47 protein-coding genes are annotated in these 46,549 nt (G+C 56.4%); 18 read left to right on the top strand and 29 right to left on the bottom strand.

Going from position 1 to position 46,549, the window contains the following annotated elements; genetic code table 11:
- Positions 1-182 precede the first annotated feature (182 nt).
- The 6 genes from NH344_RS14155 to zapE all read right to left on the bottom strand — a co-directional run bounded on the left by NH344_RS14155 (position 183) and on the right by zapE (position 5,206).
- Positions 183-950 (bottom strand): cytochrome c1, encoded by a 768-nt coding sequence (locus tag NH344_RS14155; RefSeq protein ID WP_044629969.1) that lies wholly within the window; start codon positions 948-950, stop codon positions 183-185.
- Positions 950-2,209, bottom strand: a complete 1,260-nt coding sequence (locus NH344_RS14160) for a cytochrome bc complex cytochrome b subunit (protein WP_044629968.1) — start codon at positions 2,207-2,209, stop codon at positions 950-952. The genes NH344_RS14155 and NH344_RS14160 overlap by 1 nt, the downstream gene beginning before the upstream one ends.
- On the bottom strand, positions 2,209-2,808 hold the full coding sequence (gene petA / locus NH344_RS14165; RefSeq protein ID WP_044629967.1) for a ubiquinol-cytochrome c reductase iron-sulfur subunit: 600 nt from the start codon (positions 2,806-2,808) through the stop codon (positions 2,209-2,211). The genes NH344_RS14160 and petA overlap by 1 nt, the downstream gene beginning before the upstream one ends.
- Positions 2,809-3,016: 208 nt before the next feature.
- Positions 3,017-3,406, bottom strand: a complete 390-nt coding sequence (gene rpsI / locus NH344_RS14170) for a 30S ribosomal protein S9 (RefSeq protein ID WP_044629966.1) — start codon at positions 3,404-3,406, stop codon at positions 3,017-3,019.
- A gap of 13 nt (positions 3,407-3,419) precedes the next feature.
- Positions 3,420-3,848 carry a 50S ribosomal protein L13 gene (gene rplM, locus NH344_RS14175; protein ID WP_044629965.1) on the bottom strand — a complete coding sequence of 143 codons (429 nt, stop codon included), beginning with the start codon at positions 3,846-3,848 and terminating at the stop codon, positions 3,420-3,422.
- A gap of 176 nt (positions 3,849-4,024) precedes the next feature.
- Positions 4,025-5,206 (bottom strand): cell division protein ZapE, encoded by a 1,182-nt coding sequence (gene zapE, locus NH344_RS14180; protein WP_044629964.1) that lies wholly within the window; start codon positions 5,204-5,206, stop codon positions 4,025-4,027.
- Positions 5,207-5,421: 215 nt separating this feature from the next.
- Here zapE and NH344_RS14185 point away from each other — a divergent pair, with 215 nt between their 5' ends.
- A complete protein-coding gene (locus tag NH344_RS14185) occupies positions 5,422-5,865 on the top strand; it encodes a DUF1043 family protein (RefSeq protein WP_054641297.1) in 444 nt (147 codons plus the stop codon).
- A 78-nt stretch (positions 5,866-5,943) separates the two neighbouring features.
- On the opposite strand, the gene NH344_RS14190 is transcribed toward NH344_RS14185, so the two are convergent.
- Positions 5,944-6,708 (bottom strand): Nif3-like dinuclear metal center hexameric protein, encoded by a 765-nt coding sequence (locus NH344_RS14190; RefSeq protein WP_089675508.1) that lies wholly within the window; start codon positions 6,706-6,708, stop codon positions 5,944-5,946.
- 138 nt (positions 6,709-6,846) lie between these two features.
- On the opposite strand from NH344_RS14190, the gene NH344_RS14195 reads away from it, so the two are divergent.
- A complete protein-coding gene (locus NH344_RS14195) occupies positions 6,847-8,094 on the top strand; it encodes a Do family serine endopeptidase (protein WP_044629961.1) in 1,248 nt (415 codons plus the stop codon).
- 31 nt (positions 8,095-8,125) lie between these two features.
- Here NH344_RS14195 and hisD read toward each other — a convergent pair whose 3' ends face one another.
- From hisD to NH344_RS14240, 9 genes are all read right to left on the bottom strand, one after another.
- Positions 8,126-9,442 (bottom strand): histidinol dehydrogenase, encoded by a 1,317-nt coding sequence (gene hisD / locus NH344_RS14200; protein ID WP_058577876.1) that lies wholly within the window; start codon positions 9,440-9,442, stop codon positions 8,126-8,128.
- 13 nt (positions 9,443-9,455) lie between these two features.
- Positions 9,456-10,109: an ATP phosphoribosyltransferase gene (gene hisG / locus NH344_RS14205; protein ID WP_054641296.1), complete on the bottom strand. Its 654-nt coding sequence runs from the start codon at positions 10,107-10,109 to the stop codon at positions 9,456-9,458.
- 28 nt (positions 10,110-10,137) lie between these two features.
- Entirely contained in the window at positions 10,138-11,400 is a 1,263-nt protein-coding gene (murA, locus tag NH344_RS14210; RefSeq protein WP_054645138.1) for a UDP-N-acetylglucosamine 1-carboxyvinyltransferase, read from the bottom strand.
- A gap of 10 nt (positions 11,401-11,410) precedes the next feature.
- Positions 11,411-11,662, bottom strand: a complete 252-nt coding sequence (locus NH344_RS14215) for a BolA family protein (RefSeq protein WP_044629957.1) — start codon at positions 11,660-11,662, stop codon at positions 11,411-11,413.
- 138 nt (positions 11,663-11,800) lie between these two features.
- Positions 11,801-12,130 carry an STAS domain-containing protein gene (locus NH344_RS14220; RefSeq protein ID WP_044629956.1) on the bottom strand — a complete coding sequence of 110 codons (330 nt, stop codon included), beginning with the start codon at positions 12,128-12,130 and terminating at the stop codon, positions 11,801-11,803.
- On the bottom strand, positions 12,127-12,780 hold the full coding sequence (locus NH344_RS14225; RefSeq protein ID WP_044629955.1) for an ABC transporter substrate-binding protein: 654 nt from the start codon (positions 12,778-12,780) through the stop codon (positions 12,127-12,129). The genes NH344_RS14220 and NH344_RS14225 overlap by 4 nt, the downstream gene beginning before the upstream one ends.
- A 39-nt stretch (positions 12,781-12,819) precedes the next feature.
- Positions 12,820-13,284 (bottom strand): outer membrane lipid asymmetry maintenance protein MlaD, encoded by a 465-nt coding sequence (gene mlaD, locus NH344_RS14230; protein ID WP_253028060.1) that lies wholly within the window; start codon positions 13,282-13,284, stop codon positions 12,820-12,822.
- Between the two features lie 15 nt (positions 13,285-13,299).
- Positions 13,300-14,100 carry a lipid asymmetry maintenance ABC transporter permease subunit MlaE gene (gene mlaE / locus NH344_RS14235; RefSeq protein ID WP_044629953.1) on the bottom strand — a complete coding sequence of 267 codons (801 nt, stop codon included), beginning with the start codon at positions 14,098-14,100 and terminating at the stop codon, positions 13,300-13,302.
- The gene (locus NH344_RS14240) at positions 14,101-14,922 is read right to left on the bottom strand and encodes an ATP-binding cassette domain-containing protein (RefSeq protein ID WP_062373478.1); all 822 of its coding nucleotides are present in this window, start codon (positions 14,920-14,922) and stop codon (positions 14,101-14,103) included. It abuts the gene before it with no gap.
- A gap of 269 nt (positions 14,923-15,191) precedes the next feature.
- Here NH344_RS14240 and NH344_RS14245 point away from each other — a divergent pair, with 269 nt between their 5' ends.
- From NH344_RS14245 to NH344_RS14295, 11 genes are all read left to right on the top strand, one after another.
- Entirely contained in the window at positions 15,192-16,178 is a 987-nt protein-coding gene (locus tag NH344_RS14245) for a KpsF/GutQ family sugar-phosphate isomerase (RefSeq protein WP_228219223.1), read from the top strand.
- Positions 16,179-16,220: 42 nt separating this feature from the next.
- The gene (locus NH344_RS14250; RefSeq protein ID WP_044629951.1) at positions 16,221-16,763 is read left to right on the top strand and encodes an HAD hydrolase family protein; all 543 of its coding nucleotides are present in this window, start codon (positions 16,221-16,223) and stop codon (positions 16,761-16,763) included.
- Entirely contained in the window at positions 16,763-17,335 is a 573-nt protein-coding gene (lptC, locus tag NH344_RS14255; RefSeq protein ID WP_044629950.1) for an LPS export ABC transporter periplasmic protein LptC, read from the top strand. The genes NH344_RS14250 and lptC overlap by 1 nt, the downstream gene beginning before the upstream one ends.
- Before the next feature lie 309 nt (positions 17,336-17,644).
- Positions 17,645-19,015 carry an RNA-guided endonuclease IscB gene (iscB, locus tag NH344_RS14260; protein ID WP_089675510.1) on the top strand — a complete coding sequence of 457 codons (1,371 nt, stop codon included), beginning with the start codon at positions 17,645-17,647 and terminating at the stop codon, positions 19,013-19,015.
- A 70-nt stretch (positions 19,016-19,085) separates the two neighbouring features.
- Positions 19,086-19,589, top strand: a complete 504-nt coding sequence (gene lptA / locus NH344_RS14265) for a lipopolysaccharide transport periplasmic protein LptA (RefSeq protein WP_044629949.1) — start codon at positions 19,086-19,088, stop codon at positions 19,587-19,589.
- An 11-nt stretch (positions 19,590-19,600) separates the two neighbouring features.
- Positions 19,601-20,359, top strand: coding sequence for an LPS export ABC transporter ATP-binding protein (gene lptB, locus NH344_RS14270; RefSeq protein ID WP_058577875.1), 759 nt, complete (start codon positions 19,601-19,603; stop codon positions 20,357-20,359).
- A 105-nt stretch (positions 20,360-20,464) separates the two neighbouring features.
- Positions 20,465-21,880 (top strand): RNA polymerase factor sigma-54, encoded by a 1,416-nt coding sequence (locus tag NH344_RS14275; RefSeq protein ID WP_044629947.1) that lies wholly within the window; start codon positions 20,465-20,467, stop codon positions 21,878-21,880.
- 97 nt (positions 21,881-21,977) lie between these two features.
- On the top strand, positions 21,978-22,286 hold the full coding sequence (gene raiA / locus NH344_RS14280) for a ribosome-associated translation inhibitor RaiA (protein WP_027335376.1): 309 nt from the start codon (positions 21,978-21,980) through the stop codon (positions 22,284-22,286).
- Positions 22,287-22,290: 4 nt separating this feature from the next.
- Positions 22,291-22,758, top strand: a complete 468-nt coding sequence (gene ptsN, locus NH344_RS14285; protein WP_044629945.1) for a PTS IIA-like nitrogen regulatory protein PtsN — start codon at positions 22,291-22,293, stop codon at positions 22,756-22,758.
- A gap of 65 nt (positions 22,759-22,823) precedes the next feature.
- Positions 22,824-23,747, top strand: a complete 924-nt coding sequence (gene rapZ, locus NH344_RS14290; RefSeq protein WP_253028061.1) for an RNase adapter RapZ — start codon at positions 22,824-22,826, stop codon at positions 23,745-23,747.
- Positions 23,748-23,840: 93 nt separating this feature from the next.
- Positions 23,841-24,110, top strand: a complete 270-nt coding sequence (locus NH344_RS14295; protein ID WP_054641294.1) for an HPr family phosphocarrier protein — start codon at positions 23,841-23,843, stop codon at positions 24,108-24,110.
- Between the two features lie 27 nt (positions 24,111-24,137).
- Here NH344_RS14295 and pmbA read toward each other — a convergent pair whose 3' ends face one another.
- Positions 24,138-25,478: a metalloprotease PmbA gene (gene pmbA / locus NH344_RS14300; RefSeq protein ID WP_058577873.1), complete on the bottom strand. Its 1,341-nt coding sequence runs from the start codon at positions 25,476-25,478 to the stop codon at positions 24,138-24,140.
- 95 nt (positions 25,479-25,573) lie between these two features.
- Here pmbA and yjgA point away from each other — a divergent pair, with 95 nt between their 5' ends.
- Positions 25,574-26,095 (top strand): ribosome biogenesis factor YjgA, encoded by a 522-nt coding sequence (gene yjgA / locus NH344_RS14305; protein WP_044629941.1) that lies wholly within the window; start codon positions 25,574-25,576, stop codon positions 26,093-26,095.
- Between the two features lie 9 nt (positions 26,096-26,104).
- On the opposite strand, the gene tldD is transcribed toward yjgA, so the two are convergent.
- From tldD to NH344_RS14340, 7 genes are read right to left on the bottom strand one after another with little or no spacing between them, the layout of a single operon-like run.
- A complete protein-coding gene (gene tldD / locus NH344_RS14310; protein ID WP_062373372.1) occupies positions 26,105-27,559 on the bottom strand; it encodes a metalloprotease TldD in 1,455 nt (484 codons plus the stop codon).
- Positions 27,556-31,407 carry an AsmA-like C-terminal region-containing protein gene (locus NH344_RS14315; protein WP_353734466.1) on the bottom strand — a complete coding sequence of 1,284 codons (3,852 nt, stop codon included), beginning with the start codon at positions 31,405-31,407 and terminating at the stop codon, positions 27,556-27,558. Before NH344_RS14315 ends, tldD begins: the two co-directional genes overlap by 4 nt.
- Positions 31,408-31,409: 2 nt before the next feature.
- Positions 31,410-32,873: a ribonuclease G gene (rng, locus tag NH344_RS14320; RefSeq protein WP_044629938.1), complete on the bottom strand. Its 1,464-nt coding sequence runs from the start codon at positions 32,871-32,873 to the stop codon at positions 31,410-31,412.
- A 59-nt stretch (positions 32,874-32,932) separates the two neighbouring features.
- Positions 32,933-33,535, bottom strand: a complete 603-nt coding sequence (locus NH344_RS14325) for a Maf family protein (protein ID WP_044629937.1) — start codon at positions 33,533-33,535, stop codon at positions 32,933-32,935.
- Entirely contained in the window at positions 33,528-34,016 is a 489-nt protein-coding gene (gene mreD, locus NH344_RS14330) for a rod shape-determining protein MreD (protein ID WP_044629936.1), read from the bottom strand. The genes NH344_RS14325 and mreD overlap by 8 nt, the downstream gene beginning before the upstream one ends.
- The gene (gene mreC / locus NH344_RS14335; protein WP_044629935.1) at positions 34,016-34,957 is read right to left on the bottom strand and encodes a rod shape-determining protein MreC; all 942 of its coding nucleotides are present in this window, start codon (positions 34,955-34,957) and stop codon (positions 34,016-34,018) included. The genes mreD and mreC overlap by 1 nt, the downstream gene beginning before the upstream one ends.
- A gap of 23 nt (positions 34,958-34,980) precedes the next feature.
- Complete coding sequence (locus NH344_RS14340) at positions 34,981-36,018, bottom strand: rod shape-determining protein (protein ID WP_016913467.1); 1,038 nt, start codon at positions 36,016-36,018, stop codon at positions 34,981-34,983.
- A gap of 229 nt (positions 36,019-36,247) precedes the next feature.
- Between NH344_RS14340 and gatC the strand changes: the two genes are divergently transcribed.
- Genes gatC through gatB form a run of 3 tightly spaced genes read left to right on the top strand, consistent with a single transcriptional unit; the run spans position 36,248 to position 39,509 of the window.
- The gene (gatC, locus tag NH344_RS14345; protein ID WP_054641298.1) at positions 36,248-36,535 is read left to right on the top strand and encodes an Asp-tRNA(Asn)/Glu-tRNA(Gln) amidotransferase subunit GatC; all 288 of its coding nucleotides are present in this window, start codon (positions 36,248-36,250) and stop codon (positions 36,533-36,535) included.
- Positions 36,536-36,594: 59 nt separating this feature from the next.
- The gene (gene gatA / locus NH344_RS14350) at positions 36,595-38,055 is read left to right on the top strand and encodes an Asp-tRNA(Asn)/Glu-tRNA(Gln) amidotransferase subunit GatA (RefSeq protein WP_044629934.1); all 1,461 of its coding nucleotides are present in this window, start codon (positions 36,595-36,597) and stop codon (positions 38,053-38,055) included.
- Positions 38,055-39,509 carry an Asp-tRNA(Asn)/Glu-tRNA(Gln) amidotransferase subunit GatB gene (gene gatB / locus NH344_RS14355; protein WP_089675513.1) on the top strand — a complete coding sequence of 485 codons (1,455 nt, stop codon included), beginning with the start codon at positions 38,055-38,057 and terminating at the stop codon, positions 39,507-39,509. Before gatA ends, gatB begins: the two co-directional genes overlap by 1 nt.
- A gap of 77 nt (positions 39,510-39,586) precedes the next feature.
- On the opposite strand, the gene sixA is transcribed toward gatB, so the two are convergent.
- The 4 genes from sixA to NH344_RS14375 form a co-directional block, all read right to left on the bottom strand.
- The gene (gene sixA, locus NH344_RS14360) at positions 39,587-40,081 is read right to left on the bottom strand and encodes a phosphohistidine phosphatase SixA (RefSeq protein ID WP_240312644.1); all 495 of its coding nucleotides are present in this window, start codon (positions 40,079-40,081) and stop codon (positions 39,587-39,589) included.
- Positions 40,074-41,165 (bottom strand): NAD(P)H-dependent glycerol-3-phosphate dehydrogenase, encoded by a 1,092-nt coding sequence (locus tag NH344_RS14365; RefSeq protein WP_044629970.1) that lies wholly within the window; start codon positions 41,163-41,165, stop codon positions 40,074-40,076. Before NH344_RS14365 ends, sixA begins: the two co-directional genes overlap by 8 nt.
- Positions 41,166-41,289: 124 nt before the next feature.
- On the bottom strand, positions 41,290-43,194 hold the full coding sequence (gene htpG / locus NH344_RS14370) for a molecular chaperone HtpG (RefSeq protein ID WP_044629932.1): 1,905 nt from the start codon (positions 43,192-43,194) through the stop codon (positions 41,290-41,292).
- Positions 43,195-43,292: 98 nt separating this feature from the next.
- Entirely contained in the window at positions 43,293-43,640 is a 348-nt protein-coding gene (locus tag NH344_RS14375; protein ID WP_044629931.1) for a YkvA family protein, read from the bottom strand.
- Between the two features lie 117 nt (positions 43,641-43,757).
- Here NH344_RS14375 and NH344_RS14380 point away from each other — a divergent pair, with 117 nt between their 5' ends.
- Positions 43,758-45,707: a transglycosylase SLT domain-containing protein gene (locus tag NH344_RS14380; protein WP_044629930.1), complete on the top strand. Its 1,950-nt coding sequence runs from the start codon at positions 43,758-43,760 to the stop codon at positions 45,705-45,707.
- A gap of 29 nt (positions 45,708-45,736) precedes the next feature.
- On the opposite strand, the gene NH344_RS14385 is transcribed toward NH344_RS14380, so the two are convergent.
- On the bottom strand, positions 45,737-46,393 hold the full coding sequence (locus NH344_RS14385) for a LysE family translocator (RefSeq protein WP_044629929.1): 657 nt from the start codon (positions 46,391-46,393) through the stop codon (positions 45,737-45,739).
- Positions 46,394-46,549: the final 156 nt, after the last annotated feature.

The raw sequence follows: 46,549 nt of genomic DNA on the forward strand, positions 1-46,549 counted from the left end.
CACCCTTGCCGTCGGCTAGCACTTCCCCTTACCGGGCGTGCAGGGGACTTTCACCCCCAAGTCATCCTGAGGCACCACCCCCAGGAACAGCGCCTATCAAGGCGCTACGCGCCGTGCCTGGCGCACAACAAAAGGCGCACGGCTTTCGCCGTGCGCCTGAACCGCCTATCCTACTTTACTGATTAGTGGACGTCTCGCCAGTACTCACGCTTGAGTAGGTAAGCAATCACACCAAAAATAAAGATAAAGATAAGTACTTTAGGTGCCAGGGCTTGCGCCTGCAGCTTGGAAGGCTCACCCACGTAGGCCAGGAAGTTGGTCAGGTCATATACCGCTTCCTCGAACTCGGCTGGCTCCATCGCCCCTGGCTGAGTCACTTGCAGCACATCACAAGACTGATACTTACCTGATAGCGGGTCGGGAGACTGCCCCGCCACCGGCTGATCGGTTTCGGCACACACCAACTCCTGAACGCCTTGGAGAGGCTCCAGCACGTTAGGCATCGCCACCAAATCGAACACGGTGTTATTCACACCAGTGGGACGACTCGGGTCTTTGTAAAAGCCCAACAGGTAGGAGTAGATCCAGTCAGTGCCACGTAGGCGCGCTTCCAGCGTCAGGTCGGGCGGCGGAGCGCCAAACCAAGACTCTGCATCGCCACGATCCATCGCAATGTGCATCTGGTCGTTGAACGCTAAGTCTGAGGAGAAGATTAAGTTCTCTTCTACCAGATCCTGGGGGATACCCAGATCATCAGCCGCGCGCGCAAAGCGCTGGTGCTCAAGCGAGTGACAGCCCATGCAGTAATTAACATAGAGCTTCATGCCATTTTGCAGAGACGCCTGATCCTGTAGGTCAGGCTCCATGCTGTGAGGCACACTTGCGCCACCAGCCGCCATCGCGGTTACCGGCACGATTGCGAAGAGCAGTGCTAATAGTTGCTTTTTCATTAGCCAGTCACCCTTTCCGGAACGGGTTTAGTCTTCTCCAGCTTGGTGTAGAGCGGCATCAGCAGGAAGAAGGCGAAGTAAATGGCTGTACACACTTGCGCCAAGATGGTGCGACCTGTTGTGGACGGCAGCACACCTAGAATACCAAGAATTACAAAGCTGATGCAGAACAGCAGCAGCATAACTTTGGACATCCAGCCTTTGTAACGCATAGAGCGCACAGGGCTACGGTCAAGCCACGGTAGCACGAACAGCACAGCAATCGCCGCGCCCATGCAGACAACACCCAGGAACTTAGCGTCAAGACCAAACAGCGAGAAGGTAATCGCACGCAGAATGGCGTAGAACGGCGTGAAGTACCAAACCGGTGCAATGTGGTCAGGCGTTTTCAGCGGGTTAGCCGGTTCAAAGTTCGGCCGCTCGATGAAGTAGCCCCCCCCTTCCGGGAAGTAGAACACCACGACACTGAAGACAAACAAGAACACCGCAATACCCACCAAGTCCTTCACGGTGTAGTACGGGTGGAAAGCGATGCCGTCGAGCGGCTTGCCGGTCTCGTCTTTCTTCTGCTTGATTTCGATACCATCAGGGTTGTTAGAACCCACTTCATGCAGAGCAATGATGTGAAGCACGACTAATGCCAAAATCACGATGGGCAACGCAACGACGTGAAGCGCAAAGAAACGGTTCAACGTGATGCCTGAAATTAGGAAATCACCGCGCACCCACTGCGCTAGATCAGGGCCAATACCCGGGATGGCCGAGAACAGCGAGATAATGACCTGCGCCCCCCAGTAAGACATCTGACCCCATGGAAGCAGATAGCCCATGAAGGCTTCGGCCATCAGCAGAAGATAGATGGCCATACCAAAAATCCACACCAGCTCACGTGGCGCTTTGTAGGAACCATAAAGCAACCCGCGGAACATATGCAGATAGATGACCACGAAGAAGGCGGATGCCCCCGTCGTATGCATGTAGCGAATCAACCAGCCCCACTCGACATCACGCATGATGTACTCGACGGAGGCAAACGCACCTTCGGCAGAGGGATTGAAACTCATGGTCAACCAAACGCCGGTCAGGATTTGGTTGACCAGCACCAGCAGCGCCAACACGCCAAATATATAGAAGAAGTTGAAGTTCTTCGGCGCGTAGTACTTCGTCAGATGGTCTTGCATCATTTGCGTGGCGGGGAATCGGTCGTCCACCCAGCGCATGATGCCACTCTCGGCCTTCGCCTTATTTGGATTAGCCATTAGGCACTCTCCTCATCTTCGCCGACCACGATGATGTCATCGCTTTCAAAGCGGTAGGGCGGCACTTCAAGGTTCGTCGGCGCAGGGACGTTGCTAAAGACGCGACCGGCCAAGTCAAAACGAGAGCCGTGGCATGGGCAGAAGAAACCACCCGGCCAGTTATCGACACCCACCCCTTCCGCATCCGGCTCGGGCCGATACAAGGGAGAACAGCCCAAATGGGTACAGATGCCGATCAAGACACCAATCTCAGGCTTGATCGAGCGCAGACCACCCTGGATATAGGCAGGCTGCTGTGGCACTTCGGACTCTGGATCCGCCAAGCTGTCAGCCCCTAGCGCTTCGGTCCGTTCGATCATCTCAGGCGTACGATTAATGATCCAAATCGGGCGACCACGCCACTCGACGGTCATACGCTGACCTGGCTCAAGCTTGGAAATATCCGCTTGAACCGGCGCGCCTGCCGCTCTTGCCTTGGCACTAGGCTGCCAAGATGCCACAAAGGGGACCGCAACCCCGACAGCGCCCACCGCCCCCACAACGGAGGTGGCGCCTACGAGGAAACGGCGCCGGCCTTTGTTTACGCCGTTATCTGCCATTTCTGGTTTCTCCCATCAGCTTACCCGTTCCGTCGCAAAGGCGTCTTGCGACGACGAATATCAAATACAGTCTATGTTAAAAAAACAAAGCGCTCTGCACAAGAACAACCGCCCCGGACCATGGTGGTACGAGCGTTATAATTTTTTGATATTCCAATAAAAAACGCCCAGGTCTTTGACCTGGGCGTTTTTGCCACATAGCGTAAAATTAACGCTTGGAGAACTGCGGACGACGACGTGCTTTACGCAGACCGACTTTCTTACGCTCAACCTGACGAGCATCGCGGGTAACGTAACCAGCGGCACGCAGCGTAGGACGCAGGTCTTCGTTGTAATTCATCAGGGCACGCGTGATGCCGTGACGAATAGCGCCAGCCTGTGAAGAGCCGCCGCCGCCTTCAACGGTAACGTAGACGTCGAACTGGTTTAGGGTTTCAGTCAACTCTAACGGCTGACGAACAACCATGCGACCGGTAACACGACCGAAGTACTGGTCAAGCTCACGGTTGTTGACGGTAATTTTGCCGGAACCCGGCTTCAGGAACACACGAGCGGTGGAAGTCTTGCGGCGCCCGGTACCGTAATACTGCTGTGTCATGGCGAAGATTTCCTCAGATGTTCAGTTCAAGCGGCTGCTGGGCAGCATGCGGATGCTCGGCACCGGCGTACACTTTTAACTTGGAGTACATGGCGCGACCCAACGGACCTTTCGGCAGCATGCCTTTAACGGCAGACTCGATGATACGCTCGGGAGCGTGGTCGAGCATTTTGTCGAATGTCATGGAGCGCAGACCGCCCGGGTAACCTGTGTGGCGGTAGTAGGTTTTAGCCTTCGCCTTGTTACCGGTTACTTGGACTTTCTCTGCATTGATCACGACGATGTAGTCGCCGGTATCAACGTGAGGGGTAAATTCGGGCTTATGCTTACCACGCAGGCGGCGAGCAATCTCGGTTGCCAGACGACCGAGCGTTTTGTCCGTAGCGTCGACAATGTACCAGTCGCGCTGGACGGACTGCGGCTTAGCACTGAACGTCTTCATGGATGAAATCACCAGATTAAGTGTGTTGGGTGACTCACACCGCCAAGCGGTGAAGCACCATCCCTATTTTTTTTGGTTGCTGATTTTAGCCAGCAACGTGTAGCGAGGCGGCATTCTACAGTAAGCATGTGCCCAAGTTAAGTGCCGCAGCTATTTTTTTGATGCATGCGCAGGCACTAGGGTTTATGAGCCAGCGCCAAGTACTCGCGAGACTGCATCTCCTGGAGCCGCGACAGAGTACGCTGAAACTCAAATGTGAGCTTACCGTCGTTATACAGCGACTCCACCGGCACTTCAGCGGACATCAACAGCTTTACGCCACGGTCATAAAACTCATCCACCATGTTGATAAAGCGCCGCGCCTGATCATCCGTTTTACCATCCATTCGCGGGACGTTGGCTACCAACACTGTGTGAAACTCCCGAGCAAGCTCGATATAGTCATTTTGGCTACGAGGGCCATCGCACAGCTCGGCAAACTCAAACCACACCACATCATCATGCAAGCGGCGAGTTTTCAGCACTCGGTGATTCACCTCCAGCGGCGCCCCCTCCTCACCCGGCTGTCCGGCAATTTCTCTGAAGCTGCGTGCCAATTCCTGCTCGGCAGCATCATCTAAAGGCGCATGGAAAATTTCTGCACGCTCAAGAGCACGCAAGCGGTAGTCGACCCCTGAATCAACGTTGACCACCTCACAGTGACGGTTCAGCAACTCAATAGCAGGCACAAATCGTGCACGCTGCAAGCCGTCTTTATAGAGGTCATTGGGTACAATATTCGACGTCGCCACCAGCACAACACCACGCTCAAACAGTGCTTCCAGCAAATTGGCCAGAATCATCGCGTCGGTAATGTCTTTAACAAAAAACTCATCAAAGCAGATTACCCTCGCCTCTGCCGCAAATTTACCGGCGATGAGCGTAAGAGGATTTTTCTCGCCCTTATAGCGTGTCAGCTCGTTGTGCACCCGCTGCATAAAGCGGTGGAAATGCGTGCGCATCTTCTCGGGAAACGGCAGTGCTTCATAAAAGGTATCGACTAAGTAAGTTTTTCCACGCCCCACGCCACCCCAAAAATAGAGCCCTTTCACCTGCGGCACTGGGGGTTTGGCCGGTTCATTTTTCTTACCCAGCAAGCCTGCCATTTTGGCCTTGATGCCTTTACTGGCGACTATCGCTTTGGGCACCGTGGTCGGCGCTGACACCAACTCATCATAGAGGCGCTGCAGATGCTTCACTGCTTGTTCTTGGGCAGAGTCATATTGGAAATCGCTACGCTTGAGGTCTTCTTGATAACGCTCAAGCGGCGTTGGCCGACGCGTTTGATCAGACGCCTGACGTGCAGATACTGATGCCATTAATGTGCTCCCGCAACGCATTGTCCAAGCTGTATCCTCGACGTGCCACCGCCCGCCAGATAAAGCTTGCTCAATAAAATGGGGCTAATTATACGCCGCTTAAACGCTAAGCGCATGAGCGGATTGACCCAACCGACTTAGACGCGCCTATAATGGGGCTGTTTTTAAAAGCCACGCCCTGTGTTCAGTGGCGCGCATTACTTAGGGAGAAGACTGTGGAAGCAAGCTCGCCATTCACTTTTGCAATCATTGGATTAATCGTCGGCTTTATCATCGGCTTAGTGTGCTATCGACTTTTCAGCAAAGGTGCGCGGGATGCCGCTTCACTCAAGCAGACACTGCTTGAACGTGAACACCAAATCGCTGAACTAAAGAAGGGCATGAGCAGCCACTTAACGAGCATTCAGCAGCGCTTAGAAAACATTCGCCACGAAGCTGATCAGCTTGAGCAACAGGTAGAGAACGAAGCAACTCAGTGGAAACTATCCAGCGTTAAGCCGTCATCCAGCACCACCACAAGCGACACTGAAAACGACAGCAACGTGGCAATGCCTAGAGACTACGCAGCGGGCAAAAACGGTACGCTGTCAGAAGATTTTGGCTTAAAAGAGAGCCACCAACCTACTGAAGGTACAGCAGCACAACCTCCCCGCTACTAAGGCAAACGCCGCCATTACTGCCGCGTATCGCCAGCAGGGCACCCGATCAATGAGCGACAGGTGCCCTGCGCCCTTGAGTTAGGCAGGATTATCAATATCCACAAAACGATGCTCCACACCGAACTCACTGCCTAGCCACTCACCAAGCGCTTGGACCCCATAACGCTCAGTGGCGTGGTGGCCCGCCGCAATATAGTGAATCCCCATTTCACGCGCCAAATGCGTGGTACGCTCAGATATTTCTCCAGACACAAACACCTGCGCCCCTGCTTCGTAGGCAGTGGTGATCATATCCTGCGCTCCGCCCGTACACCATGCGATTCGCTCTATAGACTGCTCAGCAAACGGCGCTTCCACAACAAGAGGAGACCGCTGAAGCGTGGTGCTTATTTGCCCAGCAAGCTCACCAATACTTTGGGGCGCAACCAAACGCCCCGACCAGAGCAACCCTTCCCCCAGCTCCCCATCCAAACAGCCTTCTACTTTCCAACCGAGCCGCTTAGCTAACTGAGCATTGTTGCCTATCTCCGCATGGGCATCTAATGGCAAATGATAGGCAAGAAGGCTTATATCATTGGCGAGCAACGTTTTAATGCGGCGCTGTTTCATTCCTGTAATAGGCACTGGCTCGTTTTTCCAAAAATAACCGTGATGCACCAACACCATGTCAGCCTGCCATGCTACCGCCTCATCTAACAGCGCCTGGCACGCCGTCACTCCTGACATCACTCGCTTGACGGTATCACGCCCTTCAACTTGCAACCCATTAACCGTAAAGTCCTTAAATTGCTCGGCTCGCAGCTGATGGTCACAAGCGGCGACAAGTTGATCGCGATGATTCACACTCACTCCTTAACAGTTTAAACAGCCACCGTGAGGCACAGCGGCATTCAGTGTTACCATAACGCCATTGTAAAACTCGCTCCGCATTATCGCGAACCTCGCGACTATTTAGACTGCCACCCGCTGAGGAATCCTCGCATGCACCGTTCTGTGCTGCCCTATTTATGGCCCATTACCACGGGGCTCTTGCTAGCTGCCGTGCTACTGCTCGCGTTCCCAGAGCAGTTGCCAAACCCGTTTCGACAGACTCCGCCCGCAGCGGTGGAAACACCCCCGGCACTGGTACCCACTACCAGCAACGAGCAGAGCACTAACCGACCTGCGCCCGACATTCGCCAAGCAGAACCTCTTGCCCGCAACCAGGGCCCGGCTAGCTACTCCGATGCAGTTAACCAAGCAGCGCCTGCGGTGGTGAACATCTATTCATCCCGGATTGTAGAGCGCGACCAGCACCCACTGATGTCAGACCCCTTCTTCCGGCAGTTCTTCAGCGGCGACGATGCCACAACCCATCAACGGATGCTCTCCAGCTTGGGATCTGGCGTCATTGTCAGCAAGGATGGCTATGTACTGACTAACCATCATGTGATTAATGGCGCGGATCAAATCCAGGTTGCCCTGCGCGATGGGCGTGAAACGCTGGCCGAAGTGATTGGTACAGACCCAGAAAGCGACTTAGCAGTGCTGCGCATTGATCTTGAAAATCTACCGGTGATTGAGCTTGCCGACTCAGAACAGGTCGCCGTCGGCGATGTGGCACTGGCAATTGGCAACCCCTTCGGCGTTGGCCAAACCGTCACTATGGGCATTATTAGCGCCACAGGGCGCAGCCATTTAGGGCTTAATGCATATGAGGATTTTATTCAGACCGATGCGGCCATTAACCCCGGCAACTCAGGCGGCGCACTCGTTAATCCTGATGGCGCTCTAGTGGGAATTAATACGGCAATTTTCTCACGTTCAGGCGGCTCTCAAGGTATCGGCTTCGCAATTCCCGCCAACCTTGCCCACAGCATACTCAATGAGCTGGTGACTCGCGGTCGCGTAATTCGCGGCTGGCTGGGCATTGAGGCTCAGGCGCTTTCGCGAGAGCTCGCAGCCTCGTTTGGGCTACGCACCCCACAAGGCGTGATCGTGGCAGGCGTGGTAAGCGGCGGACCTGCCGCACAGGCAGGCTTACAACCGGGGGATGTACTGCTCTCTATTGATGGCCAGGTCATTTTAGATGCACGCGCTACTATGAGTGACATTGCATCTATTCCTCCCGGCACGTCACTGCCTCTGACGATTGTCCGCGGCGGCGAGCGCATGGAGATGACGCTGGAGGTAGGCGAGCGCCCTGTGCCGACCAACGCAACATCAGCCGACAGGCAGAGCGGCTCTTAAAGCCGCCCTGCTACACTAAACACACTGCCCGTTAATCGCGAACCCGGTACTCGGCAGAGCGAGCATGGGCAGTGAGGTACTCCCCACGGGCCAACACCGAAGCGACTTTACCCAGCTCAGACGCCCCTTCAGGGGAACAGTGGATAATGGAAGAGCGTTTCTGGAAGTCGTACACCCCGAGCGGTGATGAGAATCGCGCCGTGCCGGATGTCGGCAGCACATGGTTCGGCCCCGCGCAGTAATCCCCCAGCGCTTCCGACGTGTGGCGCCCCATAAAGATAGCGCCCGCATGGCGGATATCGTCTAGCCATGCCTCAGGCTCAGCAACCGACAATTCAAGATGCTCAGGAGCAATACGGTTAATCATCTCAACCGCTTCGGCCTGATCTGTACACAGAATCAGTGCGCCGCGACGATTCAGGGATGCGCGGGCAATCTTTTCGCGCTCTAGCGTTGGCAGCAACCGCTCAATGGAAGCCGCCACGGCGTCCAAATGCGCGGCATCCCAGCTCACCAAAATCGCCTGGGCATCTTCGTCATGCTCCGCCTGAGAGAAGAGGTCCATGGCGATCCAATCCGGATCGGTTTGCCCATCCGACACCACCATGATCTCGGAGGGCCCGGCAATCATATCGATGCCGACCTGGCCGAACACGGCCCGCTTGGCAGTGGCCACGTAGATGTTGCCGGGTCCCACAATTTTATCGACCCGAGGAACGCTTTGCGTACCGTAGGCAAGCGCGGCAACGGCCTGGGCGCCACCAATAGTGAACACGTAGTCCACGCCCGCTAGGTGCGCCGCCGCCAATACCAGATCATTCAACACACCATCAGGGGTAGGTACCACCATGACGATTTCACGCACACCTGCCACGTGGGCAGGAATGGCATTCATCAGTACGGACGACGGATAAGCCGCCTTACCGCCTGGAACATAGATGCCTGCACGATCAAGCGGTGTCACTTTTTGGCCTAACACCGTGCCATCGGCTTCTTCATACTGCCAAGAGGTCGGCTTTTGCCGCTCGTGGTAGCGCTTAATACGCTCGGCAGCCATTGCCAGGGCATCACGCTGCTCGGCAGGCAAACCATCATACGCCTTCTTTAATTGCTCTGGCATTAGGCGCAATTGCGCCATCGATTCGACCGATAAACGGTCAAAGCGGTTGGTTGCCTCAATGACCGCCTGATCACCGCGTTGCTTAACGTCTGCCAAGATTTCCTCAACACGAGCCTGGACCGCTTTATCAGACACGCCCCCCCAATCCAACAGCGCATCGAGGCGCTGATGGAAAGCCGTTTCACTGGTCGAGAGGCGGGCAATAGTGGCTGTGGTTGTATCGCTCATGATGAACCTCGTGTCATTCGATAGGCTGCGTCTGACGCTTTTTTACGGCACTTTCCAGGCGCGCTAGCAGCGGCTTAATACGGTCGTGCTTCATGGTCATGGCCGCTTTGTTGACCACCAAACGCGTGCTGATATGGGCAATGAGCTCACGGGGTTCCATGCCGTTAGCGCGAAGCGTATTGCCAGTGTCGACGATATCGACGATCTCATCGGCCAAGTTCATGAGCGGAGCCAGCTCCATCGCCCCGTAGAGCTTGATGACCTCTGCCTGGATCCCCTGCTCGGCGTAGTAGCGACGCGCTACGTTGACGAACTTGGTCGCCACGCGGCGGCGTGCTTTGGCAGGGGGCTGCCCTGTCACGCCCGCCGTCATCAGCTTGCAGCGAGCAATCTCCAGGTCTAGCGGCTCATAAAGGCCTTCCGCACCATGCTCAAGCAGCACATCTTTACCGGCGATACCCACATCCGCCGCGCCTAGCTGCACGTAGGTGGGCACATCAGTGGCGCGGATAATTACCAGTTTGACGTCCGGCAAGTTGGTATCGAACAGCAGCTTGCGGCTTTTACTTAAATCTTCGGCGGGCGTAATGCCCGCATCCGCCAGCAGGGGCAGCGTTTCATCCAAAATGCGCCCTTTAGAAAGGGCTAAAATCAGTTGCTTACTCATGGTCTAAGGCCAGTGTTGTCCGCGTGGCTTAGCCGGGAATACGGCGAATTTTCGCCCCCAGCAGCTGTAATTTTTCCTCGATACACTCGTAGCCGCGATCAATATGGTAGATGCGATCGACCAGGGTCTCTCCTTCAGCCATCATGGCCGCAATGACCAGAGATGCCGAAGCACGAAGGTCCGTTGCCATCACCGGGGCTCCAGAAAGCTTATCAACGCCCTTAATTAACGCGGCGTTACCTTCCAGTATGATGTTCGCACCCATCCGGTTAAGCTCTTGAACGTGCATAAAGCGGTTTTCGAAGATTGTCTCTACTACCCGTGAATGCCCGTCTGCAACGGCATTCATAGCGACGAACTGAGCCTGCATATCGGTGGGAAATGCGGGATAAGGCGCCGTCCGGATATTAACCGCCTTCGGGCGCTTGCCATGCATATCCAGCGAAATCCAATCTTCACCGCTGTCGACCTCCGCACCCGCCTCTTCCAACTTAACGAGTACTGCTTCAAGAATATCGGCCCGGGTACGCTTCACTTTCACCCGCCCGCCGGTCATTGCCGCCGCGACCAGGAAGGTGCCCGTCTCGATACGGTCGGGCATGACATCGTGCTCGCAGCCGTGCAGCGAGGCAACGCCATCAATGATGATGGTGTCCGTGCCGTGACCATGAATCTTCGCGCCCATTTTGATCAAGCACTCGGCCAGATCCACCACCTCAGGCTCACGAGCGGCGTTTTCAAGAACCGTTCTGCCGTCGGCGAGCGTAGCCGCCATGAGCAGATTTTCTGTGCCTGTCACCGTCACGGTATCAAAATAGATCGTTGCACCTTTTAAACGACCGTCGACACGGGCACGAATATAGCCCGCTTCAACGTGGATCTCCGCCCCCATGGCTTCCAGACCACGCAGGTGCAAATCCACCGGGCGTGAGCCAATGGCGCAACCACCAGGCAGTGAGACATCCGCCTTACCAAAGTGCGCCAGCAGCGGCCCCAGCACCAGAATAGAGGCGCGCATCTTTTTCACCAGCTCGTAAGGCGCATGGCATTGAGTGACCTGAGAGCCATCCAGTTGAATGCTCAGTTTTTCGCCCATCACAGGCTCAACGCCCATTCGTCCCAACAGCTCAAGCGTGGTGGTAATATCCTGCAAATGCGGCAGGTTACCGATAACCACTGGGCCATCTGCCAATAGGCTCGCGCATAGAATAGGCAGCGCGGCATTTTTCGCACCGCTTGCCCATACTTCGCCATCCACCGAGCCATTGCCCGCAATAATGAGTTTATCCATGGAGCGGCCGTTACTGAGCGTTTTCCGCCGCAGTTTGCCACTGCGTCGGAGTAAACGTTTTAATGCTGATAGCGTGCAGTGCACCCGAAGCGATTTCCTCGCTAAGCGCTGCGTATACAAGCTGTTGACGCTTCACTGGAGAAAGACCTTCAAAGGCTTCACCAACTGCAATCACCTGAAAATTGCAGCCTTCACCCTGGATGTGAAACTCACACCCATCGATGCGGGATTCAAGCAGTGCTTTTACCTCGTTGGGTTGCATGAGACAGGAAACTCCTTTGGGGTCGTTGAAATAGTAAGCAATAGGCGAACATGATAAAGAAAAGCGACACGCTTGGCGATGCCGTGCAAGCCACCAATAAATAGAGCAGCCCATGGGCTGCTCTAAAGATCGCTCAGTTCAAGCTGAAACGGATGAGGAAGTAAGCGCATCCAACTCCGCCAAAGAGGCCAGCCGCTTGAGCGGGGCCGACAAGACAATCGAACGAACCGTGATCTGCAGCGCTTGGCAAGCACGCAGCCATTCAAATAAGACACTAATAGCAACGCTGCTGGCCTTACTGACTTGCTCAAAGTCAAAGCAGACCTCTAAACACTTGGCACTGCGTAACCATTTCACACCTGCAGCGGCCACCTCAGTCGCTACATTCATTGTCAGGTCGCCAGCAACCATGAGCGCATCACCCTGAATCGTTAGGGACACCTCTGAACGAGACAGCAGCGATGTCACGCGTCGCCTCCCTGCTCTAGCTCGTCCACACCTATTTCTGGCGCCCAACCACGGATGACCGCATCATAATCGCGGTTATTGTCACGCATGGCTTGGTCGAACTGATTACGGAAGGTCAAGCCCAGGTTAATGCCGTTGACAATCACGTTCACGACACGCCATTGGCCGTCAGAAAGACGCAGGCTATAGCTCACCGGGTAGACTTGACCATTGCTCGCCACGACTTCCATATCGACGCTGGCTTGATCTTCGTGACGCTGGGCACGCTGTTGGCCCAACACACGCAGCTCGTCGTAGTCGAAGGTCACCAGACCACGCGTGTAGGTATCGATCAGCGTCTGGCGGAAGACATCCGCAAAACGGCTGCGCTGCTCTGGCGTAGCATTACGGAAATAGCTGCCCATGACGCTGGCACCGATATAACGGAAATCGGCAATGTCATCCAGGCTATCGTTGACCAGCGCCTTCAGCTCATCGAGATTGTTGGCATAGTAGTCTTCACGCCCTTCGATTTGCGCCATGAACCCTTCGATGTTGTCGCGAATCATCTGTTCGGGCGACTGAGACTGCGCCTTGGCCAAGGCAGGCAAAGCCATCAGCAGCAGGGCCAGGGCAAACCAGCGGGAAAAAGTTGCTGTCATCTTTTGCATCGTTACACCTTTGTAATCACGCACCATCACCATGGATGCTTAGTTGCTGACCATATTGGACACAAACTGCTGAATAAGTTCTTCCAGCACCAGGGCCGATTGCGTGTCGCGAATCGTGTCACCGTCTTCCAGCACCTCCGGGGCACCGCCAACACTCAAACCAATATACTGCTCGCCCAGCAGCCCCGCCGTCAGAATGGCCGCCGTGGTATCCTGGGAAAGCTGGCCTTCCAGGTCACTGTTCAGGCTCAGTACCACGCGTGCGTCGTACCACTCTCGGTCCAGCTCGATGGCCTCGACACGTCCAACGGTCACGCCCGCCATGGTGACGCGTGCACGCGGTTTCAAACCGCCGATGTTGGCAAAGTTTGCCTCAAGACGGAACGTATCAGAGGGCGCTGAGAGCGTTAAGCCGCTGACTCGCAGGCCGAGAAATACCAGCCCTATGATGCCAGCCAACATAAACAGGCCAACGCCAAACTCCATGGTTTTGCTGCGCTTCATGACATTACTCCACCCTTAAAGGCCGCCGAACATAACGGCGGTTAAAACGAAATCCAGCCCTAGCACCGCTAACGAGGAGTAGACCACCGTACGGGTGGTAGCTCGAGAAATCCCCTCAGAGGTTGGTACTAGGTCATAACCCTGAAACACAGCAATCCAGGTCACCACCAGCGCGAACACCACGCTCTTGATCATGCCATTGCCGATATCATCGATGAACGACACGCTGGCCTGCATATTGCTCCAATAAGAGCCTTCAAATACGCCCAGCCACTCCACGCCTACTAAGTAGCCACCCCAGATGCCTACCACGCTAAAGCCCACAGTAAGAATAGGCAGCGCCACAAAGCCTGCCCACAGCCTTGGGGCTACCACGCGTCGCAGTGGGTCTACCCCAATCATTTCCATACTGGTGAGCTGCTCGGTGGCCTTCATCAGGCCAATTTCAGCCGTTAATGCAGACCCTGCCCGCCCGGCAAACAGCAGTGCTGCCACTACAGGGGCCAGCTCACGTAGTAGCGAAAGCGCCACCATTTGGCCCAGCGCCTGTTCAGCGCCGAAATCCACCAAAATGGTATATCCCTGAAGCGCCAGCACCATGCCAATAAACAGCCCTGACACCAGCACAATGGCCAACGACAGCACACCAACAAAGTGCATTTGACGCAACCAAAGCGACCACCCTTCTCGAGAAGGCACGCCCACTGCCGATTGGGCGAGAAACACCGTGGCGCGCCCCAGGGCCTCGACCACATCACACCCTTTCCGACCCAGGCGGGTAACCCGCGCCGTGTAGTGAGAAAATTTAGACTGCATCTACCCTGCCTTAAGTGCTAAATCGTGACCGAGAATATCCCGGTAGAGCGTCTCTGCGGGATAGTGAAACGGCACCGGACCATCTGGCTCGCCGTGCATAAATTGGCTCACACGAGGGTCTTGATTCACCTCTAGCGAGCTCGGAGTGCCGTGCGCCACCACCTGCCCATCCGCAATCAGGTAGAGATAGTCGGCAATACTCAGCGTTTCCTTGATATCATGGGAGACCACTACCGAGGTCAGCGACAGCGCCTGATTGAGCCGCTTAATCAATTGCACCAGCACACCCATAGAGATAGGGTCCTGGCCTACAAATGGCTCATCATAAAGGATTAACTCAGGGTCAAGTGCGACTGCCCGCGCTAATGCCACCCGCCGCGCCATACCCCCTGATAGCTCAGCGGGAGTTAAATGCCTTGCCCCCCGCAACCCTACTGCCTGCAACTTTAGCAACACTAAGTCGCGAATCATGGTGTCGGGCAAGTCAGTATGCACCCGCAGCGGGAAGGCCACATTCTCGAAAACATCTAAGTCCGAAAACAGCGCGCCGCTCTGAAACAGCATTCCCATGCGCTTACGTAGCGTAAACAACGCCTTGCGTGACAGGCGGTGAACATCCTGCCCATCAATTAAAATCCGCCCACGGTCTGGCGTTAATTGGCCACCAATGAGCTTCAATAGCGTTGTTTTACCCGTGCCGCTTGGCCCCATAATAGCGGTGACTTTGCCACGCGGAATGGTCATATTAACGCCACGGAAGATATCGTTATCTCCACGGGAAAAGTAAACATCTTCAACCTGTATGAAGGGAACATCCGTCATAAGCTGATTGACCTTCATCGTGTTGCCAGAACGCGTCAGTATAAACCGACTGGGCGCGGGGCAGTTTAGAAAACAGTGTTTTCGAAATATTATCGAACATCGTATCCTAACGCTACTCTTAGTAACAGTCGCGCAAATCATTGCCGTACAAACCATTCGTCAATAGAACTCACTAATACCGCGGGTACTTGCTGCATGCTTTAGCTAAACACTGCTTCAAGATGTTATTCTTACTAGTCACCTATTCACATCATGAAACGAGACACGCCATGCGTCAGCCACTCTCTACACCCAGCCAACTGCGTGAAAGTGCACTGCGCACCTTGCAAATCGAGCAAGCGGCTATTGGGGGCTTGCAAGCCAAGCTAGATGAAGGCTTTGACCACGCCTGTCAGCTTATGCTTGCCTGTCAGGGACGCGTGGTAGTCACCGGCATGGGAAAGTCAGGTCATATCGCCGGCAAAATCGCAGCCACCCTAGCCAGCACAGGCACTCCAGCCTTTTTTGTTCACCCAGGTGAAGCCAGCCATGGCGACTTGGGCATGATTACCCGCGCCGATGTGGTTTTGGCACTCTCTAACTCCGGTGAAACCGCTGAAGTAACGGCCCTACTTCCGCTACTCAAGCGCCTTGGCACACCGCTGGTCAGTATGACTGGCCGCCCAGGCTCCACTCTTGCACAGCACTCAGACGCCCACCTGGATAGCGGTGTAGAACGAGAAGCCTGCCCGCTTGACCTAGCACCCACCAGCTCCACCACCGCCGCCCTTGCCCTAGGCGACGCCCTTGCTGTTGCTCTATTGGAAGCACGGGGCTTTACCGCTGAAGACTTTGCCCTCTCTCACCCTGGCGGCAGCCTCGGTAAGCGCTTACTACTGCGTGTTAGCGACTTAATGCACGATGGCTCACGGCTCCCTCAAGTAGCGCTGGGCAGCCCGCTGCGCGATGCACTACTTGAGATAACACGCCAAGGGCTGGGCTTTACCTGCGTGGTGGATAGCGAAGGCCGTCTTGCCGGGGTCTATACCGACGGCGACTTGCGTCGCACGCTAGACCAACACCACGACCTGCGCGATGTTCAGGTAGATGACGTAATGACGCGCCCCGGCAAGCGCATTGGTCCAGACATACTAGCTGCCGAAGCGGTGCGCATTATGGAAGATAACCGTATCACTGCACTGGCTGTTGTTGATGAACAGCAGCGCCCCATCGGCGCGCTGCATATGCATGACCTGCTTGCCAGCGGCGTTATTTAACGACTTTATACTGCTTTTTTGGCAATGGATGATGGAGGCTTTATGGCCCTACCTGATGCACTACTCGACCGACTTCGCCGCGTAAAACTGCTTGCGATTGATGTAGACGGTGTACTTACTGACGGCCGTCTCTATTTTCAGGCTGACGGTATCGAAATCAAAGCGTTTCACACCCAGGACGGTCATGGCCTGAAGTTACTCAAGCGTGTCGGCATCCATGTGGCGCTGATTACCGGCCGTGATTCACCTATGGTGAGCCAGCGCGCTGCTGCCTTAGGAATCACTCACGTATACCAGGGCTGTGAAGACAAACTCACTACCCTGAGAGCGCTTTGTCAGCGGCTTGATATCACCTTAGAACAGGTCGCCTACTGTGGAGATGACCTACCTGATCTTGCTCCGATCAAGCGCTCCGGTGTCGGTATTACGGTCCCCAATGCTCCGGACTACATGCACCCCCATGCCGACTGGATCACTGAACGCCTTGGCGGACACGGGGCTGTGCGTGAAATTTGCGATACGCTCCTAACGTCCCAAGGGCACTGGGATGCCGTACTCGATACGTATCTGCACGGACAGCCATAATGCGCTTTAGGGTAAGAAAACGGGTCTGGATCACGGCAATGGTCATCGCCCTAGGCGGCGTGCTGGTTTGGCTAGACCCTCGCGGCCCCCAGGAGACTGAGATTGACTCTGAAGCTCGTGCCCAGGAACCTGGGCACGTATTAGAGAATGCCGAAATTACCCTATTTGGCGAAACAGGCACTATTCAGCAATCTCTGGTAACCCCACGGCTGGTGCATACTCCGCAAACGGCAATGACTGACGTGTTGTCACCCCGTGCCACGCTGTTTGATAGCGAACAACGTGAGTGGCTCGCCACGGCGAACACTGGCACCCTCAATACTGAAACCCAAGCATTAACATTGGCAGGCTCCGCGCGGCTACTAGCGCCTGAAGAGGGGTGGCAGCTTGATAGCGAACTATTAAACTACGACGGGACCACCCGGCATGCCTGGAGCGACACCCACGTAGTGTTGCAGCAGCCCCCTCAGCGTATGGAAGCCTCCCGAATGGATGTATGGCTGGATGACAGCCAAGTCCGTTTAACCAACAACGTGCGCGGCGTTCATCCGCCGGCCACCCGTTCCCCTTAGGAGTCGCGGTCAACTACCCCCGCCTGAAGGCGGGAGCTTGTGACAACAAGCCCGGTTGACCAGGGAGAGCGGTAGCCAACCCGCTACGTTGATAACAGGTCGCCAAGACTCACCCACGGATGCTTCCTCAGTCCGTGGCTCTGAAAGGTCAAGATCATGCTGCGGTACGCCGCCCGGGCGAAAGGTAAAACGCCGAAGATCTTGATCGCTGCCACAAGGCAGGAGCCGGTTATCGACATTCCCGAGGGGAGACGGGGCGCAAGCCCCGCGACACAAGGTCCGTAAGGGCATTGATTAGGAGGAAATCGCATGGCGATTTTCGTACTGGACAAAAAGAAGCAGCCGCTGATGCCGTGCAGTGAAAAACGGGCTCGGTTGCTGCTACAGCGCGGGCGTGCCGTGGTGCATAAGCGCTATCCGTTCACGATCCGGCTGAAAGATCGAGTGGGCGGTAGCACGCAGCCACTAAGCCTGGGCATCGACCCTGGCAGCAAAACGACCGGGCTGGCGCTGATACGCGAACCGGACAGTCAGCAGCGGCATGTGCTGTGCCTGTTTGAACTAATCCATCGCGGTTATCAGATCAAAAAGGCATTACAACAACGCGCCGCCTTTCGGCGTCGCCGCCGCAGTGCCAACCTGCGTTACCGCGCCCCGCGCTTCAATAATCGCACCAAACCCAAGGGCTGGCTGGCACCGTCGCTGCAGCATCGCGTCGATACCGTCACGGCCTGGGTGAACCGGTTGAATCGTTTAGCGCCTGTAACCGCCATCAGCCAAGAGTTGGTGCGCTTTGATACGCAGAAGCTGGATAACCCCGAGATCAACGGCGTGGAGTACCAGCAAGGCACGCTGCTGGGCTACGAAGTACGCGAGTACCTGCTGGAAAAATGGGGCCGTGAATGTGCCTATTGCGGCACCGCCGATACGCCGCTGGAGATCGAGCATGTGATACCGCGCTCGCGGGGCGGCTCGAACCGCGTCAGTAATTTGACCCTAAGCTGCCACCCCTGCAACCAGAGCAAGGATGCGCTGTCACTGGTGGATTTTTTCGCCACTGACAAAGGCCTGAAAAAGCGCCTGAAAGCCAACGGCCACACCGCTAACGCTCGGCTTGAGCGTGTGCAGCGCCAGCTCAAGCAACCGCTGCGCGATGCCAGCGCGATCAATGCCACGCGCTGGGCGCTGTTTAATGCGCTCAAAGCGACTAGCTTGCCGGTGGCTGTCGGCACCGGCGGTCGCACCAAGTACAACCGCCAGCGACTGGGCATTCCTAAAACCCATGCTCTAGACGCGGCCTGTGTCGGTGCGTTCGACGCACTACATGCTTGGCAGGTGCCCACATTAACCATCAAGGCGATGGGGCGTGGTAGCTATCAGCGCACCCGCTTAACGAAACACGGGTTTCCGCGTGGCTATCTGATGCGGCAGAAGCAGGTGCACGGCTTTCAAACCGGCGACATGGTGCGTGCGATGGTACCGACTGGCAAGAAAGCAGGTACCCATACGGGGCGTGTCGCGGTACGCAAAACCGGCAGTTTTAACATCCAGACCGAACAGGGGGCCGTGCAAGGCATCTCGCACAAATACTGCACCCTCATCCAACGCGGTGATGGCTACGGCTATCACTTTACACCCTTCACCCACCTAACAGGAGGAGCGGGACAGGCGGTGGCGTAACCCAGTCGCCCTGCGGGCGACGCGCTATCCCTCCCGGCGCTAAAGCACCGGGTTTCTCGCGCAAAATCTGATGAATGCTCTAATCCGCACTGCACTTCTTGCCCTAGCCGTGCCGCTTGTCACAATTGCACTGCCTGTAGCGGCACAAAACCAAGCGCCTATTCATGTGGAGGCCGACCGGTTAGACCTTGACCAACGAGCAGGGACAGCCGTGTACACCGGTAACGTTGACATTCGCCAAGGCAATATGCAGCTACGCGGAGAGCGTGTCGAAATTCAGCGTAACAATGCTGGCGAGTTGTCTCGCGCCATCGCTACGGGCGAGCGTGCTTACTTGCGTAACCAAATTGAAGACCAAGAAACCCCTATAGAAGGCTGGGCGCGTCGGATTATTTATCACGTTTCCGAACGCCGGGTTGAGCTGATTGACCAAGCTGAGCTGACCCAGCAAGGAGATCACTTCCAAGGTGGACGTTTAGAGTACTTTATCGATCAAGAAGTAGTACAAGCACGCTCTGACGTTAGCGGCAGTGAAAATCAGCGTATTCGTATGACCCTTCAGCCCGAACAATAGGAAGTGGCCACGTGGCAGCATCAACATCCCCAGCCCCCACACCAGTAAAAACGCTCTACGCCCATCATTTAGCGAAGAGCTATAAGCGCCGCCGTGTGGTTAAAGATATTAATCTGGAAATCACTCAAGGTAGCGTGGTTGGGCTACTTGGCCCTAATGGCGCAGGTAAAACCACCTCGTTTTATATGATTGTGGGGTTGGTCAAATTGGATGCGGGCAAAGTAGGCATTGACGACCTTGACCTCACTCATGCTCCTATGCATGAACGCGCCATGGCAGGGATTGGTTATCTACCCCAGGAAGCTTCCATCTTCCGCAAGCTCTCCGTGGCTGACAACATTATGGCCATTTTAGAGACACGCAAAGAGCTTGATCGAAGCGCCCGGGAAGCACAACTTGAGTTACTACTTGAAGATTTTCACATCACTCATATACGCGACAACTTAGGCATGAGTCTTTCTGGGGGCGAACGCCGCCGTGTTGAAATCGCCCGCTCTTTGGCCACCGAACCGGCCTTTATCCTGCTGGATGAACCTTTTGCCGGGGTTGACCCGATTTCCGTTGGGGAAATTAAAGCTATCATTCGAGCGTTAAAGAAACGCCACATTGGTGTATTGATCACCGACCATAACGTTCGTGAAACGCTGGATATTTGTGATATTGCCTACATTGTTGGCGACGGTCACATCATTGCCAGTGGAAACGCCCAGGAAATCCTCAACAACCAGAAGGTTCGAGATGTCTATTTAGGCGCCGATTTCCGCCTTTAAACAGTGACCTGCAGAAGCATTTCTTTTAGTGGCATGCTTATTGCACTTGCACCAAGCCATAACTCACTCTAGGGTGGAGCTTTCTGATTAACGAGTGGTTCTCAGATGGTCATGAAAGCTTCTCTCCAATTGCGTATCGGCACACAGCTGACCATGACACCTCAGCTGCAGCAGGCTATCGCCCTGCTTCAGCTATCGACGCTGGACCTTCGTCAAGAAATTCAGCAAGCGCTAGATGCCAATCCCATGCTTGAGCAAGAAGATGAGTTTGGCGAGCAGGCTGTCAGTGAGCCTCAAGAGGCTGAGTGGTCCGAGAGCATCCCCAACGAACTCTCCGTCGACAGTGACTGGTCAGATACCTATCAAGACATAGGCAGCCTGGGTGGCAGCAGTGAAGGCCCCGACTTCGAGCGCCAAGCCGCTGGACAAAGCCTACATGGCCACCTGCTATGGCAACTGGCCATGACAGACTTTAGCCCGCGAGAATACGCCATCGCGGAAAGCCTGATTGATGCGCTGGATGCCAACGGCTATCTCACCCAGCCGCTTAATGACATTCGGGAAGGATTAAAAGCCCAAGGCCATGACAGCTTAAGCCAGCGGGAAGTGGAAAATACCCTGCTGCGCTTGCAGCAATTTGAGCCCACCGGCGTCTTTGCCCGAGACCTGCGTGAATGCCTGATGCTGCAACTCGCCTCACTACCTGAGGACACCCCTCTGCTAATGCCCGCCAAACGGCTGGTTCGCCAGTTTTTGGAAGCATTAGGCAAAGACGATATGCGGCTTCTCAAGCGCCGTTTAAGCCTTGATGACGAGCAGCTTGACGATGTCATCCGTTTAATTCGCAGCCTTGACCCACGCCCTGGGAGCACCTATGGCGTTACCGACGACAGCTACATCACCCCCGACCTAGTCGTTCGGCACGACAATGAAGGTTGGCATTTAGAGCTCAATCCAGAAGCACTACCACGCTTGCGTATACAGCCCGACTACGCCAGCTTGATCAAACGCGCAGACAAAAGCCAAGACAACCAGTTCCTCAAAGAGCACCTCCAAGAAGCCCGCTGGCTGATCAAAAGCTTATCGAGTCGCAATGACACGCTGCTACGAGTTGGGCGTGAAATTATTGCACGCCAAATTGGCTTTCTGGAGCATGGCGAAGAAGCAATGAAACCGCTGATTTTAGCGGATATTGCTGAAGCGGTAGAGATGCACGAATCCACCATATCTCGTGTGACCACGCAGAAATTTATTCACACGCCACGGGGCGTTTTCGAGCTTAAGTACTTCTTCTCAAGCCAGGTAAGCGGCCAAGACGGCGGCGACAGCCACTCCAGCACAGCCATTCGCGCCCGCATCAAAAAGCTGATTCAGGATGAGCCCTCAGGAAAACCGCTCTCCGATAGCCGCTTGGTGACTCTGCTTGAAGAGGGGGGCATTAGCGTTGCACGGCGTACTGTCGCAAAATATCGGGAGTCAATGGGCATTCCCTCGTCAAGTGAGCGCCGCCGTTTACGCTAGTTAAGCGGTACGTATGAACAAACTCAACGCAAGGGCTTTGCAATAGCGTAAAAAGGGTTACAATCGAAGTACAGTCCGATGGATAAGGAGCACGTCAATGCAAGTAAACATCACTGGTCATCACGTTGAACTGACTGACGCCTTGCGCGACTACGTTAACGAAAAGCTAGAGCGCGTTGAACGCCACTACGACAACATTACCACGGTGCAAGTGACCTTATCTGTTGAGAAGGAGCGCCAGCAAGCAGCCTGCACACTGCACGCTGCCGGTGCAGACCTTCACGCCGAAGCGCTTGATAACGACATGTATGCCGCTATTGATGCGCTAGCAGACAAAATCGATCGTCAACTCGTTAAACATAAGGAAAAAGCACAAGCTCGCGCCCAGGGCGCTGGTGTGCGTTAACTCAATGACGTTGGAAACCATCCTCCCCCCGGAGCGCGTGCTTTATGACGTTCCCGGGGGCAGCAAAAAACGGGTGCTGGAGTTTTTCAGCACCTTTATCGCCCAAAATACACCCAGCCTAGATAGCCAAGAGGTGTTTAGCCGACTCATTGGCCGCGAGCGACTAGGCAGTACGGGGATAGGCAACGGGGTTGCCATCCCCCACGCTCGCAGTCCTCACTGTAGCGCACCCATTGCTGGCTTTTTAAAGCTTGCTGAGCCAGTAGACTTCGACGCCATTGATGGCGACCCGGTGGATCTTGTGTTTGTGCTGCTGGTACCAGAAGAGGCAGATGACACCCACCTAGCACTGCTTGGCCAAGTGGCTACTATTATGAACGACGCCCATACGCGTCAGCAGTTACGTAAAGCCGATAGTCAGCGCGAACTCTTAGCACTTATTACCGCGAAGATTCGCGAACAAGCCGCCTAGGCTTTATGGGCGGTGACCACTGCACGCAGCGATAATTTCCTCCTATGTAAGCCAAGAGAGACGCTATGCAACTGGTGATCATTAGCGGCCGTTCAGGGTCCGGTAAATCTATCGCCTTACAAGCGCTAGAGGATCTTGGCTACTACGCTATCGACAATTTACCCGCCATGCTGCTGGGCTCATTAGTTGATGAACTACGTGAGCAAGGCGAGCGCACTCACTTAGCAGTGAGCATTGACGCACGCAACCTTCCTACGGCGCTTGAACGCCTCCCAGCTTTACTGGAAGAACTACGCCAGCGAGAAATTCGTTTTCAGGTCATCTATCTGACCACGGATGCGCGCATTCTTTTGGAGCGTTACTCAGCCACCCGCCGTCGCCACCCGCTTACCCGGGATAGCGAAATGACGTTGGAAGAGGCCATCAATAAAGAAGAAGAGACGCTGCTTGAAATTCGCGATCTCGCTGACTTGTTGATCGATACGTCGCGCTTATCCGTGCATGACCTGAGACGCCGCATTACTGATCAAGTCGCCCACCAGCGAAAAGATCAGCTAACACTGACGTTTGAGTCGTTTGGCTACAAACGCGGCGTACCCATGGATGCCGACTTAGTCTTCGATGTTCGCTGCCTGCCCAACCCTTATTGGGACCCTACCCTGCGCCAATTTACAGGGCGTGATGCTGATATAGTGGCGTTTTTAAGTAGCTACCCAATGGTCGAGGCAATGACCAATGATATTCAGGCTTGGTTGGAAAAGTGGCTTCCGGCTTACCAAAATAGCCAGCGAAGTTATATAACCGTGGCTATTGGCTGCACCGGCGGGCAACACCGCTCTGTTTATATGGTCGAACAGCTTGCTAAAAAGCTGGTTAAACAGACCGGAGAAGTACAGTTGAGACACCGTGAGCTGGGGTTACAATACACGCTGAGCGAAGAGCCTGCGGTGCCATGCGTTACCACACCCGCCGCTGGCAGCACGCCCTGAGTTTCAGGACCTAACTTTTAAGGCCTAAGCTTCTCAAGACCTAAGTTTTTCAAGACCTAAGTTTCAAGACCCACTCGGCAAAAAGGAACCAGAGTGCCCAAAAGAACCTTAACACTTACCAACCAGCGTGGTCTTCATGCCCGCGCGGCCACCAAACTGGTGAAATGTGGCCAGCAGTTTTCCGCGAATATCGTGGTTTATAAGCAGCAGCAGAAAGCCGATGCCGCCAATATTATGTCGCTGCTAATGCTGGCCGCCCCCTGCGGCACCGAGCTCACTGTCGCCGCTGAAGGAAACGACGCCGAACAGGCGCTAGATGCCATTGAAGCTCTGTTCGACGCACGGTTTGACGAAGACCAGTAGCTAGTTTACCAAGTCAGCACTTGTCGACTAGCTTCCTGCCACTGTCATCGCATCAATCAGCCAGCTACCCGTGTGAATACTGCCACGGGTATCCGTATCACTTCCCACACCGCTTAGCCCCGCGAACATCTTGTTGAGGTTACTAGCAATAGTGAACTCCTCAATGGGGTACTGTACTTCGCCATTCTCAATCCAGAAACCCGCTGCTCCCCGGGAATAGTCGCCAGTGACGCCGTTAACGCCCTGCCCCATGAGCTCGGTCACCCAAATACCACGCCCCATCTGTGTTAACAGCTCTTCCCGCGGCGTTAACGGCGCTAACAAGCGCATGTTGCGCGCGCCGCCCGCATTGCCCGTGGACTGCATTCCTAAACGACGCGCACTGTAGGCAGAGAGCATGTAACTCGCCACCCTCCCCTGATCAATAAACCGGTTGCTACGGGTTTGTACACCCTCCGCATCAAACGGTGAACTAGCCGTTGCTCCCACTTCCATCGGGCGCTCTTCTAACCCAAACCAATCGGGGAATAGCGGGCTACCCAAGCGATCACATAAAAACGAGGCTTCTCGATAAAGCGCGCCGCCCGCCAGAGCACCCATAAGGTGGCCGATAAGGCCGCTAGCAAGGGAGGGATCAAACAGCACAGGAAACGTTCCCGTCGGGGGGCGTCGCGCTCCTAGACGCCGCAACGTTCGCGCTGCTGCCTCGCGCCCCACCTCCTCTGGGTGGCGAAGCTGCTGCGGGTTACGCGCAGACGTATAGTCATAATCCCGCTGCATGCCTTGCTCATCTTGGGCAATCAGCATGCAGGAGAGTGAGTGACTGCTACCCTTTTGAGTCCCCAAAAAGCCGTGGCTATTGGCGTATACTCGCACGCCCTCACCGCTTGAGAGCGAGGCACCTTCTGACTGGTGAATACCTGCCACCTCGCGGCCAGCCTGTTCGCAGCGCAGGGCAAGGTCAATCGCTTCATCGGTTGAGAGCGCCCACGGATAGTGCACCTTCAAGTCTGGCAAATAGGTCGCCATCAGCTCTGCTTCAGCGAGGCCTGCAGCGGGATCCTCCCCGGTATAACGTGCAATAGCCAGCGCCTTTTCAACCGTGGCACGAATGGAGGCACTACTTGCATCCGTTGAGGAAGCGCTACCTTTACGTTTTCCCACATAGAGCGTGACCGCAATACCCTGATCACGAGATAGCTCAACGGTCTCCACTTCACCAAGTCGCACACTAACGCCCAACCCTTGGTCAACGCTCGCGCCGACTTCGGCGGCATCCGCCCCTAGCTGTTTTGCCAGGGCAAGCGCCTCTGTGGCGCGCTCCGTCAACTGCGCCTGCTGCGCCGTTGCATCAAATGCCTGTGCCATATGGCCTCCTTTTCACCTGAATCGCATTGGCGAATCAATGTTGTGGTCGCAGCCTGATATAATGCTGCAAACGAATCTAATCTGTGAGTTCTTATATGCCGAAGCAACGCCCCGAGCCTATCGATATCGATGAACAAGAAGAGCGCCCGAGTAAATCTCAGCTAAAGCGTGAAATGCATGCTCTGCAAGCGCTTGGCGAAACATTAATTGCCATGAAGCCTGCCGAGCGGGCGCGCTTTCCTTTATCAGACGATATGCTGAGAGCGATTGAAGAGACTTCTCGCATTCGCTCTCATGAAGGCCGCCGTCGCCATATGCAATACGTTGGCAAACTTATCCGCAAAGAGGATCTAACGGCCATTCAGGGCGTTTTCGATGCCATCGAACAAGAGAAAGAGCAGCGCGATCATGCGTTTCATCGCCTGGAAAAATGGCGTGACCGGCTAGTGGATGAGGGCGACGACGCCGTTGACCTGTTTATGGCAGACTACCCTAACGCCGATCGTCAGGCGCTGCGCCAGCTAGTGCGCAACGCCCGCAAAGAGCGCGAACAGGGCAAGCCCCCCACCAGCTCACGCAAGCTTTTCAAACACCTGCGCGATACGCTAGCGCTGTAAACCAGAGTCTCAAGAAGACTGCGTGCCGCCCACGGTCAGCTCATCCAGTTTCAGGGTGGGTTGGCCAACCCCCACCGGCACACCCTGGCCCTCTTTACCGCAAACGCCAATCCCGGTATCCATCGCCATGTCGTGGCCAATCATCGATACCCGGCCCATGGCCTCAGGCCCGTTACCAATCAGCGTTGCACCTTTCACCGGCGCGGTAATTTTACCGTCTTCAATCATGTAGGCTTCGCTCGCCGAAAACACGAATTTTCCCGAGGTAATATCCACCTGCCCTCCGCCAAAACTCACGGCGTAGATTCCCCGCTTAACGCTTTTAATGATATCGGCAGGGTCATCTTGACCAGCCAACATCACCGTATTGGTCATACGAGGCATCGGCAGATGAGCGAACGACTCGCGGCGGGCGTTGCCGGTAGGCGCCATCTTCATCAATCGCGCGTTTAACTTATCCTGCATATAGCCAGTTAAAATGCCATCTTCAATCAGCGGCGTATATTGGCCGGGTGTGCCTTCGTCATCCACGCTCAACGCGCCGCGACTATCAGCAACAGTGGCATCGTCAACCACTGTGACTCCCTTGGCGGCAACCCGCTGCCCCATTCGCCCTGCAAAGGCAGAACTGCCTTTACGGTTAAAGTCACCTTCCAAGCCATGGCCTACCGCTTCGTGCAGCAGAATGCCCGGCCAACCGGCACCTAACACCACTGGCATCTGCCCCGCTGGCGCATCAATGGCTTCAAGATTGACCAGCGCTTGGCGCACCGCCTCTTTGGCATAGCGTTCGGCAACGCCCTCATCCCGCAGACGCGACATGGAGTAACGACCACCGCCGCCAGCGCTGCCGCGCTCACGGCGGCCATCTTTCGCCGCAATAACACTGACGTTAAAACGCACCAGTGGGCGAATATCCGCCGCTAGGGTGCCGTCACTGGCGCGTACTAAAACCACCTCATAGGTGCCCGACAGCGACGCACTGACCTGGCTAATGCTCGGGTCGGCCGCTCTGGCCACGCGGTCTGCCTCTTTCAGCATGGCCACTTTGTCTTCTGCCGAAAGGCCCGCCAGTGGGTCGATACCTGCATAGTACGACGCCGCGCTGACTGGCATTACTTTCTGCCCTGGCAACTGCTTGCCGCTGCGGACAATGCCAGAGGCGGTACGGCCTGTATCCATTAGTGCATCAGCGGTAATTTGGTTGGAGTACGCAAACCCGGTTTTCTCACCTGCCAACGAGCGCACGCCAACGCCGCCATCAATGTTATAGCTGGCCTCTTTAACTTCGCCATCTTCCAGCACCCAACCCTCTTGCCAGGTGCGCTGAAAATAGAGGTCGGCGTAATCAATCCCCGCTCCCATGGCGTAGCCAAGGCCAGCATCCAGAGCGTTCAAATCGAGGCCACCTGGCGTTAGCAAAATGGAAACAGCGGACTCTATATCGCTTTTATGTGCGGTCATTGGGGGCCTTCTAAAGTCACTTGCGGCGAGGTCCAAGGGCCTCGCACGCGATAATAAATAGTGGTTGCTTGATCCAGCGCATCGCCAAAAATTTGGTCGGCAAGAAACAGTGCACCGCCCACAATGGGCGCTCCGACAGCAATGGCGGCGATGGGTAAACTTTGGCTAACCGGCAGTGTGACGCCTAGGCGCTGGTCAAGTTCACGCTGTAAGAGGTTAACACTTCCTGTTAGCGTCAGCGTGGTGGCGGGTGCATCAATTTGCAGGGGGCCACGAAGCAACAGCTGCCCTTCAGCTACATCGGCAGTGCCATGCACACGGTCAAAGGCCGTTCCCTGACCGGTTAGGTCAGAAAAATCGAACCGTAGACGGCGCAGAATGTTATCAAAGTTGAGCAACCCCACTAAGCGGGCAGGCGTCGATTCAAGCGTCACAAAACGGCCGTCGCGTATATCAGCACTCATTTCACCACCAGCCCGGCTTAAATCAAGCTGCCAGGGGGCTCCCGACCAAGTAAGCTCAGCAGCAAGGTCGGTGGTGCGGCTACGCATGGCTACCGGTTGGTTAAGCTGCTCCAGCGCCGTCCCCACATCGCCACCCTGTATGGAGATATCCGCTCGTGTACGGCTATTCACCGCATTGCCTTCCCAAACCAACTCGCCGCGTGCAGAAAGCTGTCCGAGGGTTAAACCAACTGGTGAGAGCGAAAAACGACGATCATCGGTTTGCCAGTAGGCGGTTAATGGGCCAAAGCGAGTGCCACCAACGCTAATATCCGCTAGCCGTAGCCTGCCGTTGGGCAGTTCAGCTAGCCAGTCGGGAATAGCAACGGGGGCTACATGCTGTGTTTCAATTGCATCAACCCAAGAGTCGGGGGCTGCGACAGTGGCATCATGCTCTTTGGCGGGCAGGTCCAGTAAACGATCTAGGACTAGCATGCTAATTGCAACATCAAGCGGCCGCTCGCTGGCGGGTTGGTAATCTAGGCGCCCAGACAACATATCGCCGCTAAGCTGAAGTGCTGCGCGCTGGCCGGTGAGTGTCCCTGAGGCGTTAAAAGCGCCAAAGCACTCGTCACGAAAGCGTAAACAGCCAGCACGTAGCAGTACTTCAAGCGGCGTGCTCTCGCCACTAGAAGCAGATGCCAAGGCGCCTCCCGACAATATCGGCGACAGCACAGCGTGCCATGCCATGGGGTCTAACGTATCGAGCCCTGCTTCAAGGCGCCAGCCAGGCTGGCTGGGCCAATTCGGTCGCTGCACTGCATTGCCGAGCACCACTTCGGCCGCTAGTGCACCACTATTCAACGTTTGGAATCTCGCAGCTGCCTTATCGGCCAATTGCGTCGATACTCGCCCGCTTTCAAACTCCGCGCGTAGCTGCCATGGCCACGGTTGATCGCTAGTCTTGGCAAACGGCTCGGGTAGCGCGCTGGTGATGCCAAGCAGGCGGCTCTCTAAGGTTAACACTGGACGAGCCGCAAGAGAGACCTCACCCTGCCACTGGGTGCGGCCACTCATCATTTGGCGAGCCTGCTCGGCAGGCAGCCCTGCCAACGACCACAGCGCAGACGACTCCACGCTGCCCTGCAAGGCAACACGCTGATCAGCCATCAGCTCTGCGCGAATATCACCGCCCTGCCACTGGCTGCTTAGCTCTCCTAACAGCGCATGCGCCTCACCCACCTGCTGCCAGCTGAGCCCACCATCCAGATCACGCAGGGTTATTGGTAGTGACGCGTAGCGCACAGCCGATAGCGCTGGCCGTGCATTAATCTCTAGCTGGAGCGCCTCCTCGTTATCCAGCGGCAGTACAAGGGCGATATCCCCTTCGATGATACCATCAACGGTAATATCGCTACGTGGTAGCGTGTCCATATCCGGCATGGCCTGAACAAAGTTCAGCAAGGATGCACCATCACTCTGAAGACTGCCTGATAGCTGAAGCGGCTGCTCTTTCTCCATACGTATCGTGCCTTGGGATACTTCAACGCCGTGGCTTTGGGCGTGCTCTACCTGGGCTTGAAGCACTCCTCCTTGCCACAGCAAGCGCCCCTCGACATCTTCCAAACGCGGCCACTCCGGCGCAATCGGCAAGTGGCCTTGAGTGACCTCCAGCGCGAGCGTTGCCGAGAGTTGATCTGATGAAGCCGCAGGTCCCAGGGGCTGACTAAGCTTCAGCGAACCTTGCGGCACTAAGCCACCAATATCGTTCTCCAACCACTCCCTCAGCTTCGGCTCAAATGCTTTCATGGGCAGCCACTGGGAGAGCGGGCGGGAGATCGCATCTACATCGGCAAATGCAATATCCAACCCAAATTGACCGCTTTGCTGCCCCGCGATCAAGCCGAACCCACCACTTACCTGGGCGCCATCCCAGTCCACATTGAGGTCACGGCCGCTAATCATGGTGTTAGGACCATCATACACCCACTCCACCACCCCTTCGGCGTGACTTAGCTGCATAGGTACATCGAAGAGTTCTGGAAAATAGAGCGTACTATCGCCTGCGCTGTTAAAGGTCACGCGGCCACGCAGGTCGCGAGCCTGCACCCAAGCGTCCAGCGGACCGCCTCCTGGCGCTTGCTGCCAGGGGAGTACAGCCACATTAGTAAGTGCAGCATCCACGCCCCATCGCCCCTCACGCTGCCCCAGGCTCAGCCCCTGCACCTGCCCTCGGGGCGAGAGCGTTTGCAATACCCGGGTGAGTGACTCAGGCAACAGCGCATACTCCCGCCAAGCCGCTAGCGAGGCGAGCTCAAACGCACTGGTTCGCAACTCCCACTGCCCCGGCTGGTGTGACAGATACCAGTGGTGTGGCAGCGCGGGGCCATCACCAACGCCTTCAGGCTGGGCCCACTCTACGGTTTCTGCATTGCCACTTAGCCACGCCTCACCGCCTTCGCTGTCGCGCAGCCACTGCCCACTGGCCTGAATGTTTCGCAGCACAGCGTACTCCACATCTTTACGTAGCGTCAGCTCGGGCACATCTAGTGCAAGCCGCGCATCAGCTAGCGCGCCTTCTTGCCAACGCCCCCATAGCTGCACATGACCGCCCACCTGTTCGAGAAAAGGCATGCGATCTGGCCGAAACAGTGCCGCCAGCACCACCAGATGATCCAACTGCATATCGAGCTGAAGCGCAGCAGAAAAGTCCCTAAAGCCTTGCTGACCGGGCTGCATTTCGGCACGCATGGTAATGGCGGGCAGCTCTGATGCCAGCACATCAGGCGCCTCGACAATATTCAGGGAGCCCTCTAATCGTGTGCGGCGATGATCGCCATTCAGAAGCAGCGAAGGTGCATGAAGCATCACAGTCTGCTGCTGGCCATGCAGCATGATGCGGCTGTTATCCACCCAAAGGCGCTGGCGCAGCAGCAGTCCAGCCCAGGCATCCAAGGATTCAAGGTCCACCTCTGGTTGTGGTGCTACCCCCAGCGGCAGCTTGGCCGGTGAAGGCCAGCCCCAGGCGATGTCAGGCTGCTGGTAGAGATGGAATTCGAGCCCAGACATACGCGCATCGCTGAAGATAGGCGCTAAGTGGCGCAACGTGGCCCAGGCATCCAAACGCAGCGACAAGCGATCAAGCCCTATCAGGGCCTGACCATCCGGCGTTTGCGCATGAAGGTCTTCCAGCTCCAGGTGCAGGACGTTGCGCTCCAGAGAGAGCGCTAGATGGTCGATGCTCACCGGCACGCCAATACGTGCCTCTAAAAGCGCCTCCAAGCGGGGGGACAATGCATCAACTTGGCTAGCAAAGAGACGCAGCGCTAACAGCAGTACCGCCAGCGTACCCAGCACAACGGCCACCCCTACTAGACAGCCACGAAAAAAAGAGCGTGGTGCCATCATTACATCAGTACGATGTCGTACTGCTCTTGGGAGTAGTGCTGCTCAACCTGAAAACGGATCGTTTTATTAATAAACGTTTCCAGGTCAGCGACCGCGGCAGACTCCTCATCAAGCAGCCTGTCCACTACTGGCTGGGATGCCAGCACCATATACGTTTCCGCACTATAAGCCCGCTCTTCACGCAGGATCTCACGGAAGATTTCGTAGCAGACCGTTTCAGGGGTTTTCAACGTGCCGCGACCACCACAGGTGGGACACGCTTCGCATAGTGTTTGTTCAAGGCTTTCCCGCGTGCGTTTACGGGTAAGCTGCACTAAACCAAGTTCGGTGACCCCGGTACATTTGGTTTTAGCATGGTCCCGCTCAAGCGCTTTTTCCAGCACGCGCAGCACTTGCCGCTGGTGCTCTACATCCACCATATCGATAAAGTCGATAATGATGATGCCACCTAAATTACGCAGCCTAAGCTGGCGGGCAATGGCAGTGGCGGCTTCCAGATTCGTCTTGAAAATAGTCTCTTCAAGGTTACGATGCCCCACATACCCACCGGTATTCACATCGATGGTAGTCATGGCCTCGGTGGGGTCAATTACCAAGTACCCTCCGGACTTGAGCTGCACCTTGCGACCTAGCGCTTTTTGAATCTCGTCTTCGACACTATAAAGGTCGAAGATGGGGCGTTCGCCGGGGTAGTACTCGATGCGATCAACAGCATCGGGCATAAACTCTTCAGCAAACTCGACCAGCTTGACGAAGTTCTCCCGGGAATCAATGCGTACTTTCTCGATATCATCCCGCATCACATCCCGCAGGGTGCGCATAAACAGCGGCAAGTCATCGTAGATGACGTTGGGAGGGGCGGCGGTGATTTTGCGCTCGCTGACCTTGCGCCAAATACGTAGCAAGAAGTACATGTCGCTGGCCAGCTCTTCATCGCCTACGCCTTCGGCCGCCGTACGCACGATAAAGCCACCCGTGACCTCAATGGTTTGCTCTTCGATACTTTTATCCAGCAGCGCTTTCAAGCGCTCCCGCTCGCGCTCATCTTCAATGCGCTGCGATACCCCGTGATGAGGCGAGTCAGGCATATAGACCAGATAGCGAGAGGGAATCGAAAGATGGGTAGTCAGCCGCGCCCCTTTGGTACCGATAGGATCTTTGGTGACTTGCACCACCAGCGCCTGACCTTCGTGTAGAAGCTGCCCGATGGTCTGCTGCTCGTCATTGGGCGTACCGGGTGGCATGACCTCATGGGCATGAATAAACGCTGCGCGCTCTAAGCCAATATCAACAAAGGCAGCCTGCATGCCAGGCAGTACGCGCACCACTTTGCCTTTGTAGATATTGCCTACGATACCGCGCCTGCGAGAGCGCTCTATTAGCGCCTCTTGCAATACGCCGTTTTCCACCAGCGCAACGCGGGTCTCCATTGGCGTTAAATTTATGAGGACTTCACCGCTCATGCAAAATTCCTTATTGGATGTCCTATTCCTTGCCAGCGCAGCGGGCGATGAGTCGGTGGTTACGAGGGATAACGGCCCGCCCAAACGGGAACCCCTTGCTGGCGTAGCAAGCGCGTTGTTTCAAATAGTGGCAGCCCCACCACAGCAGAGTGACTGCCCTGAATTTGTTCAATAAAAATGGCGGCTAAGCCTTGAATAGCATACCCACCCGCTTTATCGGCGGGTTCGCCCGTCAGCCAGTAGCAGGCGATCTCTTTTGCTGTTAACTCGCGCATGGTGACGTCCGTGGCCACACAACAGGAGAGTATACCTAGCGGCCCGCTTACCGCTACTGCCGTGAGTACCTGATGCGTGCGCCCAGAGAGCATTCTCAACATCTCAGCCGCGTGCTGTTGATTATTAGGCTTACCTAAAATGGTGCTATCAATAACCACCGCGGTATCCGACCCCAGCACGGGCAGCGCGGTTTTGCCCACCGCCGCCTGCGCTTTTGCCACCGCCAGCCGTTCTACATAGGCCGTGGGAGACTCTGCCTCAAGCGGCGTTTCATCAATATCGCTTGGCAAGACACTGACCGGCACACCGATAGAGGCCAACAGTGCCTGGCGGCGTGGTGATGCCGAGGCCAAACAGAGCACGGGGGTGTGGTTATCGTCACGCATTGGCCATTCGCCGCTCAATCGCTTTAAACATTGTGGAGAGCCACGGCCAGAGGAATGCGCTGACCAGCGATGGGATCAAGAAAGAGAGATGTATGGAAAAAACACCCGTCAGCGTTCTTAGCCACTGCTCTATCAGCTGAGCCAACCCTAACAGCACCAGCACCAATACCGACTGTTGTACCAGCGAATAAGCACGAAAACGGGGATACACTAGCGCGGCTAAAAACGTAAGAATCGAAAAAATCAGTGCATGCTGTCCAAGCGCTGTCCCCTCAATAAGATCCATCAAGAGGCCAAATACAAAGCCGTGAAAAACCCCAACTCGATCCGGCGCTTGCATACACCAATAAATCAACATTAGCCCAATCCACTCCGGGCGAAAAACCTGCCAACCATCGGCCAGGGGCATTACCTGTAAGCAGAGCGCAAAAATAAGGCTCAGCCAGACCACCACCAGTGGCACTACCGGCGCACGCGCCATTAGCGTTCCTCCTGCATGGCCGGGGAAGCTGGCTGCCCAAGCCGCTGGGCGGCATGGAGCGCATCGGCTGAAATATCCATGGACTCATCCCAAATAGAAGCATCCAACTCTTCGCGGGGTGGTGGAAAGAGCAGCAGGAAGTGGCGTGAACGCTGAAGCTGAGCCGAAGGTTCAGCAACAACCCGGGCAAATGGCTGGCCAGGGTCGTGATACACCTCGGTCACTCGCGCAACGGGGTAGCCCGGCGGAAAACGCCCTGCCAAACCAGAGGTGGTCAGTAAGTCACCTTCGCGAATATCCGCCGTATCCGGCACATGGAGAACGTTCACACTGCCGTAACGGCCAGTACCCTGAACAATAAAACGCAGCCCATTGCGGTTAACCTGCACTGGTAGAGCATGGCTTGCATCGGCTAACAGCAACACACGGCTAGAGTAGGCTGAAACAGCAGCCACCTGACCAACCAAACCCGATGCATCAATCACCGGCTGACCGACATAGGCACCGTTGCGGTGCCCACGATCCACCACCATTTGATGGCTAAACGGGTCATTATCCAGCGAGAGTAGCTCCGCCGTGATATAGGGAATATCGCGCCGCTCGGCAGCGCCAAGCAAGTTGCGTAGCTCGGCGTTCTCAGCCGTCAGGTTAGCCAAGCGCTGCCCGCGGTGAGAGAGCGTCAAGATTTGCTCACGCAAGTGGCGGTTTTCATCCACCAGCGCCTGCTGGTCGGCGAGTGCTAGCGCGCCCCAATTCAGCAGATCACTAGGCACACTGACTACCCACTGGATGGGAGCGACAATCGTGGTCATTTGGGCGCGCACATCTTCCATGCGAGTAAAACGATGGTCGACAAACATCAACGCGCTTGCCGCCAGCACACAGAAGAATAGCCGGTAACCGGGTAGCGGCCCGTGTGAGAACAGCGGTTTAATAGGCAATCCCCCGCGTTAAACCGCTGCGATCAGTCGCTCGACAGCAACTCAAAGGTATGCTGGTCAATCATCTCCAGCGCCTTGCCACCGCCACGCGCCACGCAGGTCAGCGGATCTTCGGCCACGATGACCGGCAGGCCAGTTTCTTCGGCGATCAGCTTGTCGAGGTCACGCAGCAGCGCGCCACCGCCGGTCAGCACCAGGCCGCGTTCGGCGATGTCGGACGCAAGCTCGGGGGGCGACTGCTCCAGCGCGCTCTTGACGGCAGATACGATAGAGCCCAGCGTTTCCTGGAGCGCCTCGAGAATCTCGTGGGAGTTGAGCGTGAAGCTTCGCGGGATGCCCTCCGCCAGGTTACGGCCGCGCACGTCGATCTCGCGCAGCTCGCCACCCGGGTAGGCACACCCGATCTCTTCCTTGATGCGCTCGGCCGTGGCTTCGCCGATCAGGCTACCGTAATGGCGGCGCACGTACGCGGTGATCGCCTCATCAAAACGGTCACCGCCTACGCGAATCGATTCTGAGTACACTACGCCATTCAGCGAAATAATCGCAATTTCAGTAGTACCACCACCGATATCCACGACCATCGAGCCCTGCGCTTCTTCTACCGGTAGCCCAGCACCAATCGCGGCTGCCATCGGCTCTTCGATCAGGAATACTTCTCGGGCACCCGCGCCTTCTGCTGACTCGCGAATTGCCCGACGCTCGACCTGAGTCGACATACAGGGTACGCACACCAGAACCCTAGGGCTTGGCGTGAGGAAAGTGCTCTGGTGCACTTTACGAATAAAGTGCTGAAGCATCTGCTCGGTAACGGTGAAATCGGCGATAACGCCGTCTTTCATCGGGCGAATAGCCGTAATGTTGCCAGGCGTGCGGCCGAGCATGCGTTTAGCGTCAGCACCTACCGAGGCTACGCTGCGCATATTGCCAGACTGGCGGATGGCGACTACGGACGGTTCATCGAGCACGATGCCACGACCGCGTACATAAATCAGTGTGTTGGCCGTACCCAAGTCGATCGATAGATCGCTGGAAAACAGCCCCCTCAAACGTTTGAACATGGATGTTGTTACCTAGTGCAGACCGGGAACCCTGTGCGGATGCAAACGGTATCACCGCAACCCCTTGGCAGCAAGCACGAGTCGTGCCGAACACTGCCCGTCAGGGCCATTATGTGGTACCTTTTGCGGCTATTTTCCACGTCTGCTCCGTCAGACGAATTTAAGATGACCGTATGTATACCGCTTAAAGCGAAATATGTTCCATCACGATTGCGAGGAAACCTCGATCATGGCGCTTGAAGAATCTCATGTGCGCCGGGCCGCACACTTGGCCCGACTCGCCGTTAGCGATGACCAAGCCAGTGGCTTTGTCGACGATCTCAGCCGCATTCTGGACATGGTCGACCAGCTCCAGAGCCTGGATACCGAAGGCGTCGCGCCGCTGTCGCATCCGCTAGACGCTACCCAGCGCCTGCGCGCCGATGAAGTCACGGAAACCAACCAGCGCGACACGTTCCAGCGCTGTGCCCCGGCAGTGGAAAACGGTCTTTATCTGGTGCCGCGTGTGGTCGAGTAACCCACGCCCACCGCTCGTTTCCGCTTATTCTATTCGCCCCTGAACGGAGCTTCCGGGTCATGCATGATAAAACCGTAACGCAGCTCGCCGCCGCCCTAGCCAGCGGCGAACTCTCCAGCCGAGAGCTGACTTCCCACTTTTTGCAGCGCATTGAGAAAGCCGACGGTCAGCTCAATAGCTTTATTACCGTGACCGCCGAACAGGCGCTAAGCCAGGCCGAAGCCGCCGATAAAGCGCGTGCTGACGGCAAAGCAGGCAAACTCACTGGCATTCCGCTAGCGCTAAAAGATATTTTTTGTACGCAAGGCGTCAAAACCAGCTGCGGCTCCAAAATGCTCGATAACTTTCTCGCGCCTTACGACGCCACCGTGGTAGAGAAACTCAGCGCTGCGGGCACCATTAGCCTGGGTAAAACCAATATGGACGAGTTCGCCATGGGCTCCTCCAACGAAAACAGCCACTACGGCGCGGTCAAAAACCCGTGGGACCTCGCTGCCGTTCCCGGCGGCAGCTCCGGCGGCAGCGCAGCGGCAGTGGCAGCAGGGCTTGTGCCTGCAGCCATGGGTACCGATACCGGTGGCTCTATTCGCCAGCCAGCGGCGTTCTGCGGCATTACCGGCCTGAAGCCCACCTACGGGCGGGTTTCCCGTTACGGCATGATCGCCTACGCCTCCAGTCTCGACCAGGCAGGCCCCATGGCGCGCACCGCTGAAGACTGCGCGCACCTGCTGAACGTGATTGCCGGTCATGATGTGCGCGACTCCACCAGCGTCGCCCGTGGCGTACCGGACTACACCGAGACCCTGAATGCTCCGCTCTCTGGCCTCAAAATCGGCCTACCTAAAGAGTACTTTGGCGACGGCTTGGACCCCGAGGTAGAGAAAGCCGTTCGTGAAGCGGTGAAAGTATATGAGTCGCTAGGTGCCACGGTACGCGAGGTGAGCCTGCCGCATACCCACTACGCGATTCCCGCTTATTACGTCATCGCCCCCGCCGAGGCTTCCTCGAACCTGTCGCGCTTTGACGGCGTGCGTTTTGGCCATCGCTGCGATGCTCCTACGGACCTGATTGATCTCTATACCCGCTCGCGGGCGGAAGGCTTCGGTGAAGAGGTGAAGCGCCGCATTCTGATCGGCACCCACACGCTATCGGAAGGCTTCTTCGACGCCTACTACACCAAAGCGCAGAAGGTTCGCCGCCTGATTCGCCAGGACTTCCTCGACGCCTTTGAAGATGTCGATGTACTGATGGGCCCAGCCTCCCCCACGCCTGCCTTCGACCTGGGCGCGAAGAAAGACCCGGTCTCCATGTACCTGCAAGATATCTACACCATCGCCGTTAACCTGGCGGGTATTCCTGGCATCAGCGTTCCCGCAGGCTTTGCGGGCGGTCGCCCGGTAGGCTTACAGATATTGGGCACCCACTTTGCCGAAGCGCAGCTGCTCAACGTGGCCCACCAGTTCCAACAAGCGACCGACTGGCACCTTCAACTGCCCGCCTTTGCCGAGGAGAACGCCTAATGCAATGGGAAACCGTGATTGGGCTGGAAGTTCACGTTCAGCTCGCAACGCGCTCTAAGATCTTTTCCGGTGCCTCCACCGCGTTTGGTGCCGAGCCGAACACCCAGGCCTGCGCCGTTGATTTGGGCCTGCCGGGCGTCCTGCCAGTACTGAATGAGCAGGCCGTCGCCATGGCCGTGCAGTTTGGCCTCGCCGTCCACGCTGAGATTCCTGAAGTCTCGGTGTTTGACCGCAAAAACTACTTCTACCCGGATCTTCCCAAGGGTTACCAAACCAGCCAGATGTATCATCCCATTGTGGGTGCTGGCGACGTTGAGATTACCCTGGATGACAACACCACCAAACGGATTCGCATCCACCACGCCCACCTGGAAGAGGACGCCGGCAAGTCGCTGCACGAAGACTTCCACGGTATGACCGGCATCGACTTGAACCGGGCAGGCACGCCGCTGTTAGAGATCGTTTCAGAGCCAGATATGCGCAGTGCGAAAGAAGCGGCCGCCTATCTCAAAGCGATTCACTCCATCGTCACCTATCTGGGCATTTCCGACGGCAACATGGCCGAAGGCTCGATGCGTTGCGACGTCAACGTGTCGGTACGCCCTAAAGGGCAAGAAGCGTTTGGGACTCGTGCAGAAATTAAAAACGTCAACTCGTTCCGCTTTGTGGAGCGCGCCATTGCGTTTGAAGTCGAACGTCAGATTGAACTGATTGAAGACGGCGGCAAAGTAGTGCAAGAGACCCGCCTGTTTGATCCAGAGCGCGACGAAACCCGCAGCATGCGCACCAAGGAAGAGGCGAACGACTACCGCTACTTCCCCTGCCCCGACCTGCTGCCGGTGGTGCTGGATCAAGCCTACCTGGATCACCTGCGCAACCAACTGCCGGAGCTGCCCGCCGATAAGCGTGCCCGCTTCCAGAATGAGCTAGGCCTGTCGGCTTACGACGCTAACGTGCTATCAGCCAGTCGTGAAATGGCGGAGTTTTTCGAGGAAGTACACCGGGTATGTGGCGACGCCAAGCAGGCGGCCAACTGGGTACAGGGCGAACTTTCCGGCGCGCTGAACCGCGAGAATCTGAGCATCCAAAATAGCCCAGTGTCAGCCCAACAGCTTGGCGAACTCATCAGACGTGTGCTGGATGACACCATTAACGGTAAAGCCGCTAAGCAAGTGTTCCAAGCGCTATGGAATGGCCAGGGCGAGAGCGCGGATGCCGTCATCGAGGCAAAAGGCTTAAAGCAGGTGACCGACACCGGCGCGATTGAAGCGATGATCGATCAAGTCATTGCCGAAAGTCCGGCGCAGGTGGCGCAGTACCGTGATTCCGAGCCCGAGAAGCGTGGCAAGATGATTGGCTACTTTGTGGGTCAGGTGATGAAGGCATCACGCGGCACGGCTAACCCGCAGCAGGTCAACGGCTTGCTGAAAGAGAAGCTGGATGCGCTGCTATAGAAAACGCGCATAGGTGCGGTGATAGACCACAAGCGGCTGCTTCGGCAGCCGCTTTTTTTTATGGCTGATTTTTATGATTAGGACAGCTGGCTAGGCTGGGTAAAGCGCTTAAGCTGCGCGCAGCCCGCCGCCCAGACGTCAGCCTCTAGCTCGACAATGGCCGCCGTGGGGAAGCCAACGCCCTGGCTTGGCGTGCCTTCGACCAACAACCCAGCCAAGTCGCCCACCAAGGGCATGTGGCTGACCAGCATAATCGGCGCGTCATCACGATGAGTGAGCAACCACTCGCTCACATCGCTCGGCGGGTCTTCCGGGGTAATAAATGACAGCGTGTTAAGCGGCACGCCCAAGGCATCGCTAATCCGCTGGGCGGTTTGCTGAGCGCGCACATAGGGGCTTGCGTAGAGCATTGGCAGCGTCAGCTCGCCCTGCTCAACGCGCGATGCCAGCCAGCGGGCCATGGTCTCGGCCTCGCGCTCCCCTCTGGGCGTCAGCAGTCGGGCGTGGTCTGGAAAACCTGGGGCGGCTTCGCCATGGCGCATAATCAATACGCTATTCATACCGCTATTCATCGCAACCTCCGCTGTTGTGTTGGCCCTGGTGGGCCTGCTCGCGATGCGCCTGCTGAACCGCTTCCCGGGGCAGGATAAATTCCACATCGCTGCTCTGCTCTCCCATCATGAGCGTACTCGCCATTTCTTGTGCGGGCACCCCATCGAAGAGCACACGATTCAACCCTTCGGCCAACGGCATATAAACCCCCATCTCGCGCGCTTTTGCGCAGACCAGCTTGACGGTATTGACGCCTTCCGCCACTTGGCCAAGCGCAGCCACCGCTTCCTCTAACGACAGCCCCGTACCCAGTGCATGGCCCACGCGGTAATTGCGCGACAAGTTAGACGAGCAAGTGACGATCAGGTCGCCCACGCCTGCCAAACCAAGAAACGTCATGGGGTTGGCCCCCTGGGCAACGGCGAAACGGCTCATCTCGGCCAGCGCTCGGGTCATCAGCATGCTGCGGGTGTTCTCCCCCATCCCCAGCGCCGCGGCCATGCCCGCTGCAATGGCGTAAATATTCTTTAATGCGCCCCCCAGCTCCACGCCGTGACGATCATTACTGGCGTATACGCGGAAATAGCGACAGCCCAGCACTTGCTGTACTCGAGTGCGCGTTAGCGCATCCGCACTGGCGATCACCGTGGCGGTCAACTGCTTGTCAGCAATCTCGGAGGCCAAATTAGGCCCTGCAATGACGCCAGTATGGGGGAAGCCGGTCTCCTGCTCCAGCACTTGGCTCATCAGTAAAAAGCCATCTTGCTCAATCCCTTTGGTGGTGCTGACCAGGATTTGTTCGGGCGAGAGCCAGGGCTTGGCCGCTTGCACCACGCTGCGAAACGCTTTCGACGGGATGGCAATCAGCACCAGTTCGGCACCCGTCAGCACCGATTTCAAGTCGGTCAATGCGGTGACGGCAGGGTTGATCGCATAGTCGGGAAGATAGCGGCCGTTGCGGTGCTCTCGGTTGATCTGCGCGACCAGCGCCTCGTCGCGCAACCATTGACGCACGTTAGCGCCATTGTCGGCGGCGATACTGGCCAGCGCGGTACCAAAACTCCCGCCCCCCAGCACCGCGACGTTACTTTGCTGCTCTGCCATAGCCATGTCCTGAGTTCTTTTACGTAACGGTGGGCCTCAACCCCCATTTTGATAAGCACTATCTTAACAAAACAAGCGGCCCGCTTGGTCAACCAAGCGGGCCGCGACTAGCGAGCTTAGGGCATTAAGCCGTCAACACACTATTGAGGCGCTTCACGTAGGCAGCCGGGTCGTCCAGATGGCCGCCCTCGGCAATGATCGCCTGATCCAGAAGGATGTGGGCTAACTGGCCAAATAGATCACCCTCTGCATTTTCCAAACGGGCCACTAGGGCATGGTTGGGGTTGAGCTCCAGAATGGGCTTCACCTCCGGCAGCTTCTGGCCTGCGGCTTCCATAATGCGGCGCATTTGGTAGCCCATCTCGTGCTCGGGCAATACCACGCAAGCGGGCGAATCGGTCAGGCGGTGGGTGATTTTGACCTCTTGAACGCCATCGCTCAGCACTTCTTTGACGCGCTTTACGAGATCTTCCTTCGCCTTGGCCGTCTCTTCCTGGGCTTTTTTCTCGGCTTCGTCTTCGACATCGCCCAGGTCCAGCTCGCCTTTGGCCACGTCGGCGAAAGACTTGCCATCGAACTCGGTCAGGTGGCTCATCAGCCACTCATCGATACGATCGGAGAGGAGCAGCACCTCGATACCTTTCTTGCGGAAAATCTCCAGGTGCGGGCTGTTCTTCGCGGCATTGAAGCTATCCGCCACCACGTAGTAGATCTTCTTCTGACCTTCCTTCATGCGCTCGACGTATTCGGCCAGAGAATGCTCCTGGGCGGACGTGTCGGTATGCGTGGAAGCAAAGCGCAGCAGGCCGGCGATTTTTTCGCGGTTAGCGAAGTCTTCACCTGGGCCCTCTTTCAGCACACTGCCAAAGGTGTTCCAGAACGTTTGATACTGCTCGCTATCTTTGGACAGTTTCTTGAGCATGTCCAGCGCACGCTTGGTGAGCGCCCCTTTGATCTTGTCGACCTTGGGGTCCTGCTGCAGCAACTCACGGGAGACGTTCAATGAGAGATCGCGCGTATCCAGCACACCCTTGATGAAACGCAGGTAGAGGGGCAGGAACTGCTCGGCATCATCCATGATGAAGACACGTTGCACGTAAAGCTTCACACCGCGCGAGCCATCACGGTCGAACATGTCGAACGGTGCGCGGCCCGGCACGTAGAGCAGGCTGGTGTACTCGAGCTTACCCTCGACTTTGTTGTGACTCCAGGTAAGCGGGTCACTGAAGTCGTGGGCAACGTGCTTGTAGAACGCCTTATACTCGTCGTCGCTGATCTCGCTCTTCGGGCGCGCCCACAGCGCGGTAGCTTCGTTGACAGTTTCCCACGTCGTCACTTCGCTACCTTCGATCTCGTTACCGTCGTCATCCTTGGCGGTTTCGACCTTGGGCATACGCACCGGCACTTCGATGTGGTCAGAGTACTTGCGCACCAAGCTTTGCAGGCGGTAGTCGTCGGCGAACTCTTTTGCATCGTCTTTTAAATGCAGGGTGATTTCCGTGCCGTGAGCGTCACGCTCGATGTCGGCAACAGTAAACTCGCCTTCGCCTTTGGAGCGCCACTCGACGCCTTCAGATGCGGCGGTGCCCGCTTTACGAGTACGTACGACCACTTCGTCGGCCACGATGAAGGCCGAATAGAAACCAACCCCGAACTGACCGATCAGCTTGGCGTCTTTTTGCTGCTCGCCGGAGAGCTGCTTCAAAAACTCTGCCGTACCGGAACGCGCGATGGTGCCCAAGTTGGCAATCACATCTTCGCGGTTCATGCCGATACCATTATCGCGCAGCGTGATGGTGTTGGCGTCGCGGTCGTGCTCGATCTCGATACGCAGCTCGCTATCGCCTTCGTATAGAGCGTCGTTATCGAGTGCGGCATAGCGTAACTTGTCACAGGCATCAGCGGCGTTGGAAATCAGCTCGCGTAGAAAAATCTCCCGATTCGAGTACAGGGAGTGGATCATTAGATTCAGGAGCTGTTTGACTTCCGTCTGAAAGCCAAGAGTTTCTTCATGGGTCGCAGTCGTCATGCGCTTAGCCCTCATTGATCACGTGTTGCTTGACGCCTCTGCCCACAGGCAGAGGCGGAAAAGGTAGTGAACTCAATATGGGGATAAGTGAAGGGATTTCAAGAAGGTGTGCGTGAAGAAGCGGTGGCTGCCTCAGTAGCCGATTTCCAAGCGCGATAGTCGGCCAACTGCGTATCGACGCGGTTTAGTAACCAGCCTACGATCAATACGTCATCGACCACTCCTAGCAGCACCAAAAAGTCGGGGATCAGGTCGAATGGCATGACCAGGTAGGCCAACGCCAGCGCCATGGTGCCAAACGCAGACCAGGGAATCGGCCTGAAATCTCCTTTCAGCACATCGCGGGTCATGGGTAAAAATAGCTTGAGCGCACGGGCGATACGTTTAACGGCCCATACGCGTGTTTTCAATCGACGAAACAATCCCCAAACGGATAATCGTGCCATCGTTATCGAATCCTCTTAGTGTCACGATTGTCAGAACCTTATCTGTGCGTATAGTTCACTTGTCCGTATAGTTCACTATTGCGCCTTTGACCCTACCAGCGAGCAAGAGGGAGTGCCATGCCGGCTACGCCATTACGTTCTACCCTTCGCACTCTATGCGCAGCAGCCATCATCGGCCTACCGACGGGGAGTTGGGCAGCCACTGATGACGCTATGCGTGATGCGCTCAACGCCGCACGCCAGCAGCAGTGGCAACACATCGATGAGCGCGCCATCGAAGGACACATACTCAGCGGTTATGTCACCTATCACCGCTTACGCAACCAGTTGCCCAACGTGGCCGCCAGTCAAGTGCTGCAGTTCATCGAACAGCATGCCGACTCTCCGCTATCGGAATGGATGCGCGGCCAAGCCATTGCCAAATATGGTCATGCAGGACGTTACGGCGATCTACTCACCGTCGCCGATGGCGAGCCTGCTGGAACGGCACGTCAGTGTTACTACTACATGGCGCTCATCGACCGTGCCCCAGAAGAGTCGCGCCGCGCGGGCTTGGCGCTTTGGCGAGTAGGCAGCTCACAGCCCGATGCCTGTGACCCCCTTTTCAACCGCCTACGGGCCGATGGCACTATCGATGCGACCGCCATCTGGGAACGCAAGATGCTAGCTTGGCAAGCGGGCGAATCGCGCCTGAGTAACTACCTAGGCGGACTACTGAGCAGCGAGTGGCAAACGGCCCTCGACACAGTGGACGCGGTCAGCAACAACACCAGGGCTATCACCAGCGCCCCCACCTGCCTAGGCCCGGAGTGCAGAGCCACGGCGGCTTTCTACCAAGCCGCCATGCAGCGCCTGACCCGAGACGACACGCCTACCGCTTTCGCCGCTTGGCAGCAGCTCTCGCCGCGCTTGAACTTAACGTCGCTAGAGCGCCAAGTGATCGATGAGGAACTGGCGTTCTATGCCCTTGTACGCAATGTACCTGGCACTCTGGGCTGGGTCGATAGTGTGCTGCCCTCTCTAGAGAGCGAACGCGTGCTGGAGCTGCGCGTACGTCGCGCCTTGGCAGACCGCCAGTGGACAGAGGTGATGCACTGGATTGCTGAAATGCCTTCCAGCCAGCAAGAGAGCAGCCGCTGGCAGTACTGGCTGGGGCGTGCCAACGAACAGCTGGGTAATCAGGAAGCTGCTCAGGCGCGCTACCAGCAGGCTGCCCAGGACCGTAGTTTCTATGGCTTTGCCGCCGCTGAGAAAATCGGCCAACCGTACCGACTCAACCACGAGCGCCACCACTTCGACGAAGCCACCCGCGAGGATATCGCGCGACTGCCCGCCGTACAGCGAACGCAAGCGCTGCTGCGTATTGGCGAAGAGGGCCTGGCCAACAGCGAGTGGCTGCATGCCGTGCGCGAAGCATCGCCTTACCAGGCTCGTGCCCTCGCCGACTACGCTGCCCAGCAGCAGTGGCATGCCCGGCTGGTACAAACCACTATTGCTGGCGAGATGTGGGATGCGTTGGAGTGGCGCTTTCCACCCGCTTACCGCGATGACTTTTTGGCTTGGGGTCATCAAACCGGCGTTGACCCTTATCTGCTGATGGCAATCACTCGCCGAGAAAGCGCCTATAACCCGGTTGCCCTCTCTCCTGCAGGTGCACGTGGCTTAATGCAGTTAATGCCGGGCACTGCCGCGCAGGTGAGCCGCCAGTTGGGGCTTAACGACCCCGGGCCTTATGGCGTACTGGAGCCTGAACTGAATATTCGCCTGGGTAGCACTTACCTTCGCGACAAGTTAGAACGCTATCAGGGCAACCGCTTAGCGGCGACTGCCGCTTATAACGCAGGCCCTGGTCGCGTAGACCAGTGGCTGGGCAGCAACAGCATGGAGTCGTTCGACCTGTTCGTGGAGAGCATCCCCTTCCGCGAAACCCGCGATTACGTGCAGGCCGTACTGAGCTATCGGGTCATCTTCGAGAGCCTGGCCAACGGCGGTAGCAGTGAAGGCGTTTCGCTATTGAACGACAGCGAGCAGAGCGTTCGCTACGACCGCGCGCTGGTTCAACGCTAAGCCTGTCTCCGCTCCCCTCCCGCGCCCGGTCACACCGGGCGCTGCTCCAGCGCCAGCCGCAGCCCGAACATGACCAGCACCGCCCCCGTGGCCGCATTCAGGGTTTGTGCAAAGCGCGCGCTGGCCAGCCATTTGCTGGCGCCTCCCACCATCAGCACCACGCTGATCTGCCAGATATTAGCAATGACAAAATGTACGCCTGCCAGCCAGAGTGATTTCAGCAGCGCAGGGTCGGTGGGTGCGATAAATTGCGGCAAAAACGCCATATAGAAAATCACGGTTTTAGGATTCAGCACATTCGAAAGAAGCCCCTCTTTGATCGGCTGCCAAAGCGGCACTGGCATGGACTCCTTCATAACACCTTTCACCGGCAGCGGTGTTCCCTGGCGAGCTGCCAGCAGACTAGTGATACCCAGCCAAATCAGATATGCCGCCCCTGCCAGCTTCAGCATATTAAACGCCCAAGCCGACTGCAGCAGAATGAATGAAATCCCTAACGCAGAAACGGTGGCATGCACAAACAAGCCGCAGCAAATCGCTACGCTAGTGGCCACCCCGTCCCGAATCCCGCCTCGCGCTGTATTACGGATCACCAAGAGCGTGTCTACCCCTGGGCTTATCGATAGCAGCGTAATTGCCACAACGAAAGGGATAAACTGCGCATCAATAAGATTGAGTTCCATCATGGGCCAGGCTCGCTGAGTGATAAAAAATCGGGTAAGCGGATTAAATGGTTGATCTTACCTTTGCATGAGAGTGAGACAGACCGGCATCTCATCGGATTATCTGGTTGATGCTTCACCTACTGCTGGTGCATGTTTCCTTCGCTAATTCCAGCAAGA

Source organism: Halomonas sp. Ps84H-12 (genome assembly GCF_024124725.1).
Lineage (GTDB): Bacteria > Pseudomonadota > Gammaproteobacteria > Pseudomonadales > Halomonadaceae > Vreelandella > Vreelandella aquamarina.

Coding starts and splice junctions, on each gene's coding strand:
- petA (WP_044629967.1), bottom strand. CDS start 2,808: ATGGCAGATAACGGCGTAAACAAAGGCCGGCGCCGTTTCCTCGTAGGC.
- NH344_RS14340 (WP_016913467.1), bottom strand. CDS start 36,018: ATGTTCAAACGTTTGAGGGGGCTGTTTTCCAGCGATCTATCGATCGAC.
- lptA (WP_044629949.1), top strand. CDS start 19,086: ATGAATGCTCTAATCCGCACTGCACTTCTTGCCCTAGCCGTGCCGCTT.
- gatA (WP_044629934.1), top strand. CDS start 36,595: ATGCATGATAAAACCGTAACGCAGCTCGCCGCCGCCCTAGCCAGCGGC.
- rplM (WP_044629965.1), bottom strand. CDS start 3,848: ATGAAGACGTTCAGTGCTAAGCCGCAGTCCGTCCAGCGCGACTGGTAC.
- yjgA (WP_044629941.1), top strand. CDS start 25,574: ATGCCGAAGCAACGCCCCGAGCCTATCGATATCGATGAACAAGAAGAG.
- tldD (WP_062373372.1), bottom strand. CDS start 27,559: ATGACCGCACATAAAAGCGATATAGAGTCCGCTGTTTCCATTTTGCTA.
- ptsN (WP_044629945.1), top strand. CDS start 22,291: ATGACGTTGGAAACCATCCTCCCCCCGGAGCGCGTGCTTTATGACGTT.
- NH344_RS14315 (WP_353734466.1), bottom strand. CDS start 31,407: ATGGCACCACGCTCTTTTTTTCGTGGCTGTCTAGTAGGGGTGGCCGTT.
- NH344_RS14155 (WP_044629969.1), bottom strand. CDS start 950: ATGAAAAAGCAACTATTAGCACTGCTCTTCGCAATCGTGCCGGTAACC.
- zapE (WP_044629964.1), bottom strand. CDS start 5,206: ATGGCATCAGTATCTGCACGTCAGGCGTCTGATCAAACGCGTCGGCCA.
- hisD (WP_058577876.1), bottom strand. CDS start 9,442: ATGAGCGATACAACCACAGCCACTATTGCCCGCCTCTCGACCAGTGAA.
- NH344_RS14215 (WP_044629957.1), bottom strand. CDS start 11,662: ATGCAACCCAACGAGGTAAAAGCACTGCTTGAATCCCGCATCGATGGG.
- htpG (WP_044629932.1), bottom strand. CDS start 43,194: ATGACGACTGCGACCCATGAAGAAACTCTTGGCTTTCAGACGGAAGTC.
- rapZ (WP_253028061.1), top strand. CDS start 22,824: ATGCAACTGGTGATCATTAGCGGCCGTTCAGGGTCCGGTAAATCTATC.
- NH344_RS14240 (WP_062373478.1), bottom strand. CDS start 14,922: ATGACGGATGTTCCCTTCATACAGGTTGAAGATGTTTACTTTTCCCGT.
- gatC (WP_054641298.1), top strand. CDS start 36,248: ATGGCGCTTGAAGAATCTCATGTGCGCCGGGCCGCACACTTGGCCCGA.
- NH344_RS14375 (WP_044629931.1), bottom strand. CDS start 43,640: ATGGCACGATTATCCGTTTGGGGATTGTTTCGTCGATTGAAAACACGC.
- NH344_RS14325 (WP_044629937.1), bottom strand. CDS start 33,535: ATGCGTGACGATAACCACACCCCCGTGCTCTGTTTGGCCTCGGCATCA.
- raiA (WP_027335376.1), top strand. CDS start 21,978: ATGCAAGTAAACATCACTGGTCATCACGTTGAACTGACTGACGCCTTG.
- mlaE (WP_044629953.1), bottom strand. CDS start 14,100: ATGCAGTCTAAATTTTCTCACTACACGGCGCGGGTTACCCGCCTGGGT.
- pmbA (WP_058577873.1), bottom strand. CDS start 25,478: ATGGCACAGGCATTTGATGCAACGGCGCAGCAGGCGCAGTTGACGGAG.
- sixA (WP_240312644.1), bottom strand. CDS start 40,081: ATGAATAGCGGTATGAATAGCGTATTGATTATGCGCCATGGCGAAGCC.
- hisG (WP_054641296.1), bottom strand. CDS start 10,109: ATGAGTAAGCAACTGATTTTAGCCCTTTCTAAAGGGCGCATTTTGGAT.
- NH344_RS14385 (WP_044629929.1), bottom strand. CDS start 46,393: ATGATGGAACTCAATCTTATTGATGCGCAGTTTATCCCTTTCGTTGTG.
- gatB (WP_089675513.1), top strand. CDS start 38,055: ATGCAATGGGAAACCGTGATTGGGCTGGAAGTTCACGTTCAGCTCGCA.
- NH344_RS14250 (WP_044629951.1), top strand. CDS start 16,221: ATGGCCCTACCTGATGCACTACTCGACCGACTTCGCCGCGTAAAACTG.
- NH344_RS14195 (WP_044629961.1), top strand. CDS start 6,847: ATGCACCGTTCTGTGCTGCCCTATTTATGGCCCATTACCACGGGGCTC.
- mlaD (WP_253028060.1), bottom strand. CDS start 13,284: ATGAAGCGCAGCAAAACCATGGAGTTTGGCGTTGGCCTGTTTATGTTG.
- rng (WP_044629938.1), bottom strand. CDS start 32,873: ATGAGCGGTGAAGTCCTCATAAATTTAACGCCAATGGAGACCCGCGTT.
- NH344_RS14275 (WP_044629947.1), top strand. CDS start 20,465: ATGGTCATGAAAGCTTCTCTCCAATTGCGTATCGGCACACAGCTGACC.
- NH344_RS14380 (WP_044629930.1), top strand. CDS start 43,758: ATGCCGGCTACGCCATTACGTTCTACCCTTCGCACTCTATGCGCAGCA.
- NH344_RS14225 (WP_044629955.1), bottom strand. CDS start 12,780: ATGCAAAAGATGACAGCAACTTTTTCCCGCTGGTTTGCCCTGGCCCTG.
- NH344_RS14160 (WP_044629968.1), bottom strand. CDS start 2,209: ATGGCTAATCCAAATAAGGCGAAGGCCGAGAGTGGCATCATGCGCTGG.
- lptC (WP_044629950.1), top strand. CDS start 16,763: ATGCGCTTTAGGGTAAGAAAACGGGTCTGGATCACGGCAATGGTCATC.
- iscB (WP_089675510.1), top strand. CDS start 17,645: ATGGCGATTTTCGTACTGGACAAAAAGAAGCAGCCGCTGATGCCGTGC.
- murA (WP_054645138.1), bottom strand. CDS start 11,400: ATGGATAAACTCATTATTGCGGGCAATGGCTCGGTGGATGGCGAAGTA.
- mreD (WP_044629936.1), bottom strand. CDS start 34,016: ATGGCGCGTGCGCCGGTAGTGCCACTGGTGGTGGTCTGGCTGAGCCTT.
- NH344_RS14365 (WP_044629970.1), bottom strand. CDS start 41,165: ATGGCAGAGCAGCAAAGTAACGTCGCGGTGCTGGGGGGCGGGAGTTTT.
- rpsI (WP_044629966.1), bottom strand. CDS start 3,406: ATGACACAGCAGTATTACGGTACCGGGCGCCGCAAGACTTCCACCGCT.
- NH344_RS14245 (WP_228219223.1), top strand. CDS start 15,192: ATGCGTCAGCCACTCTCTACACCCAGCCAACTGCGTGAAAGTGCACTG.